The following is a 57,671-nucleotide window of genomic DNA, read 5'->3' as shown; positions in this document are numbered from 1 at the left end:
AGCACCACCACGCCGTTGAGCAGGTGCGGCAGGAGCAGCCCGAGGGCCAGGGGCGACCAGCCCAGCCAGCCGAGCGGCAGGCCCAGCACGGCGGCGAGCTTCACGTCGCCGAAGCCCAGCCGCGAGCCGGGCAGCAGCGCCAGCAGCACGTAGCCGGCGAAGGAGAGCGCGGCGCCCGCCGCCGCGGCGAACAGCCGCTCCGGGGCCCCGATCGACAGCGCCGCGCCGGCCAGTCCGCCGACGACGACCAGCGCGGCGGCGCGCACCAGCGGATCGGGCAGCCGCAGGCAGGCCAGGTCGACCACGGCGAGCACCAGCCCGAACGCCGCCAGCCCGAGGAAGGCCGGCAGGGCCGGATCGTCGCCGCGGGCCGCCGCGAGCCCGGCGAACACGACCGCCCCCACCGCCGCACCGGCGAGCGCGCCGGACCCGGTGGCCGAACCGGGCCGCTTCGACGCCGGGCGGGCCGTCCAGCGGCGGCCGACCCGGGGCGCGGCGAGGCCGGCGAGGCCGCCGAGCAGCGCCGCGTACGCCACCAGCCCGCCCGACACGGGCCGGACGCTACCGGCGGGACGGCTCCGGCGCGTTCCCCGGTGCGGGACGTCGGGGTCTCTCCGTGCTCACCACCAGGGCCACCCCGGCGACGATGACCGCACCGCCGAGCAGCACCTGCACGGTCACCGGCTCCGCGACGAACAGCGCGCCGAGCAGCACCGCGACCGCCGGGTTGACGTAGGCGTACGTCGCGACCAGCGAGATCGGGGCGTGGTGCAGCAGCCAGACGTACGCGGTGAAGGCGACCAGCGAGCCGGCCACCATCAGGTACGCGAGCGCCAGCCACGACCGGGCGGTCACCGCGCCCGGATCGAAGCCCGCCAGCTCGCCGCGACCCGTGGCGAGGACGGCGAGCGCCACCGCCCCGGCGAACATCTCGTAGACCGTGGCGACGAACGGGTCGGCGGGCATCCGGATCCGGCCGGAGAGGAACGAGCCGACCGACCAGCTCGCGGCGCCCGCGACCACGGTCAACGCCCCGGCGAGCGGTACGGCGTCCGCCCCGCCGGTCGGCAGCACGAGCAGCACCAGGCCGACGAAGCCCAGCGTCACCCCGGCCAGCGTCCAGAACCGGGGCCGGTCGCCGGTGACCGTACGCAGCAGCACCACCAGCAGCGGGACGGTGGCCACGAGCAGCGCGGCGATCCCGGAGGGCACCGCGACGCCCGGCGGGCCGGACTCGGCGAGCACCACCAGCCCGTTGCCGCCCGCCAGCAGCAGCACCCCGACCAACGCGGCCGAGCCGAGCTGCCGGCGGTCGACGCGCAGCGCGCCGGGGCCCCGGCGCAGCCGCAGCACGACCGCCAGCACCAGACCGGCGGCGGCGAACCGGAGGGCGGCGGAGCCGAGCGGCGGCATCGACTCCACGGCGATCTTGATGCCGAGGTAGGTGGAGCCCCACAGGACGTAGACCAGCAGCAGGGCGGTCCAGACCAGCGCCGGCGTGGCGGCGGCCGCCCGGCCGGCCCCGGCGGCCGGGTCGGTCCGGGTGGGCGGGCCGGCGGGCGCTGGCGCACTCGGTGAGCGTGGTCTCATCGGTGGACACGCTACGGTGGCGTGGGCGTCGGCGTCCCTCGTTGGTGGCCGGCCTCTCACCACTCACGCGGGAGACGTGCATGGCGAACTACGGACCACCGGGTCGGGGGGACCCGGAACCGTGGCGCGGGCGGCAGCCCGACGAGGCGTACGGCCCCCCCGCCGGGTCCGCCGGGCGGGGCGGGTGGGACGACCCGCACGCCGCGTACCCGCCGCCGGAGCCCCGCTACGGCGCGGACCCCTACCGGCGGGGCGATGCCGGCCACGGATCGGGGCCGCACCACCAGGGGACCTACCATCCGGGGCCGCCGCCACCCGCTGACGACCACGGTCCTGCCGCCCAGCCGTACGCCCCCTGGCGGGACCAGGACGCCGCCGCGGCCCCCGCCCCGTACGCCGCCGCTCCCACCCCGCCGCCGGCGCGCCGACGCGGCCGGGGGCCGGTAGTCGCGGTGCTGGTGGCGGTGGCGGTGCTGGCCCTCGGCGGCGGCGCGGCGGTTCTCTACCTGCTCGGCCAGGACGACGAGGCGCCCCTGGGCACGCAGAGCGCGTCGGCGCCGGCCGCCGCGACGGGCGTGCCGGAGGCGTCGGCGGGCGGCCCGACCTCGGCGCTCAGCGCCCCGGCCCCCGAATCCTCCGCCGACCCGCGCTTCGTCAAGGCCGGGCAGTGCGTCCGCAACGACGGTCCGGCCGGCGGCAAGCCCAAGCTGCTGATCAGCGACTGCGGTCCGCAGACGTACGAGGTACTGCGCCGGATCGACGGAACGACCAGCGGCGAGAAGGACGCCGCGGCCAAGTGCGCCAAGGTCGACGGCTACACCAACTGGTATTTCTTCGACAGCGAGCTTGACACCCTCGACTTCGTGCTCTGCCTGAAGCAGCGCTGAGCAACCGCACCCCTGGGGAAGAGATGACAACCTACGGATCACCCGGACAGCCGGACGACCCCTACCAGCGCCCGCCCGGCACGCCGGGCGGGCCGCCGCCCGTCGACCCGACGCTGCCCCAGTGGGGACAGCCGCCGTCAGCCGGCGCGGAGCCACCGGCCGCCCCGCAGTGGGGCCAGCCGCAGCCCGGCGGCGAACCGCCCACCGCGCCGCAGTGGGGGCAGCCGCAGCCCGGCGGGGAGCCACCCGCCGCCCCCGCCTGGGGCCAGCCGGGCCCGGCCGCCGAGCCGCCGACCACGCCCATGTGGAGCCAGCCGGCGCAGCCGCCGTCCTCCGGGTCGGGCTACCCCCCGCCGCCGTCCTCCGGTGCCGGCTACCCGCCGCCGCCGAGCTCAGGTGCCGGGTACCCGCCGCCGGGCGGTCAGCCGTCGGCGGAGCAGGGTGGCTACCCGCCGGCCGGGCCGTTTCCGCCGGCCGGACCGACGCCCGCTCCGGCGGCCGGTGGCCAGTGGGGCGCCCCGCCGCCCACCCCCGGCGGGTTCGGGGCGCCGCCGGTCGCCCCGCCGGCGAAGAAGGGCGGGGGAAAGATCGCCCTGATCATCGGCCTGGTGGCGGTGCTCCTGCTCTGCCCGTGCCTCGGGATCGCCGGCTGGGCGGCCTGGCAATCCGGCGACGACGACGACCCGATCTCGGCCCCCGCGACGAGCGCTCCCGCCACGCCGAGCAGCGAGCCGACGGCCGAGCCCAGCGCCGCGCCGACCTCGGCCGAGCCGAGCCCGACCGAGGATGACGACGACGACTTCGCCAAGGGCGACTGCGTGGTCAACGACGGCACCGCCACCGACGCCGAGCTGCGGAAGGTGCCCTGCGGCCCGAACACGTACGAGGTGCTGCTGCGCATCCCCGGCACGACGGACGGCGACCGGTGCAAGACCCGGGCTCCGAAGGCGACGGCGAACTACGTGCACGACAACTCGCTGGACTTCCTCGACTACGTGCTCTGCCTGAAGAAGCGCTGATTACCAAAACTAGGGCTGTCTAGCGTGGACGCTAGACAGCCCTAGTTTTGTCTCGACGCCGATCCCGGTCCGGGCACCGGCGGCAGGGCCCGGCGCGGTGGCAGCCGTGGACGGCCCGACACGCCGGTTGCCCCATCTACGGATGTCTAGCCCCGCAGCTAGACGGCCCGATACTGTGCGATGCGTGGATCCGGTCCGCAACCCGTACGCCCCGGGCGCCGGTCAGCGTCCGCCCGAGCTGGCCGGGCGGGGGCGCGAGCTGGACGTCTTCGACGTCGTGCTGGAGCGCATCGCCCGGGGCCGGCCGGAACGCAGCCTGATGCTCACCGGCCTGCGCGGGGTCGGCAAGACGGTGCTGCTCAACACCCTCCGGTCCCAGGCCATCAACCACCTCTGGGGCAGCGGCAAGATCGAGGCCCGACCCGACCAGTCGCTGCGCCGCCCCGTCGCCGCCGCCCTGCACATGGCGGTGCGTGAGCTGGCCCCGCGACACCGCGCGCCCGACCGGATCGACGCCTTCCTCGGCGTGCTCAAGGCGTTCGCCCAACGCTCCGCGCCGGCCGGTCGCGGCGGGGCCGCCCCGAAGCTGCGCGACCGGTGGCAGCCCGGCATCGACGTGCCCGCCGCCAGCGGCCGCGCCGACTCCGGCGACATCGAGATCGACCTGGTCGAGCTGCTCACCGACGCCGCCGCCGTGGCCGCCGACGTCGGCACCGGCATCGCGATCTTCATCGACGAGATGCAGGACCTCGGCCCGGAGGACGTCTCCGCGCTCTGCGCCGCCTGCCACGAGCTGTCCCAGCTCGGCGCGCCGCTGATCGTGGTCGGCGCGGGGCTGCCGCACCTGCCGGCCGTGCTCAGCGCGGCCAAGTCGTACTCCGAGCGGCTCTTCCGCTACCAGCGCATCGACCGGCTCGACCGGATCGCCGCCGACCAGGCGCTCTGCGCGCCCGCCGAGCGCGAGGAGGTCGAGTACGAGCAGAAGGCGCTCGACCTGCTCTACGAGAAGTCCGGCGGCTACCCGTACTTCGTGCAGGCGTACGGGAAGGCGACCTGGGACCACGCGCCCCGCTCGCCGATCACCGCCGCCGACGTGCGGGTCGCCGCCCCGGAGGCCGAGGCCGAGCTGGCGGTCGGCTTCTTCGGCTCGCGCTTCGAGCGGGCCACCCCGGCCGAGCGCGAGTACATGCGGGCGATGGCCACGCTGTCCCTGGTGGAGGGGGAGGCCGACGGGGGCGGGCGGGACGACATGGACGCCGCCGTGCCGACGGCGGAGATCGCCCGCGCCCTCGGGCGCAAGCCGGCGAGCCTCTCCCCGGCCCGGGACGCGCTGATCAAGAAGGGCCTGATCTACTCGGGCGAGCGCGGCACGGTCGCCTTCACCGTCCCCCACTTCGGCCGCTACCTGCGTACCCAACCGTCCTGACCGGCCGCGACGGCCCGCCACCGGCGCGGGGATCCGGCGGCCGGACGGCCCGGCGCGACGGTCCGGTGGGCGGACGGCCCGGCGCGGGCGTCAGACCTTCGACCAGGGCGGGGGGAAGAGGACCTCGCCCCGCGGCGGCGGCCCCTCGCCGCTGACGGTCGGCGGGAGCACCAGCGCCTGCCAGGGGTCACCGAGACCGGACCAGGGGCTGGTCAGGCCCATCCGGTCGGCCCTGCCGAAACCGAACCGGTGGTAGTAGGACGGGTCGCCGAGCACCACCACCAACCGCTCGCCCAGCTCGGTGGCCGCGTCCAGGGCCGCCTGGACCACCGCCGCGCCGAGCCCGATCCGCTGCCGGTGCGGCGCGACCGCCACCGGGCCGAGGGCCAGCGCCGGGGCGGTGGCGTCGTCGGACTTCACCCGGACCCGGGTCAGCAGGGCGTACCCGACGACCTCGCCGCCGTACTCGGCGACCATCGCCAGCTCCGGCAGCCAGGCGTCGCTGTCGCGCAACTCGTCGACGAGTCCCACCTCGGGCGGCGTGGCCACGTCGGGCCGGGCGAAAGCGGCGGCCAGCACCCGACGGACCGCGCCGGCGTCGGCCGGGTCCTCGGGTCGCAGCCGCAACGTCGTCACGCGGGGGACGTTACCCGTCGTAGCCGGTCCATCCGCGACGGTCGCTCGAATCGGCGTGGCGCGGTGTCCACGCCGACCGGTCCGGATCGGCGGTTGCCGGGGTAGCCGCGCCGGTGACGGGGTATGACTGAGCCATGAAACCCGTGCGCTCCCTCGCCCGCGCCATGTTGAGCGGCATCTTCGTGGTAAGCGGGTTCACCAACTTCAAGAACCCGGGGCGGCTGGTCCCCGCCGCCAAGCCGGTGACGGACCGGGTGACGCCGCTGCTGGAGAAGGCCGACCCGCGCATCCCCACCGACACCGAGACGCTGATCCGGCTCAACGCGGCGGTGCAGGTCGGCGCCGGGCTGATGCTCGCCACCGGACGCTTCGCCCGGCCGGCCGCGCTGATCCTCGCCGGCACGCTCGTCCCGGTGACCGTCGCCGGGCATCCCTTCTGGAACAACGACGACCCGATGGCGCGCCACAACAACCAGATCCACTTCCTGAAGAACCTCGGCCTCTTCGGCGGGCTGCTGCTCGCCGCGGCGGACACCGGCGGGAAGCCGGGTCTGCGGTGGCGGACCGGTCACCGGATCGGCCACTCCCGACGTTCCGTGCGGCGAGCCGTGCGTACCGCCCGCAGAGAGGCCCGAATCGCCGTACGATCGGCAGCGACGGCCCGACGACTCCCCGGCTGACCTGCGTCGATACCTCCCCTCCGCCGGTCCCACCCGCCAACGCCCACGAATCACCTGAACCACCCGGTAGGCGTTAACGGGGCGGAAATGTCAAAAACTTGTGTGGGATCGGACACGGTCGCATAACGCGGGAGGCATTAACGTGAGGCGCCGTTCTAGGCTCCGTGCAGGACCTGGACGGGTAGGACGACCTTGGTACGGGGGTGGCCACGCCATGCCGGCGACCGTCGGAAGACGGGTGGACCGCCTCGCCCCAGTCCGTCGCGTAACGCGTGGGATCGATCGTAGAACAGTCGTACGGACCGGCATCGTGGCCGCCGTCGCCTGTGCCGCATGGCTCGCCATCGGCGCTTTCGGGCGGCCGTACAACTTCTTCGACATGAAGATCTACCACGGCGCGGTGGTGTGGTGGGCGAGCGGTCACGAGCTCTACGAGTTCATCGCACCCGGCACCACCCTGGGTTTCACCTACCCGCCGTTCGGCGGTCTGGTCATGCTGCCCATGGCACACCTGCCGGTCGAGCTGGCCGGCATGGTCAACGCGCTCGCCAGCATCGCCGCCCTGGCGGTCGTGCTGGCCGGTCTGCTCCGCCCGATCGTCGACCGGCTCGGCTGGCCGCTCTGGTTCACCGTGGCGATCGCGACGCCGTTGGCGGTCGCCATCGAGCCGGCCCGGGAGACCCTCGGCTACGGCCAGGTGAACCTGCTCCTCTTCGCGCTGATCATGGCCGACCTGATCGGTCTGCGCTGGCGCTCCCGCCGAGGCCCCGACATCGCCGAGACCGACGGCCCGCTGCTGCGCTTCGTCTACAGCGGCGCGTGGGCCGGCCTCGGCATCGGCCTGGCCACCGCGGTCAAGCTGACCCCGGCCCTGTTCATCGCCTACCTGATGATCACGCGACAGTGGCGGGCGGCGGCCACCGCGGTGGGCACGGTGATCGCCGTGACCCTCGGCTCCTTCGCCGTCGTCGGCGCCGAGTCCCGGGCCTACTTCGGCGGCGTGCTCTGGCAGACCGAGCGGGTCGGGGCCGCCGACATGACCCCCAACCAGTCGCTGGCCGGGCTGCTGGCCCGGCTCTACGACTCGATCGAGACGCCCGGCCTGCTCTGGCTGTCGTTCGCCGTGCTGATGCTGGCGCTCGGCCTGTCCCGGGCCGCCAACGCGCGCGCCGACGGCGACGAGCTGACCGCGTTCACCCTGGTCGGCCTCACCGCCAACGTGATCAGCCCGATCTCCTGGACGCACCACCTGGTCTGGGTCATCCCGGCGATCGTCGTGCTGGCCGACGCAGCGGTACGCCGCCGCGACGCCAGCCGCGGGCTGGCGCAGCGGGCCGGTCAGGGCGCGTACGGCGGGCTGCCGGGCGTGAACGGGCTCCGCCCGCCGATCTGGTACCCGACGCTGACCGGGCTCCGGCACGCCGTGGCGGCGCTCGGGCTCTACCTGCTCTTCCTGGTCTCACCGATCTGGCCGTACGAGCACCAGCTCCCCGAGGTGTCGCACTACCAGGACGGCCTCTTCGGCGCCCTGATGGAGAACTCGCTGGCGCTGGCCCTGATCGTGCTCGTCGCCGCGCTGCCGTGGCGTCCCGGCGCCGAGCCGGCCTTCTACGGCGACCGGACGGCCCGCCAGGCCGCGCTCGGCGTCCGCCGCTGAGGGGAGTGGGCCGGCCCCGTCAGGGGCAGTTCACCCACTCCTCGGTGCCGTCGGCGAACACCTGCCGCTTCCAGATCGGCAGCCGCGCCTTGACCTCGTCGACCAGCCGCGCGCAGGCCGCGAACGCGGCGGCCCGGTGGGCCGTGCTGACCGCCGCGACCAGGGCCACGTCGCCGATGGCGAGCGGGCCGACCCGATGCGACACCGCGACCGCGTACACGTCCGGGTCCCCGGCGATCTCGGCCGCCACCTCGCGCAGCACCCGCTCGGCGCTCGGGTGGCCCTCGTACTCCAGGCTGGTCACCGCGCGGCCGTGGTCGTGGTCACGGACCACCCCCTGGAACGACACCACCGCGCCGGCCCGGCGGTCCGCGACCGCCGCCTCGTGCGCGGCCAGGTCGAGCGGCCGGTCGGTGACCTCGCCGAACGTCGTCGGCCCGGGGTCTGCGAGTCGGCCTGACGCGTCGGCGGTAGGCGCGCTCACCACGCACGCTCCCCGGGCAGCAGCGGCAGCGGCACGACCGGCACCCGGTCACCGGGCTCGCCCGAGGTGCCGGGGCGGATGACGGCGAACCCGTCCGCGCCGGCCAGCCCGCGCAGCATCGCCGAACCGACGTGCCGGACCGGGTGGGCGGTGCCGGCCACCCGGTCCAGCCGGACCAGCGCCAGGTGCGTGTAGCTGCCCCGGCCGCGCACCGGCTCGGCGAGCGTGGCGTGCGGCAGCGCCGGCATCGGGCGGCCCGACAGGCCGGCCAGCAGCGGGGCGACCAGCGAGACGAGGGCGACGACGGCGGACTGCGGGTTGCCGGGCAGCCCCGCGACGAACCGGACCCGCCCGTCGGCGCCGGCCAGCCGGGCCAGCAGCATCGGGAAGCCGGGGCGCACCGCGACCGTGTTGACCACGTAGTCGGCGCCGAGCGCCTCCAGCGTGGGGTGCAGGTGGTCGACGGGGCCGTGCATGGTGCCGCCGGTGGTGCAGACCAGGTCGGCGGTGGCAAGTGCCGCGCGCAGGGCCGCCACGTGCGCGGGAAGGGTGTCCGCCACCGGTCCCACCACGTCCGACGGGCGCACCACGCAGCCGTACCGGCGCAGCCAGGCCGGCACCGCCGGCCCGAGCGCGTCGCGGACCCGGCCGGCGGCGGGCGGGCCGGCGGTCAGCAGTTCGTCGCCGAAGACCAGCAGCGCGGCGCGCGGCTGCCGCCGCACCCGCAGGCTGTCGTGACCGCAGGAGGCGGCCAGGCCGATCACCGCCGGGTCCACCGGGGTGCCGGCCGGGACCAGTTCCTCCCCGGCGTACGCCTCCTCGCCGGGCTCGCGCCACTCCGGCGCCGGCCGTGGGGTGCCGTCGACGAGGCCGTCGGGCGTACGACGGGACTCCTCGACCCGCAGCACGGCGGTGGCCCCCTCGGGCACCATCGCGCCGGTGGCGATCTCGACGGTCGTCCCGTCGTCGCGCAGCGGTGCCGGGGTGCTGCCCGCCAGCACCCGACCGACCTGACGCCACGGGCCGGCTCCGCGCACCGCCCAGCCGTCGACGCTGGAGGTGGGGAAGGCGGGCAGGTCCGTACGCGTGGCCAGCGGTTCGGCGAGGGTGTGACCGTCGATCTCCGCGAGCGGCCGGCTGACGGCGGGGAGCGCGGCGGCAAGGCCGACCGCGTACACGCGGGACCGGGCCTCGTCCCAGCCGGCCGGCGGGGGCGCGGCGGCCGGGTCGGCGGCCGGTGCGATTTCCGTGCTCACCGGCCGAGCCTAGCGGGTACGGCGCGGGCGGGACCGTCAGTGGTCGCCGCCGCGGAGCTGGTCGACGGCGCGGGCGGGACCGTCAGTGGTCGCCGCCGCGGAGCTGGTCGACGGCGTGGACGAGGATCGGCCCGAGCACGGCCAGGCCGTCCCGGGCGCCGCCGGTCGACCCCGGCAGGTTGACCACCAGCATCCGGCCGGCGACGCCGGCGATGCCCCGGGAGAGCGCGGCGGCGGGCACCCTGTCCCGGCTGTGCGCCCGGATCGCCTCGGCGATGCCGGGGATCTCGTGGTCGAGCAGCGCGCGGGTCACGTCGGGGGTGCGGTCGGAGGGGTTGATCCCGGTGCCGCCGCTGGTCAGCACGACGTCGATCCCGTCGGCCAGGGCGGCCCGCAGCGCCTCGCCCACCGGCTCGCCGTCCGGCACCACCACCGGCTCGTCCACCTCGCAGCCGAGCTCGCGCAGCCCGGCCACCAGCAGCGGGCCGCTGGTGTCGGCGTACACCCCCGCGGCGGCCCGGTTGGACGCCACCACCACCCGCGCCCGGATCACGGCCGGTCCGCCGGGCGAACCCACTCGCCGGTCTTGCCACCCTCCTTGCGCAGCACCCGGACGGCGTCGACGCTCGCCGCCGGGTCGACCGCCTTGACCATGTCGACCAGCGCCAGCCCGGCGACGGCCACCGCCATCAGCGCCTCCATCTCCACCCCGGTCCGGTCCGCCGTCCGCGCGGTGGCGGTGATCTCGACGGTGTCGCGGGTCAGCGTCAGGTCGACCGTGACGCCGTGCAGGGCGATGGGGTGGCAGAGCGGGATCAGGTCCGGCGTCCGCTTCGCGCCCATGATGCCGGCGAGCCGGCCGACCGCCAGGGCGTCGCCCTTGGGCAGCCCGTCGCGGCGCAGCAGCTCGACCACCTCTGGCGTGGTGCGGAGCCGTCCGGCGGCGACGGCCAGGCGGCCGGTGACCGCCTTGGCGGAGACGTCGACCATGCGGGCCGCGCCCGCCTGGTCGACGTGGGTGAGCTGCGCGGGATCGGTCACGGCCGCGAGCCTATCCGTCGTACGGGGATCCTGCCCGTACCTCCCCGTCGTGCCGGACGCGCAGGACGCAATCGGGACCGGCAACGCGAATTCGACAGACGCTGCTCAACTGCGACCCGCGCGCCCGCTCGTACGGCTGATCGATCCGGGTCGCGAGTTCGAGCGCTTGCCGGTGCGCCTCGACAGCTTTCGTCATGTCTTACGGAACGGGCGACGGTCCGGCCGAGACCGATCGACGCGCGGCACATTCGGCGCGCCTTTCGCCCGGGTCGGCCGACAATACGAGCGCCAGTTCGTGCTGCCGCCGCTCGGATTGCCACACCGCGAGGCCGCCCGGGACACGAATTTCGCCAGTCCCCCGTGACCTATTCCGGACCGGTGGGCAATGCAATGATCACCCACAGTCGGTGGACACGGGCTCGGCACAGTGCGCGATTCGTCGGTCCACAGCACACGGCGGTAACGCGGGCGCAACGCGTGGTCCACCGGGCCATTGACAGTTGCCGTCCAACCGAAGCGCGGATGACGCCGGCGGTCTCGCAGTTCCACACTGGCCACGGCGGAGTTCCTTCCCTGCTGCCATCATCAGGTACGCGAAGCCGCCTTCCGGTAGCGGCACAACACCTATGCGCTCCGCTCAGGAACGATGGACAGAACGTGACAAGAAGCCCCAGGCTTGGCTAATGTTGCGCATACCGACATTTATTGCTGCTAACCATTCGCTATTTCTCCTACGCTCCCCTCACTGAAGGCCGATTCCTCAGGGAGCGGCCTCGGGTTCGGGGACGAAGCGAAAGGAGCGCATCATGCGTGGCAGCGAGTGGCACTGACTTTTGGCGACACCGAGCGGTAGGCTCCCGTCGTCAGTATGTAACTGTCGGCGACGACAGGAGCCTCATGGCCGGGATGACGCCAGGAAACGCGAGCAGGACAGATCGGCAACTGCTGTCGCTCGTGGGCCTGGTGGTCGCGCTGGCGGTGGCACCCGCCGTCGTCGCCCTCGGCTCACTGGTCGACAGCCCACCCAACTCCGTCGGCGATGTGGCCACCATCGTTGCGCTCACCTTCATAACGGCCCTCGGGACGATCGTGAAGGCTCCGATGCGCATCAGGTCGACGACGCATTCCATCACGTGGGCCGAGACGGCGATCGTGATCGGGCTTGCCGTCGCACCGCCGGCGTGGGTCGTGATCTCCACCGGCGCGGGCATCGGTGTCGCGTCCGTCATCATGGGCCTTCCGGCTATCAAGACCGCATTCAGCGTCGGCAAGAACATCCTGGTCGCGGCCGGGGCTGGCGCGGTCGCGCTGGCCCTGCACTGGCGGTGGCCGCCGGCGGACGTGCCCGACCTCATCACGTCCCTCGGGGCGATCTACCTCGTCGCGGCACTGCTCGACGACCTCCTGGCGATTCCGGTGATCGCACTCGCGTCGGGCAACCGGGTGAGCCGTCAGTTCCTGAGCAACCTGGATCTGCGGCTGGCCGGCTTCGGCGTGCGTTTCGTCGTCGCGGTCTGCACGCTGCTCATCCTCAGGGCGGATCCTCGGCTGCTGCTCGCCGTTCCGCCCCTCGTCCTCAGTCTTCACCTCGCCTATTCGACCCGGGTTCGAGGGCGCGCCGAGCAGCAGGCGTGGCAACGGCTGGCCCGCACCACCGACGCGCTCAACGTCGTCGACCTGGACGAGGTCCTCACCACCGCGGTCACCCAGGCCGCCGAGCTGTTCTCCGCCGACGAGGTGGAAATCGAACTGCGCGACGGCGGCCGGACCGTGCGCGGCGGATCGGGCGCCATCACGTACGACGGGCCGGCCGGCGAGCCCACCACGGTCGACGGCACCGTGGTCCCGGTCGCGCTGGAGGGGCACGACCGGACGGCCGACGTGGGTGTGCTGCGACTGCGCTTCCGCGGGCCGGTGCAGCTCTCCGAGCGGGAGCAGTACACGCTGCGCACCTTCGCCTCGGCCCTGTGCACGGCGGTGCGCAACGCGCAGGCGTACGCCGAGCTGGCCCGGGTCGCCGACGAGCACGCGTACGCCGCCACGCACGACGCGCTGACCGGGCTGGCCAACCGCCGCCACCTGCTCGACCAGGGCACCGAGCACCTCAACACCCGGCACGCCGACGGGGTGACCGCGCTGGTGCTGATCGACCTCAACCACTTCAAGGAGGTCAACGACACCCTCGGGCACGCCGCCGGGGACCAGGTCCTGGTGCAGGTCGCCGAGCGGCTGGGCGGCGCCGCCCAGGAGGGTGACCTGGTGGCCCGGCTGGGCGGCGACGAGTTCGCCGTACTCCTGCGGGGGCTGCCGGCCCCGGCGGTGGCCGCGCACCGCGCGGAGACCCTGCTCGCCGCGCTGCACGAGCCCTTCGACCTGGACGGCATGCGGATCAGCGTCGAGGCGAGCGGCGGGATCGCCGCCGCGCCGGCCACCGGGGGGATGGCGGAGCTGCTGCGCCGCGCGGACGTGGCGATGTACCAGGCGAAGCGGGCCGGGCAGCGCACCTCGACGTACGCCCCGACCCGGGACACCGCCGACCTGGGCCGGCTGACCCTCGGCGGGGAACTGCCGCGCGCCGTCGCCGACCACGAGTTCACCGTCAACTTCCAGCCCATCGTCGACCTGGGCTCCGGCCTGGTCACCGGCGCGGAGGCCCTGGCCCGCTGGCGCCACCCCACCCACGGGGTGATCGACCCGCTGCGCTTCCTGGAGGCGGTGGAACGCTCCGGGCTGCTCCCGGCCTTCGCCGAGGCGATCCTCGACCAGGCGCTGATCGCGGCGAGCGCCTGGCGGGACGCCGGCTTCGACGTGCCGGTGGCCGTGAACGTGTCGCCGCGCAGCCTGCTCGACGCCCGCTTCCCGGGCTCCGTGCTGGCCCGGCTGCGGGCCCACGACCTGCCTCCCGACCGGCTGGTGCTGGAGCTGACCGAGACGCTGACGCTCAGCCAGCTCGACGTGGTCGACCGGGTGCTCAGCCGGCTGCGGGACGAGGGGGTCCGGCTGGCGTTGGACGACTTCGGCACCGGATACTCCTCGCTGTCCCTGCTCTCCCGGATCCCGGTGCACGAGCTGAAGATCGACCGCAGCTTCGTCACCGCCATGGAGGGCTCCGCCGAGGCCGCCGCCGTCATCCGCTCCACTCTCGACCTGGGCCGCAGCCTCGGCCTCGACGTGGTGGCCGAAGGGGTGGAGAGCGAGCCGCAGCGCCGGGCGCTCTGGGAGCTGGGCTGCACCGCCGGCCAGGGCCACCTCTTCGCCCGGCCGATGCCGGCGGGCATGCTCCTCGCGGCGTTCCGCCGCGGTTCCGGGGGCAGCCCCGGCGCCCTCGCGCCGCCCCTGCACGACACCGGCGCGGTGATCCGGCTCGCTCCGGGCCGCCGGCAGGGCGGGCGCGGCCGCACCGACCGCCACCTGCCCGCCTGACCACCCGACCGACCGCGACCGCGACCGGCCGACCGTGCCGCAGTCGGCCCGGCCCGATCGGCGAGGGTGACCCAGCCGACGGCGGCGGGCCGACGCGACCGTCCGCCGGCCCGGACTCGACGCGTGACAGCGCGGCGGACCGGGTCTGCCAGACTGGCCCGCGTGACCGCCGCCCCGACCACCCGCCGCGGCTGGCGGGCCCTCGACTCCGCCGCCGGCGGCCTCGCCCTCGACCTCGGCCTGTACGCCGTGTCGGCGGCGTTCGCCGCGATCACCGCCGCCACGTCCACCCTGGTCCCGCACCGGGCCTGGGGCGGCATCGCCGCCGTCGGATACCTCCTCGCCGCCCTCGTGGCGGCCGGCCAACTCCTGCTGCGCCGGCGCGACCCCGGATCGTCGCTGACCGGCCTGCGGGCCCGCTGGGCGGTCACCGGATTCGCCTGGTTCGCCACCGCCCTGCTGCCGCTGGCCTGGCAGAGCGTCGAGCGGGCGGATGGACGCAGCGACCGGGCGCAGGAGGAGGTGCTGGTCGTCGAGGAGTCCGGCAGGCGGTTGGTCGACACCGGCACTCCGTACCTGGGGCACGACGCGATCGCCGCCCTGCCGCCCGGCGAGCAGTTGCTCGGCTACACCCCGTACCAGCCGGGGATGGCCCTGTTCGGGCTGCCCCGGGCAGCCGTCGACGCCTGGTGGACCGACGCCCGCGTCTGGTTCGCGGTCGGCACCGCGTTGGCGCTGGCCCTGGCGGTCCGCAGCCTCAGCCGGGTCGTTCGGCCGGCGAGCGGCCGCGCCGGGTCCGCCGTGCTCCGGGGCGTACAGGCCGCCACCGTGCTGCCGGTCTGCGCGCTCACCCTGGCCACCGGCGGCGACGATCTGCCCGTCCTCGCGCTCTGCCTGCTCGCACTGGCCCTCGCCGCCGCCGGACGACCGGGCCGGGTCGGAATCGCCGTCGGCCTGGCCGGGGCGCTGAAGCTCTTCGCGTGGCCCGTCGCCCTCGTGCTGATCGTCTGGGGGATGACCCGGCGGGCGGGCCTGCGGGTCACGGCGGGAGCGCTCGGCCTGCCCGCCGCCGCGCTGCTCCCCGCCCTGCTCGTCGACCGCGACGCGCTGGTCGAGAACGTGCTCCGCTTCCCGCTCGGCCACGGCCTCGTGACGAGCCCGGCGCAGTCGCCGTTCCCCGGCCACCTGATCGCCACCGCGCTGCCCGCCGGCCGCGCGGTCGCCGCCGCCCTGCTGCTGGCGGCCGGGCTGGCGATCGCCGTCCGGCTCGCCCGCCGCCCGCCCCGCACCGCCGTCGCCGCCGCGCTGGTCTGCGGGTACGGGCTGCTCGCCGCGATCCTGCTGATGCCCTCGACCCGCTTCGGCTACCTGCTCTACCCGATCGCCCTCCTGGTCTGGGCCGCCGCGCTGCGGCCCGGGTTCGCCGAACTGGCGGGCGAAGGGCGGCGACACGGCGTAGACCTGAGGCATGACCACCACCTACCGCGACCGTGAAGAGGCGGGCCGAATGCTCGCCGACCGGCTCACCGCCCTGATCGGCGAACCGGACGTCATCGTGCTCGGGCTGGTGCGCGGCGGCGTTCCGGTGGCCCGGGTGGTCGCCGAACGCCTCGGCGCGCCCCTGGACGTGCTGGTCGTCCGGAAACTCGGCATGCCGTGGGCACCCGAGGTGGCGTTCGGCGCACTCGGCCCCGGCGGCGTGCAGGTGCTCAACGACGTCGTGGCCAGCCGACTCAGCCAGGGCGACATCGACGAGGTCAACCGCCGCGAGCAGGCCGAGCTGGAACGGCGGGAGCGGCTCTACCGCGCCGGACGCCCGCCGCTGGACCTGACCGGGCGCACCGCCGTGATCGTCGACGACGGCCTCGCCACCGGGGCCACCGCCCGCGCCGCCGTCCAGGTCGCCCGCCACCTCGGCGCACGCCGGGTGGTGGTCGCCGTCCCGGTCGGCTCGCAGGAGGCGTACGAGATGCTGGCCGCCGAGGCCGACCAGGTCATCTGCGCGCAGCACCCGCCCGAGTTCATGGCGGTGAGCGCCTACTACGAGGACTTCCACGAGGTCGCCGACGCAGAAGTCACCGAAGCGCTGACAGCGACCGCGTGACCGGACCGGGTACGGTCGGGTGATGAGCCTGACCTGTCCCAAGTGTCACGGAGAAATGCGCCAGTACGAGCGCAGCGGCGTCGTCATCGACCAGTGCGGCGAGTGCCGGGGGATCTTCCTCGACCGCGGCGAGCTGGAGAAGCTGTTCGAGGCGGAGGCCAACTGGAACCGCCAGCAGGGCGGCGCCCCGGCGCAGCCCACCCACCAGCAGGGCGGCTACCCCGGCCAGCCGGGCCACCAGCAGGGCGGCTACGCGCCTCCGCCGCCCCCGCCGCCGGCCCCCGCCCCGCACCAGCCGGGCTACGGCGCCGTCCCGCCTCCCCCGCCGCCCGCGCACGGCTACCCGCCGGCCCCCGCGTACGGGCACGGCCAGCAGCACCACGGCTACCACGGGCACTACAAGCGCAAGAAGCACAAGAGCTTCCTGGACGAGATGTTCGGCTGAGCCGATCCGTCGACCGGGCCGGTGCCTCGACCGGCCCGGTCACCCGTGGTCACGCCCGCTCGAAGTGCCGCCGCTCGCCGTGCTGGCCGGCGACGGGCGTGCGACGCTGCACCCCATGACGCACCACGGGCAGCACATCGCGCTGGCGCAGGCGTACGACGGGATCATCCGGGTCGTGGCCGACCTCGACGACGCCGACCTGCAACGGCCCACCCGCTGCCGGGGTTGGCTCGTCGCGGACCTGCTGTTCCACGTGGTCTGCGACGCCCAGCGGGCCCTGGTCGCGCTGGCCAGCCCCGCCGACGGCCCGCCCGACGTGGACGACGTGAGCTACTGGCGCGCGTTCCCGCCCGGCGGGGACGGGGACAGTGCCCGGCACGCGTGGTGGGCCCGCCGTTCCGCCGCCGCCTTCGACCGGCCGAGCGGGGTCGTCCGGCTCTGGACCGACACCGCCCCCGCCGCCGTACGCGCCGCGGGCGCGGCCGACCCTGACGGCTGCGTCGCCACCCAGGGGCACGTGCTGCGGGTGCCGGACCTGCTCGCCACGCTGACCACCGAGGCCGTCGTGCACCACCTGGACATGGTCCTCGACCTGCCCGACGCGCCCCTGCCCGGGACGCTCGCCACGCGGGTCGCCGTGGCCACGATGGACGGCCTGCTCAGCGACGACGCCGTCCGCCCGGCGGCATGGAGCGACGCGGAATACCTGCTCAAGGCGACTGGCCGGGCGCCGCTGACCGACCGCGACCAGCTCGAACTCGGCGAGGTCGCCGGTTGGTTCCCCCTGCTGGGCTGACCCGCGCGGCCTTGCTCAGACGATGGCCATGTCGACGAAGCGCGACAGGTGGAGCTGGGCCGCGACCGTCACCGTGTCGGTCGGACCGTTTCTGTGCTTGGCGACGATGAAGTCCGCCTCCCCGGCCCGCGGCGACTCCTTGTCGTAGTAGTCGTCGCGGTGCAGCAGGATGACCACGTCGGCATCCTGCTCGATCGAACCCGATTCGCGCAGGTCGGACAGCTGCGGCCGCTTGTCGGTGCGCTGCTCCGGGCCACGGTTCAGCTGACTCACCGCGATCACCGGGCACTCGACCTCCTTGGCCAGCAGCTTCAGGCCACGGGACAGGTCCGCGACCTCCTGCTGCCGGCTCTCGGTGCGCTTCGGCGACGTCATCAGCTGGAGGTAGTCGACCACGATCAACTTGAGGTCGTGCCGCTGCTTGAGCCGGCGCGCCTTGGCCCGGATCTCCATCAGGTTCATGCTCGGCGTGTCATCGACGAAGAGCGGCGCCTCGCTGATCTCGCCCATGCAACGGGCGAGCTTGGTCCAGTCGTCGTCGGAGAGCTGACCGCTGCGCAGGACGTGCAGCGGCACCCGGGCCTCGGCCGAGAGCAGTCGCATGACGATCTCGACCTTGCTCATTTCCAGCGAGAAGATCGCCGACGCCTGGTTGGCGCGGATCGCAGCATTCCGGGCGAAGTCCATGCTGGCGGTTGACTTGCCCAGACCGGGCCTTCCGGCCACGATGATGAGCTGCCCGGCGTGCAGGCCGTTGAGGAGCCGGTCCAGGTCGGTGAAGCCGGTGGGGACGCCGGTCATCATGCCGCCCTGGGCGCCCACCGCCTCGATCTCGTCGAGCGTCGGCTGGAGCATGTCGGCGAGCACGGCGAAGTCCTCGCTGACGCGGCGCTCCGTGACGTCGTAGACCGCCTGCTGGGCGAGGTCGACGATGTCGTCGACGTCGCGGCTGCCGCCCTGACCAGTGCCGTAGCCCAGTTGCACGATCTTGGTGCCGGCCTCGACCAGGCGCCGCAGGACCGCCCGCTCGCTGACGATGCGGGCGTAGTAGGCGGCGTTCGCGGCGGTCGGCACGCTGGCGATCAGCGTGTGCAGGTAGGGGGCGCCGCCGATCCGGACAAGGTCGCCGGAGTCGGCCAGCGCCGCCGCCACGGTGATCGAGTCGGCCGGCTCGCCCCGGCCGTAGATCTCCAGGATGGTGTCGAAGATGGTGGCGTGCACCGGCCGGTAGAAGTCGTTGGTCTTCAGGATCTCGACGACGTCGGCGATGGCGTCCTTGGAGAGCAGCATGCCGCCGAGGACGCACTGCTCGGCGGCGACGTCCTGGGGCGGGGTCTTGTCGAACTGTCCGTCACGCTGGGGCGGCGGGGAGGCCTGACCGCTGCCGGAGCGCGGGTCCGCCCGCATGTCGTCGGTGACCGACACGGGTCCCCCCTCCACTGCGTCGGATCCAAGGTCTGCTCTACCGCCGAGGTACGACAACCTCGACCTGCCGGTCGATCGGGGGTCATCGCACGGCCGGTCGGGGGCCCACCTTACGGAACCCGAGGTCAGCCCCTCAAGCACGGCGGTGGACGAGCCTCGGGACAACCTGTGGACGCCGGTGGACGAGTATGTGCGCAGGGTGTGCACAGCCTGTGGACAACGGCTGGGGAATTCTCCCGCACAAGCTCGTGGGCTGCGGAAACACAATCCCCACCCTGTGGACGGCAAGTTTTCGGTCGAACTGTCCGGTCGAACGTCCCGTACTATCTCCAGCGAACGGCTACACCTGGACAGCGGATTGCGCCATCGGTTGAGAAGGGTCACGCTCCGGCCGTGAGTTACCGGGACTGGGGACGCGGAGAGGATGGTCCGCGCGGGCGAGAGCCGGTCGGTCCCTGGGACGCTCCCGCCGACCCGTCACGCGTCGACCCCCACGACCACGACACCGCTCGGTTCCGCACTCCGAGCCGCCGGCGCGCCGCCGAGCGCGGCCAACAGGAGCCCGTCGACCCCTACCTGCCGCGCTGGGCGCTGGAGTCCGGCGTACGCAGCCCGGACGGGGGCGGTCGGCACGCCGCGCCCGACGACGAGAACAGCGTCGAGCGCCCCCGGTCCGATGGCGGCTGGCGGACCACGGAGACCGCGAGCGGTTGGCGCCGGGTCAGCGAGACCGGTTGGCACGAGATGCCGGCGGTGGACGCCACCCCCCGCTCGGAGCACACCGGCGAGTGGACGTTCGACCGGCCACAGGAACAGGGCTATTCGGGGCGCCGCCGGGCCGAGGACGACCCGGTGTCCGGGGCGGCGGCGCAGAGCCGGCCGAGACGCTTGCCGTCCAGCCCTCCGCAGGTCGTCTGGTCGGGTCTGGATGAGCCGGCCGACGTGGCCGCGTCGACACCGACGTGGGAGGTCGAACGGCCCGCCCGCCGAAGCCGGCAGGCGGCGGAGAACGGGCCGGCGGTCGACCCCTGGGACCGGGAGGCGCGCCGAGCCGCGGAGCCCTCCCACCGTCCGGCGGTGGACCCGTGGGACGCGTCCGGTGTGCACGCCTGGCGACCGGCCGGTGAGGTCGGCCCGTGGGACCGCTCGGACGACGCCGGCCGGTGGGACCGGACCGACGCCACCGGCCGGTGGCACCAGCCGGACAGCACGGGCCAGTGGGAGAGACACTCCGACGGCGACGGATGGGACCGGACGGGACCGCCGCGCTCCGGCGGCGGCAGCGCGGAGGGCTGGCCCTGGCCCGGGCAGGACGACCGGGGCGAGGGCTTCTGGTCGGGCACCCGGCTCGCGGGCGACGACCCGCGGTGGATGGACCCGTCGGCGTCGGCCCCCCGTTCGCCGGTGGTCTCCTACACGGCCCCCCGACCGCGCACCGCGCCAGCACGGCGGGCGGCCGCCCCGTCGCGGGGTGCGACCCCACCCGTACGCCGCCGGAGCGAGCTCGCCGGAGCGGGGGCGTGGACCCGCCGCATCGAGGACGACCTGCTCGACCCGGATCCGGGCGGGCCGTGGCGGCCGCTGCTCTACACCGCCGCGTGCTACCTGGTGCCGGCGGTGCTGGTCTTCTGCTGGCTGTTGACCCTGGACGGGCAGGCGCCGGCGGGTTGCGTCACCGACATCAGCGGAGGGGGCTGCGACTCGCCGCGGTCCCGGGCGCTGGGGTCGCTCGCGTCGGGCCTGCCGCGTTTCGGGGTGGCGCTGGCCAGCAGCCTGGTCGTGGCGTTGCTGCTGCGCCGGGTCGGGACCACCTGGCGTTCGGCCACGGTGGCGCTCGCCGCGGCGGTGGTCGGCGGCGGCCTCTCGACGGTCATGATCAGCGCGGTCACCGGGCAGCCGATCGGCTGACGCGGGCGGCGGTGTCCCCGGCCGTCGCGCCCGGGCGAACAGTTTCGCCCTGCCCACGGCGTCTCGTGTCACCCCGACCGTACGACGAGGGCGAGGCGCCGGCAGCGAACAGGGCCCGCACCGGTCGGTGCGGGCCCTGTCGTGGTGCTGGGGTGAGGTGTCAGCCCTGGACGACGTTGAGGTCGAACTTGGCGGTCACCTCGGGGTGCAGCTTGATCCGCACCGGGTAGGAGCCGATCGACTTGATGTGACCGGGCAGCTCCAGCCGACGACGGTCGAGGACCGGACCACCGGCGGCCTTGACGGCGTCGACGATCTCGGCCGGGGTGACCGAGCCGAAGAGCCGACCACCGTCACCGGCACGGGCCTTCAGGCTGACCTTGAGGCCCTCGAGCTGGTCCTTCACCTCGTTGGCGTGGCCGAGGTCGCGGATCTCCCGGGCCGAGCGGGCCCGCTTGATGACCGTGACCTGCTTCTCCGCACCCTTGGTCCAGGCGATCGCGAAGCCCTGCGGCAGCAGGTAGTTCCGGCCGTAGCCGTTCTTGACCTCGACGATGTCGCCCGGGGCACCGAGGCCGGACACCTCCTGAGTCAGGATGATCTTCATATCGGTGCCTCCTCTCAGCGGGCCGTGGCGGTGTACGGCAGGAGCGCCATCTCACGGGCGTTCTTGACCGCACGGGCGATCTGCCGCTGCTGCTGCGAGGTCACGCCGGTCACCCGCCGAGCGCGGATCTTGCCGCGGTCGGAGATGAACTTGCGCAGCAGCGCGGTGTCCTTGTAATCGATGTAGGTGATCCCGTCCTTGTCGAGCGGGTTCACCTTCTTCTTCGGCTTGCGAAGTGCAGCGGCCTTGGCCATTGCTCGTGCTCCTGGTTTGCGATCGCGGGCGCTCGGCGCCATTAGAACGGGGGCTCCTCGTCGAAGTTGCCGCCACCCGAACCACCGCGCGAGGGTGCCGGTGCAGCCGAGGCCCAGGGGTCGTCGAAGTTGCCTCCGCCGCCGCCCTGGCCACCTCCACCACCGCCGCCGAAGCCGCCGCCACCGCCGCCGGAGCGGGACATCTTCTGCACCTTCGCCGTGGCGTAGCGCAGCGACGGGCCGATCTCGTCGACCTCGAGCTCGATGACGGTGCGCTTCTCGCCCTCGCGCGTCTCGTATGACCGCTGACGCAGCCGGCCCGAGACGATCACGCGGGCGCCCCGCTGGAGCGACTCGGCGACGTGCTCCGCCGCCTGCCGCCACACGGTGCACGCCAGGAAGAGCGGCTCGCCGTCCTTCCATTCGCCGGAGGCCTTGTCCATGAACCGGGGCGTCGAAGCGACCCGGAACTTGGCGACCGCCGCACCGGAGGGGGTGAACCGCAACTCGGGGTCATCGGTCAGGTTGCCGATGACCGTGATGGTGGTGTCTCCTGCCATGACCATCTCCTCGCGCACTCATCAGTTCTGCCGTACAGGCTCTCAGAGCCCTCCGACAGAGCCGATGAGGCTGATCCGGGTGAACCGGGTTGAATGCTTTAGCGCATCTCCGGCCGGATGACCTTGGTGCGCAGCACGGACTCGTTGAGCCGCAGCTGACGGTCCAGCTCGGCCACCGCTGCGGGCGTCGCCTGCAGGTCGATGACGGCGTAGATGCCTTCGGCCTTCTTGTTGATCTCGTACGCGAGGCGCCGGCGGCCCCACACGTCGGTCTTCTCCACCGAGCCACCCGCGGTCCGGATCACGTTCAGGTACGTGTCGAGCGACGGGGCGACGGTGCGCTCCTCGAGGCTGGGGTCGAGGATCACCATGACTTCGTAATGACGCAAGACGTGCTCACCTCCTGTGGGCTAAGCGGCCACGGTCCTTCCGTGGCAGGAGGTCGTGCGTCGTGGCCCACGCCGGTCCCGGGGGGACCCGGCCGGACGCGGACAACCGGACCAGGATACCCGGTCCGGACGATCATGCCCGGGGTGGTGGGTCGACCCGCCCCGGACAGCGTGCGACGGGGGCCCGCGTCGACGTCGGTGTCGATGCGAGCCCCCGCGCACGAGGCCGCGGGGCGTCCCGTCCGCATTCCTTGGGTGGGACCTGGGGAGGAACGACCACACCGATGAGGTTGGACCGGGAACGCCCCGCGGAGCTTTATCGTGTTGTTACCCGACGTTACAACGACTCTTGACCCTTGTTGGCGGAAATGGCGGATTTCTCCGAAATTCTCCCGAGAGCCGGCGTACCTCTCGCGGGGTCGGCCCCCGTCGCGCCGGGCCGCGCGACGGGGGTGCCCGCGCTTCCCGGGCTGGACGGTCGCTCCCCGGCGGGCCGGCCGGCGGCCGCCTCGCCCGGGAGCACCGACCGTGGATCCCACTCACATCAACGACCACCGGCGCCGGGAGGTGACGCGCCGACGGATCGCACTCCCCACCGCCGTCACCCCGGCTGTCGGCGCGGCGACGTAGGCTCCCGGGCATGCGTATCGGAGCCCACGTCGATTCGACCGACCCGCTGGCGGAGGCGACGGCCCGAGAGGCCGGGGCCGTGCAGTTCTTCCTCTCCGACCCGCAGGGGTGGAAAGCCCCGAAGCCCCGGGAGGACGCGGACAAGCTGCGGGCCGCGGACGTCGACCTCTACGTCCACGCGCCGTACGTCATCAACGTCGCGACCCTCAACAACCGGATCCGGATCCCCAGCCGCAAGCTGCTGATCGGGCACGCGCAGGCGGCCGCCGCGATCGGCGCGAAGGGGCTGATCGTCCACGGCGGACACGTCAACGCCGGGGACGACGTCGCCGTCGGGTTCGACAACTGGCGCAAGACCTTCGCCTACGCGGCGGACTCCGGCGGCTTCGAGCTGCCGGTCCTGATCGAGAACACCGCCGGCGGCGACAACGCGTGCGCCCGGCGGCTCGACGCGCTCGCCCGGCTCTGGGACGCGGTGGGCGACTACGAGGTGGGCTTCTGCCTGGACACCTGCCACGCGCACGCCGGCGGCGAGGAGCTGCTCGGGCTGGTCGACCGGGTCAAGGCGATCACCGGACGGATCGACCTGGTGCACGCCAACAACTCCAAGGGCGCGTTCAACTCCGGCCAGGACCGCCACGACAACCTCGACGGCGGGACCATCGACCCCGAGCTGCTGGTGGCGGTGATCCGCGCGGCCGGCGCGCCGGTGATCGTCGAGACCCCGGGCGGCGTCGAGGGCCAGGGCGCCGACATCGCCTTCCTGCGTGACCGCCTCGGCGCGGAGAGCCCTGCGGCATGACCACCGACCAGTCCGCCGCAGGCGGCCCCCGCCCAGGTACGTCGGGGTCGACCGGCGACGACATGCCGGCCGGCGCGACCGCAGGCCCGCCCACCCCGGGCGACTCCGCGACCACGAGGACCGCCGACCGGGCCGGCGCGGCGAGCGGTACGGGCGACACCCGACCCACGGCCGACCCATCCCCCGATGCCTCCGGGCACCCGACCGGCCCGGCCACGCCCTCCGGGCACCCGTCCGACGCGGCCGGCAGCACGGCCACCCCCGCCGAAGGCGCATCCGACGCGGCCGGTGGTACCGGCATGACCAAGGCCGGCCAGGCCACCGACCAGACCGACCAGGACGGGAAGGTCCGGTCGGACGAGGCCAGGACCGGGACCGGGCCGGACAAGGCAGCGGCAGGCGAGGCCGGCGACGGCAAGGGCGGCGACGGCAAGGGCGGCGACGGCAAGGGCGGCGACGGCAAGGGCGGCGACGGCAAGCAGACCCACGGTAAGCAGGCCCACGGTAAGCAGGCCCACGGTAAGCAGGCCCACGGTAAGAACAACGAGGGCAGGGAAGCCGACGGCAAGGACAAGGCCGGCACGGACAAGGAAGCCGACGGCAAGGACAAGGCCGGCAAGGGCAAGGACGGCGACGGCGGGGAGTCGGGGAAGCCGGACCGCTGGGCGGCCTTCGCGCCCGCGCCGGAGACCGTACCGAGCCGGCCGCGACGCGCCGCCCGGGCGGTCGGTCGCCTGCTGATCCACGAGTGGACGCTCGCGACGCTCGGCTCGCTGGCGCTGGCCGTGCTGCTGACCTGGCCCACCCTGCGCTACCCGCTGCACACCCTCCCCCAGGACTACTGGGACCCCACCCTGCAGGCGTGGCAGATGGCCTGGTCGGGGCACATCCTGCTGACCAACCCGGCGCAGCTGTGGCAGTCGAACGCCTTCTTCCCGGAGAGCTGGAGCTTCGCCTTCTCCGACACCCTGCTCGGGTACGCCCCGGCGGGCATGATCGGCACCGGCCCCGAGGCCGCCGTCCTGCGCTACAACATCATGTTCGTGCTGGCGCACGCGCTCGCCACGCTCGGGGCGTACGCGCTGGCCCGCCAGCTCGGCGCGGGCCGGATCGGCGGCGCGGTCGCCGGGGCGAGCTACGCCTACGCCCCCTGGCTGCTCGCCCAGGCCGGGCACCTGCACGTGATCTCCAACGGCGGCATCCCGCTGGCACTGGCCATGCTGGCTCGCGGGCACGGATACTCGCTGCGACACGGCTACCAGCCGGAGCGCCGGCACGACGGCTGGGTCTACGCCGGCTGGCTGGTCGCGGCCTGGCAGCTCAGCCTCGGCTTCGGCATCGGGCTGCCGTTCGCGTACTTCCTCGGCGGGGCCGTGCTGGTGGCGGCCGTCACCTGGTTCCTGCGGCGCTGGGTGATCCGGCCGGTGAAGCGCCCGTTCGGTCGCCGGCTGCTGATGGCGGACCTGGTCGGCGGGCTGATCTTCGCCGGCGTCGGCGCGCTGCTGGCCATCCCCTACTTCAAGGTGGCGGAGCTGCACCCGCAGGCGGAGCGGACGATCGGCGACATCGCCATCTTCTCCCCACCGGCGAGCGGCTTCTTCACCGCGCCCGGCGAGTCGCGCGTCTGGGGCGAGTTGCACGAGGGGGCGCGGGCGGCGCTGCCGTGGCACCCGGAGATGACCCTGCTGCCCGGGTTCGTGCTCTACGCCCTCGCCGCCGGCGGGCTCTTCTTCTCCGTCTGGAAGCTGCGCCACCGGCTGCTGCTGCTCGCCGGGGTGGTGGTGACCATGGTGCTCGCCATGGGCACCCGGTTCTTCGACGGCACCTTCACCTACGTGCCGCTCTTCGAACACCTGCCCGGATGGAACGGCCTGCGCACCCCCGGCCGGCTGATGCTCTGGACGACGCTCCTGCTCGGGCTGCTCGCGGCGGGCGCGGTCAGCGCGTTCGCGGCCCGGGTGCGGGAGATCTCGGCCGAGCGGATCCCCTCCTGGCCGAGCCCGTGGCTGCGGCTGGCCACCCTGCTGCCGCTGGTGCTGGTGATCGCCGAGGGCCTGAACACCACGCCGCACCCGGTCGTGCCGACGCAGCCGGCGGCGATGCGGACCGTGGCCGGCCCACTGCTGGTGCTGCCGAGCAGCCAGAACCTCGACCAGCCGGTGATGCTCTGGTCCACGACCAAGTTCCAGGACATCGTCAACGGGGGGAGCGGTTTCACGCCCCGCCAGCTCGACGAGGTACGCCGGGTTTCGCTCTCCTTCCCCGACCAGACCAGCGTCGACTACCTACGGGTCCTCGGCGTCCGCAACGTGCTGCTGATGCGCGACCAGATCGCCGGCACGCCGTGGGAGGTCACGGTCGACGCGCCGGTCGACGGCCTCGGCATCACCCGCGAGGAGATGGGCCAGGTGGTGGTCTACCGGCTCTGACCCGCCTCGGCACGGGGGAGCCCGGTCGGCGCAGGAAACAAGCCTGACGCCGGCTGGGCTCCCCCATGCCTGACGGCACCAGGCCGTCTCACGAGCTGCGCGTCTACGCGGTGGCGGGGCTCGCCTCGACGGGCACCGGGGGCCTGCGTCGCCACCGGTCGAGCCAGGGCGCGTCCGGCGCGCCGTCGAGCGGGCCGCCGTCCGGGTCGTCGACGTACGTGGCCCGCACCGGGTCGAGTTCCGGCCGCAGGATCTCCCGCACGACCAGCACGCAGAGCACCACGACGGTGGCCAGGCGCAGCGTCGACGCCAGCACGAAGACCCCCTCCGGGAAGACCGGCTTGCTGGTCGCCGCGCCGAGCAGTTCCCCGTAGAAGGCCGCGAAGTAGCAGACCTCCGCGATCTGCCAGGCCAGGAAGGCGCCCCACTTCGGGCGGGCGAGCACCACCAGCGGCAGCAGCCAGAGCACGAACTGCTGCGACCACACCTTGCTGAAGATCAGGAACGCGGCGACCACCAGGAACGCGAGCTGGGCCAGCCGGGGGCGGCGCGGCGCCAGCAGGCCCAGCGCGGCCACCCCGAGGCAGGCCAGCCCGAAGAGGGCGTACGACAGGGTGTTCAGCGTCGGGATGTTGACGTTCAGCCACTCGAAGGGCCCGAGGTCGGCGGGATTGGCGCTGCCGACCTTCCCGTCCAGGTAGCGCCCGATGTACCAGAGGGTGCCCCAGTCGATCGGCCGGGTCGAGTTCAGCTCGAAGAAGCGGTCCCAGTTCTCCCGATAGGGGACGGCGACCGGCAGGTTAACGGCGACCAGGGACACGAGAGCAGCGCCGAAGGCGGTGAGGGCCGCGCGCAGCCGCCCGGCGCGCAGCGCCAGCACCAGGATCGGGCCGAGGACGAACAGCGGCCACATCTTGGCCGCCCCGGCGAGGCCGAGCAGGACGCCGGCCGCCAGCGGCCGGCTGCGGGCCCAGGCGAACAGGCCGAACGCGGCGAGGCCGATGGCGAGCAGGTCCCAGTTGACCGTGGCGGTGAGCATCAGCGCGGGGGCGAGCGCGAAGAGGGCGGCGTCCCAGGGTCGTCGGCGGCGCAGGGCGAGGATCACCGCGACCGTGGCGACCGCCAGCGCGCCGAGCACCAGGGCGTTCAGGTTGTAGAACCACATGCCCTGGTTGAGCCCCGGGTCGTTCTGGCCGAGGGCGTGCACCGGCAGGCCGAGCGCGCCCATGAAGTAGCCGGTGAGCACCGGGTACTCGACGGGGTGGTCCCGGTAGGGGACCGCGCCCTCGTTGAGCCGCTCCGCGTAGTAGAGCGCCAGCACGTCGGTATAGCAGAACCGGGTGTACTGGACGTTGTTCTGCCAGGCGCCGTCCTGGCAGGGCGACTTCTGCACCCAGTGCAGGGCCAGGGTCAGGCAGACCAGGGCCAGCACGATCCGGGCCGCCGTCCAGAACCGGTTCTCCCGTCCGGCGGGCCGGTCGAGCGCGACGGCATGGTCGCCCAGCGGGCCGCCGATGACGCCGGAGACGCCCCGGACGAAGCCGTCGGACCGGGACGGGTGGTCGGCGGCACCGGCGTCGTCGATGCCTCGCGTCGGCTGCGTGCTCATGAAGGTGCATCCTGCCGTACGACCGGCCTCCGCGTCCCCCTCCGAAGACGACACGTCGGTACGCGGAAACGCCGCCGGCGGCCGGACAGGTCGTCCGGCCGCCGGCGGCGGTGTTCGTGACTCAGTCGTCGTCGGGCCGGGGCGTCAGGCTCGGGAACAGCCCGCCGCCGGTCCCATCCGGCCCTGGACCGTCGCCGGGCCCGGTCGGGGTACCCGTGCCGCCGTTGTTCCCGCCATTGTTCCCGCCATTGTTGCCGCCGTTGTTGCCCCCCGGCGGGCAGCGCAGGCCCAGCGGCCCGCAGTCCGGCTGGCCCCCCGGGGGGGACGGCGGCGCGGGCGGGGCCTCGCCGTTGCCGGAGTTCGGGTCGCCGATGTTCGCCGCGGGCGGGAAGTCCCTGTGCTCCCGGTACTCCTTGCTGGTCTTGTGCGCCTCCTCCATGAACCGCTCCCAGATGTCGCCCGGGAGGTTGGAGCCGCTGACCCTGCGGCCGTCCTTGAGCTTGAGCGGCAGTCGGTTCTGCACGTTGCCGACCCAGACCGCGGTGGCAAGCTGCGGCGTGTAGCCGATCATCCAGGCGTCGCCGTTCTCCGGACTGTCCGGCTTCTGCTCCCAGGTGCCGGTCTTGGACGCCGCCTTGCGGCCGTCCTCCAGCCGGTGGTTGACCTGCGCCGGGTACTGCTCCAGCACCGAGGTGACGTCGGCGACGACGTCCTTCTCGATGCGCTGCTTCGGGGTGAGCTTCTCCCCGCCGACCTTCTTCCACTTCCCGGTGTCCGGGTCCCGCTGTTCGACGGAGTAGAGGAAGTGCGCCTTGTTGTAGACGCCCTCGTTGGCGAAGGTGGCGACGCCGTTGGCGTGGTCGAGGACGGTGATCGGGTACTGGCCGTAGCCGACCACGTGGAAGAACGGGCTCGGCGCGATCTTCTTCGGGTCGGTCTTGGTGAGGTCGTACGCCTTGGGCGGGCTGGTGTCCGTCCGCCACATGGTGGTGACGCCGGCGTCCGCGGCCGTCTTGATGACCTTGTCCGGGCCGATCTCCTGGGTGACGTGGTAGAAGGGGACGTTCAGCGACTTGAGCGTGGAGACCTTCAGGGTGCAGGAGTCACCGCAGTCGGGGTTGTCGTCGCCCGCGTTGCTGACCTTGAACTCGGTGCCCTCCGGGGTGAACGCCTTACCCTTCCAGCGCGACTCCAGGGCCTTCTGGGCCCGGAGCGCCGCCGCCAGCGTGTAGATCTTGAAGCTCGAGCCGGGCGAGTGACCGCCTGTGACGTTCCCGTTGGAGTCGGTGTTCTTGCCGGCGTAGTCGGTGCCGGTGCCGTTGTCGCCGCCGTAGTAGGCGACCACCCGGCCGTTGTCTGGGTTGATCGCCACCACGGCCGCCATCAGGTTCTTCGGCTGGCCGTTGAGCTCGGATCCCTTGGTCTTGCGCTGGGCCGTCTCGACCGCCGCCTGCTGGACCTTCGTGTCGATCGTGGTGCGGATGCGGTAGCCGCCGGACATCAGCGCCTGCGAGCAGAGCTTCGCCTTCTCGGTGACCTTGGACTCGTCGTCGACGCAGAGGCCCTGGTCCCGCATCTCCTGCTTGACGTAGTTGATGACGTTGCCGTACGGCGTGTCGATGCCGTAGTCGATGCCGGCGCCGGTGTTCTTCGGGCTCTTCAGCGTCCTGGTCGGATAGTCGGCCGGGGTGGGCGCGGCCGGCTTGCCCGGGGCGTTCAACCAGCCCTCGGCGACCATGCCGTCGATCACGTACTGCCAGCGGGACTTGGCGTCGGTCAGGTTGACCGCCGGGTCGTAGCCCTTGTGTCCGTCGCCGGCCTCCGGCTGCTTGATCAGCGCGGCGAGGACCGCGCCCTCGGCGACGGTCAGCTTGCTCGCCGACTTCCCGAAGTACGTCTGCGCCGCCGCCTCGATGCCGTGCGCGCCCCGCCCGAAGTAGATGATGTTCAGGTAGTGCTGCATGATCTCGGGCTTGCTCTTCTGGTCGTTCAGCTTGGAGGCGAGGATCGCCTCCTTCACCTTCCGGGCGTACGTGTCGTCCTTCAGGTTGTCGTAGGCGTTGCGCGCGTACTGCTGGGTGATCGTCGAGGCACCCTGCTTGTCGCCCCCGGTGAGGTTGTTCCACGCGGCGCGGGCGATGCCCTTGTAGTCGACGCCGGAGTGGTTGTAGAAGTTCCGGTCCTCGGCCGCCGCCACCGCGTCCTGCACGTGCTGCGGGATCTGGTCGATGGTGACCAGGGTCCGGTTCTGCGTGCCGAGCTTGGCGATGACCGTCTTGTTGTCGAAGGCGTAGAGGGTGGTCGCCTGCGGCGGTGTGGTGTCCTCGGGGAGCACGACGTTGGTCGAGTAGTAGGTGAAGCCGACCACGCCGAGGCCGGCGAGCATGATGAAGACCGCGAAGGCGGCGATCAGCATGTTCACCCGCTTGCGCTTCTTCGCCCGGGCCGGGTCGCCCGCGCCGCGGCCGCCACGGCCGGGACCGGTCGGCCCGCCGGGCCCGCCGGGGCCACCCGAGACCGGGGAGACGCTCGCCCGCGCCGACGCCCGACCGGCGACGCCGCCGACGGACGCCGACCCGACGCTGGCCCGCCCGGCCGAGGCGGCGCCGACCGCCGCGCCCACCGTGGCGCGCCCGGCCGGTCCGCCGGCCGCCGGGGAGACCGGTACCGACGCGCGACCCGCGCCCGCCCGGCCCGCACCCGGCGCCGGGGAGACCGGGACGGAGGCCCGGCCGGGGCCGGCGCGGCCGACGGAGGCCGAACCCACCGAGGCGGAACCGACCGAAGCCGAGCCGGCGGCCGAACCGCCGCGCGGCGGCACGGACGCCGAGCCGCCGACGGAGGCACGTCCACCGGCGGCCCGGGGCGCGACCGAGGCGCGGCCGGGCGGTGCCGTACCCTCCTGTGCAGCCGACCAGCCGCCCCCGCGGGCGTCACCGCCGGAGTCGCCGTGCTGGCCCGGGATCTGGGCCCGCCCGCGCGGGGAACTGGGATCGCCGTACGAGTTCATTCCTCACACCCTGCCGTCGCGGTGGGGCGCGGCTGCGCCGCCACCGGTTGCCGTGAGATGGGACACCCGACAGTAGCGGCACGCGCGTGCCGACCGACCGGTGTCATGTGCGAATCAATCGGGCCAATCAGACCAACGAGCGGTCGGTCACCCCAGGCGTGCGCGTTCCGGCCGGGGTTGGCCGATCGAGCCAGGATCACCGTTGCGCCTCTCGCCTCCGTCGACCGGCCGCGCCGGTGCCCGGGGCGGCCGCGCCGCCCACCGCGTCCTGCTCCGGCCCGCCCTCCGGGTCCCCGGCCAGCCCGTCCCGGCCGAGCAGGTACTGCTCGACGAGATGGTTCCAGTCACAGCCGAGGCACACCTCCACGACGAAGACCTGGAACTCACGCAGCGTCATCGCCAGCACGGGCAACTCGGCCAGCGTCCGGGCCTGGCCGGCCGACTGCTTGAGTTCGTCGCCGTAAATGTAGTGGACGCGCGTCAGGTTCTCGCTGCGGCAGATCGGGCACCGCTCGTCGGTGGGCTCTCCGTGGAAGCGAGCGGCGTTCTTCAGGTACGGCGACGCGTCGCAGACGTCGTACGTGCCGACCCGGCCGGCGAGGAGCTCACGCAGCACCGCTCGCTTCCGGAGCGAGTAGTCGACCACCTGGCGCTGCGTACGCATGCGGAGAAGGGTACGCGGTCTCGCCGGACGGGGCGACCACGGTGACGATGCGTGACGACGAGACCTCGGAACGGGGGTTTGCCCTGATCACGGTGATCCGCTAGCGTGCGATGTATCGGTCCGATACATCGCGGCGGTTACCGCTCCGCGTAGAGGGTACAGAGAGGATGGCCCGTGCTCGAGCTCGCCATCCTCGGCCTCCTGCAGGAGTCTCCGATGCACGGCTACGAGCTGCGCAAGGAGTTGACCGCCAAGCTCGGCGCGATCAGGGCGGCGATCAGCTACGGCTCGCTCTACCCGACCCTGCGCCGGCTGCAGGCGGCGGGATGGATCACCGAGGCCGCCGAGACACCCGCCACCGCCGAGGAGGTTCCCGCGCTGACCAGCCGACGAGGTCGGGTGGTCTACAAAATCACCGCGGAGGGCAAGGAACGCTTCGCCCAGCTCATCGCACAGACCGGGCCCGAGACGTACGACGACACGGGCTTCGGGGTGCACTTCGCGTTCTTCGCCCGCACCGACCAGGCGACCCGACTCCGCATCCTCGAGGGTCGCCGGCGAAAGATCGAGGAACGTCGCGAAGGGCTTCGCGACGTGCTCGGCCGGGCGGCCGAGCGCCTCGACGCGTACACGCTGGAACTGCAGCGCCACGGCCTGGAGGCCTGTGAGCGCGAGGTCCGCTGGCTGGAGGAGCTCATCGCCAACGAGCGCTCCGGCCGTGCCCCGACGGTCCCGGCTACCGGGACGGCCGGCGGCCGACGAGAAGACAACAGCCCGCCTCCGCCTGGAGAGTCCAGGAAAGAGCGGCCGTGATGAAGAAGAAGGAGGCAGACGCTATGGGCTCCGTCCGCGTCGCCATCGTCGGTGTGGGTAACTGCGCCTCGTCCCTCGTGCAGGGCGTGGAGTACTACCGGAACGCCGACCCGAACGACCGCGTCCCGGGTCTCATGCACGTCACCTTCGGCGACTACCACGTCTCGGACGTGCAGTTCGTCGCGGCGTTCGACGTGGACGCCAAGAAGGTGGGCATGGACCTCGCCGAGGCGATCGTCGCCAGCGAGAACAACACCATCAAGCTCTGCGACGTGCCGCCGACCGGCGTCACCGTGCAGCGCGGCCCGACCTTCGACGGCCTGGGCCAGTACTACCGCGAGATCATCGAGGAGTCCGACGCCACGCCGGTCGACGTGGCGCAGGCACTGCGCGACGCGCAGGTCGACGTCGTCGTCTCCTACCTGCCGGTCGGCTCCGAGCAGGCCGACAAGTTCTACGCCCAGGCCGCGATCGACGCCGGCTGCGCGTTCGTGAACGCCCTGCCGGTCTTCATCGCCTCCGACCCGGAGTGGGCGAAGAAGTTCGAGGACGCGGGCCTGCCGATCGTCGGTGACGACATCAAGAGCCAGGTCGGCGCCACGATCGTGCACCGCGCGCTGGCGAAGCTCTTCGAGGACCGCGGTGTCGAGCTGCTGCGCACGTACCAGCTCAACTTCGGCGGCAACATGGACTTCATGAACATGCTGGAGCGCAACCGGCTGGTCTCGAAGAAGATCTCGAAGACCCAGTCGGTGACGTCCCAGATCCCGCACGAGATGAGCAAGAGCGACGTGCACATCGGCCCGTCGGACCACGTGCCGTGGCTGGACGACCGCAAGTGGGCGTACATCCGCCTGGAGGGCCGTTCGTTCGGCGACACCCCGCTGAACGCCGAGCTCAAGCTCGAGGTGTGGGACTCGCCGAACTCGGCCGGCGTCATCATCGACGCCGTCCGCGCCGCGAAGATCGCGCTGGACCGGAAGATCGGCGGCCCGATCCTGTCGGCCTCGTCCTACTTCATGAAGTCCCCCCCGGTGCAGTACGCCGACCACGACGCGCACGCCGCCGTCGAGGCGTTCATCGCCGGCGAGGTCGAGCGCTGACGCGCTGACCACCAGCACCCCGAGGGCCGGGTCCTGGCGGACCCGGCCCTCGCCGCGTCCGCGTGCTCCTGGCGAGCGGTGCCCGTGGCGTCAGGACCACGCGCGCCGCAGGGCGACCCCGGCCTCCAACTCCAGCAGGTTCACCTTGCGCTCCAGCCCGCCGCCGAAGCCGACCAGCTTGGCACCCGCCCCCACGATCCGATGGCAGGGCACGAGCACCGGGATCGGGTTGCGGTTGCAGGCCACCCCGACCGCGCGGGCGGCGCCCGGATCGCCGAGCCGCCGGGCCACCTCGCCGTAGGTGAGCGTCTCCCCGTACGGAATGCGGGTCATCTCCCGCCAGACGCCGCGCTCGAAGTCCGAACCGCCCGGCACCGCCAGCGGCACCGCGAACTCGGTCAGCTCGCCAGCGAAGTATGCCCGCAGCTCCGCCACCGCCTGCCGGGCCACCTCGTCGCCCGGCTCCTCGACCGCCCCCTCGACCCGACCGAAGTGGGTCCGGCGCACGTTCGCCCCGTCGGTGGCGACGGAGAATTCACCGATCGGGGAGTCGAGCACGGTCCAGCGCATCCACCCATTGTCCCCGGCGGCCCGACACTGTCGACGGCCGGACGACGCCGTGACGGCGATGGGGGTTCCGGCAACCGCGTAACGCCGCAAGCATCGACGACGCCAGATTGATGGAGTTGATCTCCGCTCTGGTCCTCACCATCCGGGAGGGCCGATCCTGCGACGTGAGGACGCCATGCGATCTCATCCCCTGTCCCGCTCGATCCGACGCATCTTCGCCACCTCGACGGCCGCCCTCGCCCTGCTCGGGGCCGCGGTGGCACTCGCTCCGGCCGACGCGGTGGCGGCCGGACGCACCCAGCCCGACCTGTTCGTCGACCTGCTGATGACCGACCACTTCAACCCGGCGGAGGGCGAGACCTTCCACGCGCAGATCGACGTCCGCAACGGCGGCACCGGTGATTCCGACCCGCTCAGCATCACTGTGTCGGTGCCGGCGGGGCTGCGCACGACGGCGCTCATGACCACCGACGGATGGAACTGCGCGGTGGCGGGCGAGGCGAGCTACACCTGCGCCTACCCGGCCCTGCCCGCCGCCGGACGGGCCCAGCGGCTCTCGCTGCCGTTCGTGGTGGCCGGCGCCCAGCCCGGCTCCCGGGTGCCGATCACCGCGACGATCGCGCCGCAGCGCCAGGAGTCCGACACCACCAACAACACCAGCACGGTCACCGTGGCGATCTCCGGGACCTGCGTCGTCCGGGGCGTCGTCTGGCACGACCTGGACCGGGACGGGCAGCGCGACGAGGGTGAGCCGGGCATCGGTGCCGGGCCGGACGGCGTGCTCAGCGTCCGGGTCGGGGCCCGGCAGGGCCAGACCACCGGCGGCGGCATCGCCCTCGTCAGCCCCGACGGCACGTGGTCGCTCACCACCCGTACCGAACTGCTCTACCGGGTCTGGGTCGAGGCCGCCAGCACGTACGGCCGCACCGCCTCCGACGTGGGTGACGACGCCACCGACTCGGACATGGTCACCACCTACCAGTCCGACCCGTACCTGCTCACTTCGAGCGCCGAGTTCTTCGCCGGGCATGGCGGCGAGTACGTGGTCGACACGGGACTGGTCACTCGTAGCTGAGTCGGTCGCCGCCCGCCCGGATCGTGGGCGGGCGGCGCGGCTCCGGTCCCGAGCCGGCTCCGCTCGGGGGCTCAGAGCAGGGTGAAGCCGAGCAGCAGGGCGCCGGCGCTGAGGCTGGCGCCGCCCGCGACGGTCAGCCAGATCAGCTTGTTGGGCTTGGTGTCCTGCGGGCGGACCACCGAGAGGAAGAAGCCGAGCGGCATCAGGATCGGCGCGGCCACGAGCAGGGTCCGGATGAGCATGCGGGTGCCGTCGGACGCGTCGGCCTGGTCGACGTAGGGCAGCACGGCCAGCGCGAAGAGGACCAGCACCCCGGCGTGTGCGTGGCCGGCTGTCCACAGGCCCCGACGGACGGGGTTGTCGAGGTAGCCGGCCTTGCGCCGGGTCAGGTGCATGAGCAGGGTCAGTCCGCCGTACGCCACCGTCACGACGGTGATCAGCAGGATGCCGGCGGTGGTCAGGGTGGCCGAGGACATGGGCACCTCCGTCTTGTCGATGTCAAGATTGGCCCAGCGGGCCCAATCTTGTCAACAGCTAGATTGGCCGTGTCGAATTCGCCGGACACCGGTCGAGCTCCGAGCTGCCGGTTGCCCCGGACCAGGATCGGACCGCGCCGCCTGCGCGTGCCGGGGCACGTTGCGCCGCATCGATACCGTGCGGTTCGTGGCCACGGGGACACTGATCTTTCTCATCATCGGTGGGGCGGGCGTCGCGGTGCTGGCGCTCGCCCTGCTCGGCACCGAGCTGCTCCACTTCGGCGGCCCGGACTTCGACGGTCCCGTGTCGGTGGAGGCGGTCGCCGGGTTCGCCGGGGCGCTCGGCTTCGGCGCCGCGATCGTCAACGAGCTGCTCGGCGGGCGTACCCCCGCGATGATCGCGGCGGCGTTGGCCGGCGGCGTCGTCGCGGCCGTGCCCACCGCGTGGGCGGCGTCCCGGCTGAGCCGGGCGGCCCGCGACATGCGCACCGACCCCACCCCCACCCGACAACATCTGGTCGGCGCGCTCGGCCTGGTCGTCACCCCGGTGCCCGCCGACGGATACGGCGAGGTCCGGGTCCGGGTGGCCGGCCAGCCGGTCAAGCTCAACGCCCGCGCCGACCGGCCGATCCCGGTCGGCGCCCAGATCTTCGTGGTCGAGGCGCTCAGCGAGACCAGCGTGCACGTCGAAACCTACTGAACCCCCTCACAGCAGATCGGGACGGTCGTATGTTCCTTCTCATCGCCATCGGCGGCGCGGTCCTCCTCGTCCTCGTGCTCGTGTTCTTCGTGCTCTCCCGGATCAAGGTCGCCGGGCCGAACGAGGCGTTCATCGTCACCGGCCGCAAGGGCCGCACCACGCAGACCGCTGACGGCGGCCGGTCGACCGACATGTCCGGGCAGAAGGTCGTGCTCGGCGCCTCGGTCTTCGTCCTGCCGGTGGTGCAGAAGCTCCAGTCGCTCGACCTGTCCAGCCGCCGGATCGACGTCGGCATCCGCGGCGCGGTCAGCAAGCAGGGCATCCGGGCCGACCTGCACGGCGTCGCGATCGTCAAGGTCGGCGGCACCGAGGACGCGATCCGGGCCGCCGCCCAGCGCTTCCTGCACCAGCAGGACGAGATCGACAACTTCACCCGGGAGGTGCTCGCCGGCGCGCTGCGCTCGATCGTCGGGCGGCTCACCGTGGAGGAGGTCATCCGGGACCGGGCGGCGTTCGCCAGCGCGGTCGCCGAGGAGGCCGAGCACTCCATGACCAACCAGGGCCTCGTGCTGGACACCTTCCAGCTCCAGGACATCCTGGCCGAGGGCTCCTACCTGCAGGACCTGGGCCGGCCGGAGGCGGCCCGCGTGCTCAAGGACGCGGCCATCGCCGAGGCGCGCGCCCGCCAGCAGGCCGAGCAGGAGCGGCTGCTCGCCGAGGAGGCCATCGCCGAGGCCAACCGGAACCTGTCGCTCAAGCAGGCCGCCATCCAGGCCGAGATCGACGCGGCCAAGGCCAAGTCCGCGGCGGCCGGGCCGCTCGCCCAGGCCGAGCGGGACCAGGCGATCCTCTCCGAGCAGCAGAAGGTGGCCGAGCGCAACGCCGAGCTCAAGCAGCGCCAACTCGACACCGAGGTGCGCAAGCCGGCCGACGCGGCCCGGTACAAGGTGGAGCAGGAGGCCGAGGCGGCGCGCAACGCGGCCGTGCTGAACGCCGACGCGCAGCGCCAGGCCGTCATCGCCGCCGCCCAGGCCGCCGCCGAGCAGGCCCGGCTCACCGGTGAGGGCGAGCGGGCCCGCCGGGCCGCGCTGGCCGAGGCGAACGCGATCGAGGGCGCCAAGGAGGGCGAGGCCGAGCAGCGCCGCCGCTCCGCCATCGCCGAGGCGGTCGAGCGGGAGGGTGCGGCCGAGGCCGCGGCCATCCTGGCCAAGGGCCAGGCCGAGGCCGACGCGATGGCCCGCAAGGCCGAGGCGTTCGCGGCGTACGGCGAGGCGGCGGTGCTAGACCTGCTGGTCAAGGTGCTGCCGCAGGTGGTCGAGGCGGCCAGCGCCCCGATCGGCGCGATCGACAAGATGACCGTCATCTCCACCGACGGTGCCTCGTCGCTGACGAAGTCGGTGGCGGGCAACGTGGCCCAGGGGCTCCAGCTCGGCAGCGACCTGACCGGGATCGACCTGGCGGGGCTGCTCGCGAAGCTCGGCTCGGCATCGGCCTCCTCCGACAACGGCAGGCCGCCGGTGGCGGGCACCGCGGTCGAGACCGTCGAGACCCGCTGACGCCACGGCAGCGGAGCAACAGGGCGCCGTCCCCGGTCGGGGGCGGCGCCCTGTTCGTCCTCCGGGCCAGCGCCGGGGCGGCGGACCCGGCTACCCGACGATGCCCTCGTCCCGGGCCCAGCGCAGCAGCTCCGCCTCGGCCTCGTCGCGGTCCAGCGGGCCGCGCTCCAGGCGCAGCTCCTTGAGGTGCTTCCAGGCCCGCCCGACCACCGGCCCCGGCGGCACGCCCAGCAGCTCCATGATCGCGTTGCCGTCCAGGTCGGGCCGGACCCTCGCCAGATCCTCCTCGGCGGCGATCCGGGCGATCCGCTCCTCCAGCGCGTCGTAGTCGGCGGCGAGCTGGGCCGCCTTGCGCCGGTTGCGGGTGGTGCAGTCCGAGCGGGTCAGCTTGTGCAGGCGCGGCAGCAGGTCGCCGGCGTCGGCGACGTAGCGGCGCACCGCCGAGTCGGTCCACTCGCCCCGGCCGTAGCCGTAGAAGCGCAGGTGCAGCGCGACCAGGGCGGTGACCTTGGAGGTGATCTCCTTGGGGTAGCGCAGCGCCTTCATCCGGGCCTTCGTGAGCCGCGCGCCGACCACCTCGTGGTGGTGGAAGCTGACCCGGCCGTCCGAACCGACCGCCTTGGTGGCCGGCTTGCCGACGTCGTGCATCAGCGCGGCCATCCGCAGGATGAAGTCCGGCCCCTCGGTCTCGTACGAGACGGCGTTGCTCACCACGGTGAGGGTGTGCTCGTAGACGTCCTTGTGCTGGGCGTGCTCGTCGATCTCCAGCTTCAGGCCGGTCAGCTCGGGCAGGAAGCGCTCGGCGAGCCCGGTGTCGACCAGCAGCCGCAGCCCGGTGATGGGGTCGGCACCGCAGAGCAGCTTGGTGAACTCGTCGCGGATCCGCTCGGCGGTGATCCGGTCCAGGTCGGCGGCCATCCGGGTCATCGCCGCGTGGACGTCGGGATGCACCGCGAAGCGCAGTTGGGCGGCGAACCGGGCCGCGCGCAGCATCCGCAGCGGGTCGTCGCCGAAGGACTCACCGGGGGTGCCCGGTGTGCGGATCACCTTCGCGGCGAGGTCGTCCAGCCCGCCGTGCGGGTCGGTGAAGCGGTGCTCGGGCAGGCTGACCGCCATCGCGTTGATGGTGAAGTCGCGCCGCCGCAGGTCCTCGGCGAGGTCGGTGCCGTACTCGACGACCGGGTTGCGGCTGACCTGGTCGTACGACTCGGCGCGGAAGGTGGTGACCTCCAGCCGCAGCCCGTCGCGCTGGCACCCGATGGTGCCGAACTCCCGCCCGGTCTCCCAGATCGACTCGGCCCAGCCGCGCACGATGCGCAGGGTCTCGTCCGGGTGGGCGTCGGTGCAGAAGTCGAGGTCGTCGCCGAGGCGGCCGAGCAGGGCGTCGCGTACCGAACCGCCCACCAGGTGCAGCTCGTGGCCGGCCCGGGCGAACCGGCGGCCCAACTCGTCGGCGACCGGGGAGACCCGGAGCAGTTCGGCGACGGCGTTGCGCTGCGCGGCGGTGAGTTCGCGGCGGTCGGCGGCGTGGGGAGCGGAGGCTTCGGACATGGGAGCGCCAGACTATCGGTCCCGGCGGGGATGCGGTCCGCCGGGCGCGGGTAACGGGTGGCCGTTGACTATCGTCTGTGACGTGCGGGCCCGTGCCCGGCTCGGACGTACCCCTCTGCCTTGGAGGCGAGAAGATGAGCGGCGGTCTCTACCGCAGCGCGAACGCCGCACAGGGCGGCGCCGCGCCCGGCCGGCCGTCGGACGGCGCCACGTTCATCTCCGCCGAGCCGCTGAACCAGCCGGCCATGGAGTCGACCGCGCCGCCGCAGGAGCAGGTGGCCGAGGCCAGCGCCGCGACCAACAGCGCGGTGATGGCGATCGGCAGCCTGGTCAGCCGGGGCACGGGCTTCCTGCGCACGCTGGTGCTGACCGCCGCGCTGGGCGGCGCGCTGGTCGGTGACGCGTACACCACCGCGCAGATCCTGCCCGGCATGGTCTACGAGTTCCTGCTGGGCGGCATCCTCACCAGCGTGCTGGTCCCCGTGCTGGTGCGCCGGCGCAAGGCCGACGCGGACGGCGGGCAGGCGTACGCCCAGCGGCTGCTCACCCTCGCGGTGGTCACGCTGGCCGGGGCAGCGCTGCTCGCGGTTCTCGCCGCACGAGGGCTCACCATGCTGTACGCCAGCGACAACCGCGGCGCTGACTATCAGGAACTCGTCACCGACCTGTCGTACCTGATGCTGCCGATGATCTTCTTCACCGGCCTCAGCGCGCTGGTCAGCGCGGTGCTCAACACGCGGGGGCACTTCGCCGCGCCGATGTGGGCGCCGATCCTGAACAACCTGGTGGTGATCGGCACCGCCGGGCTCTACATCGCCATCTTCGGCGCGGAGATCATCCGGCCGGAGCAGATGACTGCCGGGCGGATCGTGCTGATCAGCGGCGGCACGCTGCTCGGCGTCGCCATCCAGGCGGCGGGCCTGCTGCCCGCGCTGCGCAAGGTCGGCTTCCGCTGGAAGCTGCGCTTCGACTTCCGCGAGCTGGGCCTGCGCGAGCTGGGTCGCCTCGGCGCCTGGATGTTCTGCTACGTCGCGGTCAGCCAGATCGGCCTGATCGTGCTGTTCAACCTGCTGAGCCGCGCGGGCGACGGCGACGCCGGTGCAATGATCTACAACAACGTCTTCCTGTTGTTGATGATGGCGCACGGCATCATCGCCGTCTCGATCATCACGGCGCTGATGCCCCGGATGAGCGCGGCCGCGGCCGACGGCCGGTACGCGGACCTCGCCGCCGACCTGTCCCGGGGCACCCGGACCGTCTCGGCGGTGCTCGCCCCGATCGCCGTCTGCTACGCCGTGCTGGCCACGCCGCTGTCGGTGATGCTCTTCCGCTACGGCGCGTTCAGCGACGACAACGCCTCCGACACGGCGCTGGTGCTGCTGGTGGCCGCGGTCGCGCTGGTGCCGTTCGCGGTAAGCCAACTGTTCACCTTCGCCTTCTACGCGCTCCCCGACACCCGGACGCCGGCGCTGATCAACATCCCGGTGGTGGCGCTGCGGATCGGCGTGCAGATCATCCTCTTCGCCGCCTTCGCCGCCCACTTCGCCGCCGCCGGCATGATGATCGGCAACGCCGTCTCGTACGTGGCCGCCGCGGTCGCCTCCGCCTGGCTGCTCCGTCCCCGGGTCGGCCGGATCGGGCTCGGCGGGATCATGCGGACGCTGGGCCGGGTCGCGGTCGCGGCGCTCGGTGCGGCGCTGGTCGGCCTGCTCGTGGTCGCGCTGCTGCCGGGCGACGACACGCCGACCCGCCTGGAGGCCGTCGTCCAGCTCGTGGTCGGCGGTGCGGTGATCGGCGGGACGTACCTCGGGCTGGCGACGGTGCTGCGGATCGGCGAGATCACCGAGGTGGTCGGCATGGTCCGCCGCCGGCTGGGCCGCTGACGGGAGCCGGCGGGCGCGGTCCCCGGCCTGTGGATGGTCCACACGCTCTGTGAACGAGGATCACCAGCCTGGGGATGCGCCTGTGGATAACTCCGCGATTCACCGCTCAGCGACCAGATGGCCCTGTGGATAACCAACCGTACGGCTGAGTATGGCGGCACGGTCGGCGGGAAATCCGGCAGCGTCGGCGTCGCCGCCGCACCGGTCCGGCCCCTCCGGCGGGCACTTGCGGCCAACCTCTAGATTGGCCAGTACATGTGCCAGCAACGTGGCTGACAACGGTCGCAACCGGACAAGTGGATCACCTGCTGGCAGCGCGGGCCGGGAGCGGCCCGAAGATGACATGTCGGGGAGACGGCCAACCCAGGTAAGGTCGCTCTCGACGGGTACGGCAGGCGCCGACGCTCCGCGTCGACACCGGTCGGCCGGTTCCTTCGAAGGCAGAGCGGGAAGCCACATGCCCAGCAGCGCGGGTCCATCGATCGACACGATCACCGAGGGAGGACGGGTGACCCAGGTCGGCGAGGGTCAGGAGGCGGAGGAGAGCGCTCCGCACGTCATGGCCTTCGGTGCTCCCACGGCCGGTGAGATCCTCGCCGAGCGTTACGAGTTGGTCGAGCACATCAACAACGACAGCGCGGGTCGGCTGGTCTGGCGGGGCGTCGACGTCATCCTGCGCCGTCCCGTCGCGGTCGTGCTCCGCTACCCGGGTGGCGACTCCGCCACCGAGATGCTCCAGGGCGCCGTCGCGGCCAGCCGGGTCATCCACCCCAACCTGGTCGGGGTCTACGACGCGATCGACGAGGCCGATCGGGCGTACGTGGTGCGCGAGTGGGTCGACGGGCAGTCCCTGCGCGAGATGGTCACCGACGGGCCGCTGGACCCGGCCCGCGCCACCACCATCGGCAACGCCGTCGCCAGCGCCCTCGCCGCCGTCCACGCCACCGACATGGTGCACGGCAACGTCCACCCCGGCACGGTCATGATCAGTGACGACGGCCGGGTGGTGCTGGCCGACGCGCGTACCGACGGCGACGACAGCCAGCAGAGCGACGTCCGCGCGATCGGCGGGATCCTCTACTTCGCCCTGACCGGGCACTGGCCGCACGCCGAGGCTCCGCTGCGCGGCGCCACCGCCGGCCACGGCCGGGCCGCCATTCCCGACGCCGTCCGCGACGCCGAGGGCAGGATCGCCGCTCCCCGGCAGGTCCGGGCGGGCGTGCCGGCATACCTCGACGACCTCACCATGGATCTGCTCGACGCCGAGATCGCGCCGCCCTCGTCGGACGTGCTCGCCGCCGAGCTGGCCCGGCTGGACGTGCCGGCCGACGAGCAGTTCCTCGACAACACCGGCCCGCTGCGCTTCTCGGCCGAAACCGGCGACGAGCCCTCCCCGCTGGCGGTGGCCGGCGGGCGCAAGGTCGCGATCGGCATCGCCGGCCTGCTGGCGGTGGCCCTGGTCGGCCTGCTGATCGGCATCAGCACCCTGCGTGGCGGCGACGAGAGCCCCCGGACCAACCCGGTCGCCGCGCCCTCGTCCAACGCGCCGGCCGACGAGGCGACCCGGGCCGCCACCGAGGTCCGGGAGCTGAAGATCAGCGATGCGCGGATCATCGACCCCGACGGCGACCGGGAGGAAGTCCGAAACGCCGAGTGGGTGCACGACGGCGACGAGGACAAGGGCTGGGAGACCCAGACCTACAAAGGACACGCCAACTTCGGCAACATGAAGAGGGGCATGGGGGTCTGGATCGACCTGGGCGATGAGCGCACCGTCAAGTCGGTGCAGGTTCTCCTCTCCGCCCGCGGCGCCTCCGCGCAGCTACTCACCGGCACCGTCAACCCCCCGTCATCCAAGGCCGGAGACGCGGCGCTCTTCACGGATTACAGCAAGTCCCGCATCGGGCAGCCGTTCGAGGAGCACGACGGCACCAAGATGACCTTCAACGGCTTCGACGCCGACAAGAAATACCGCTACCTGCTGTTCTGGATCACCGAGCTGCCGCCGAGCGAGCGCGGCTTCAAGGTCGGTGTCCAGGAGATCACGGTCCAGGGGTCGTGAGCCGGCCGCCACGCCCCGGGCGCCCCATCCGCCGGACGTGGTGATGGGCGTAGGCGGGGAACGGACGACCGGTGGACCGGTGGGCGGAGCGAGCGGCCCACCGGTCGCGTCGTCGGCGCCGCCGGAGGGTGCGCCGGACCTCGAACTCCTGCACGCCCACGTGGCCGGTGACCGGGACGCCTTCACCGAGCTGTTCCGCCGGCACCGCGACCGGCTCTGGGCGGTGGCGCTGCGTACGCTCGGCGACCGCGAGGAGGCCGCCGACGCCCTCCAGGACGCGCTGCTGTCCGCGCACCGCGCGGCCGGCCGGTTCCGGGGCGACTCGGCCGTCACCACCTGGCTGCACCGGATCGTCGTGAACGCCTGCCTGGACCGGATCCGCCGCCGGCAGGCGCATCCCACGGTGCCGCTGCCGGACGGGGTCCGCGACGGCGACTCGAACTCCGCCACCGGGGGCGTGGAGCCGGCGGCGCCCGTCCAGGACCACGACACGGCGCTGGTCGTCCGTCAGGCCCTCGCCGCGCTGCCGACCGAACAGCGGGCGGCGCTGATCCTGGTGGACGTGCAGGGCTACCCGGTGGCCGAGGTGGCCAGGATCCTCGGCGTCGCCGAGGGGACGGTCAAGAGCCGGTGCGCGCGGGGCCGGGCGCGCCTGGCGACGCAGCTCGGGCACCTGCGGCCCGAACCGGCATCGCCGCGGCAGGAGACGCCCCACCGGCGGAAGCCGCCGCAGGCGCAGGAGCCGCCGGGGCCCGCCCCGGCGGCGGGTCCGGACGTGCCGGCCGTCACCCGGGGGAACCCGGGGACGCCCGAGGGCGTCCGATCGGGGTCGGGACGGTCCCGGCGGGATGCCCACCAGGAGGACTCGTGACGGCCGGGGGGTTCGGAGAGGTCGACCACGACCTGCTCGCCGACTACGTCGGCGGGGCGCTGGACGGCACCCCCGAGGGGGCGCGCGTCGCCCGGCTGGTCGACGAGGACGAGACCTGGGCGGCGGCGTACGCGCTGCTGGCTCCCGCCGTGGCGGGCGTCCGGGTCGACCTGGCCGCGTGGGCCGAACCCGCGCCGCAGATGCCCGCGGATGTCACCGACCGGCTCGTCGCGGCCCTGGCCGACGCCCCTCTGCCCGACGCGGGCCTGCTCGACTCGGGCCCACTCCCCGGACCGGAACGCCCGGATCCACGTCACTCCGAGCCGGTCCACCCCGGGTCGGGTGGCGGGGACGCGCTGCCGGCCGACGAACCGGAAGCGGGCAGGCCGGGCGGGGTGGTGCCGGCGCAGCCGCTCGGCGGCTCCGGTCGACGTCCTGCCGGCGTACCCCGCTCGGAGCCCGGCCGGGGCGGGACCACCGGGCCGGGCCGACGGCGCCGCCGCTGGTCCCGGGTGGCCGGCCCGGTCGCGCTCGCCGCGGTCTCGATCGCGGCGGTCGGGCTGGGCGTCAACCAGTTCACCAGGGAGCAGCGAGCGGACGGCGGCGCCGCGGACACGGCGTTGTCCCGGCCGGGGGCGAAGCCCGAGGCCGCCGGCCCCGCCGCCACGGCGTTCCGGGCCGGCGAGCCGACGGTGCGCAGCGGGACGGACTACACGCCGCAGTCCCTGGCCGGCCTGTCGCCGACGGACAGGTCGAAGCTGTTCACCCCCGGAGCGCAGCCCGGCGTCCAGGCGGAGGGCGGGCGGTTGCCCGGCGACGCGACCGGCCTCGACCGGCTCACCGAGCCGGCCGCGCTGAGCGCCTGCATCCGCGAGATCGGCGCCGAGCACGGCAGCGGGCCGCTGGTGGTCGAGGTTGTCGACTACGCCCGGTTCCAGGGTCGACCGGCGCTGGTCGTCCGGTTCACCGACGCCGGCGGCGCCCACTGGGCCTGGGTGAGCGGACCGGAATGCGGCGTGCCCGGATCCGGCTCGGACAGCCGCTACCACACGCGGGTAGGGTGAAATCGCGGCCACCGGGCGTTTGACCGTCCACGTGACCTGACCCACCGGATGACCGGCTCGGGAATCCCCGGTTCGTACGATGACGTTCTGCACATCAGGCTGCCGGCACTCGCGAGAGGCGTCGGCATCGGATCGGCATCGGTGCGCGCGCCGATGGCGAACAACACAATCGGGAGACGGCAGTGGACGAGGTCCGCAACCTGATCATCATCGGCTCCGGGCCGGCCGGTTACACGGCGGCGGTCTATGCGGCGCGCGCCAACCTCAAGCCGCTCATCATCGAGGGCGTGCAGTCCGGTGGCGCGCTCATGACCACGACCGAGGTCGAGAACTTCCCCGGTTTCGCCGACGGCATCCTCGGCCCCGAGCTGATGGACAACATGCGCAAGCAGGCCGAGCGGTTCGGCGCGGAGTTCCTCACCGACGACGTGACGCGGGTCGAGCTGAAGGACACCGGCAGCCTGGGGTCCGACGCGGTCAGCACCGTCTGGGTGGGTCAGACCGCCTACCGGGCCAGGGCCGTCATCCTCGCCACCGGTTCGGCGTGGCGTCCGCTGGGCGTCCCCGGCGAGCAGGAATACCTGGGCCACGGCGTCTCGTCCTGCGCGACCTGTGACGGCTTCTTCTTCCGCAACCAGCACATCGTGGTCGTCGGCGGCGGCGACTCGGCGATGGAGGAGGCCAGCTTCCTGACCCGGTTCGCCGAGTCGGTCACCATCATCCACCGCCGGGACTCCTTCCGCGCCAGCAAGATCATGGCTCAGCGGGCGCTGGGCAACGACAAGATCAAGGTCGAGTGGAACACCGTGGTCGAGGAGATCCTCGGCGAGGACGGCAAGGTCTCGGGCGTACGGGTGCGCAACACGCACACCGGCGAGTCCAAGGTCCTCGACGTCACCGGGGTCTTCGTAGCCATCGGCCACGACCCGCGCAGCGAGCTCTTCCGGGATCAGGTGGAGCTGGACGACGAGGGTTACGTGAAGGTCCAGGCGCCGAGCACCCGGACCAGCGTGCCCGGTGTCTTCGCCGCCGGCGACCTGGTGGACCACACCTACCGGCAGGCCATCACCGCCGCCGGCACGGGCTGCGCCGCCGCGCTGGACGCCGAGCGCTTCATCGCCACGCTGCAGGGCTGAACAACCGAAACACATTCCGGAGGAGGGTCATAGTGGGAGCAACGAAGTCGGTCACGGACGCGAGTTTCGCCGCCGATGTGCTGAAGTCCGACAAGCCGGTTCTGGTGGATTTCTGGGCCGAGTGGTGCGGGCCGTGCCGCAAGGTGTCGCCGCTGCTGGAGGAGATCGCGGGCGAGATGGGTGACCAGGTCACTATCGTCAAGCTCAACATCGACGAGAACCCGGAGACCGCCCGCACCTACCGGGTCATGTCGGTCCCGACCCTCACCGTGTTCAAGAACGGCGAGCCGGTGCAGTCGATCGCTGGCGCCAAGCCGAAGGGCGAGCTGGTCAGGCTCATCGAGTCGGCGCTCTGAGCAGCACGTTCGCACGTCGACCCCGTACCCGGTCCGCCGGGTGCGGGGTCGACGTCTTTTTCCCCGCGCGCCGCACCTGGGGCCCCAAGAGCGCATAACCTCAACCCCAGGGCCGCCCGGCCAGCCAGCGTCCGTGCAGAGGGGGTCGTGCGTGCGTCCGATCCGACCCGGTGACCGTGGACCCGCGGTGGCGGAGATCCGTACGGTGCTGACCGGCCTCGAACTGCTCCCGCCAGCGGCACCGGACGCCGACGAGTTCGACGCCCACACCGAACGGGCCGTGCGGGCCTTCCAGCAGTCCCGGGGGCTCAGCGTGGACGGCCGGGTCGGTGCGGAGACGTGGCGGGCCCTGGACGCCGCCCGCTGGCGGCTCGGCGCCCGCACCCTCTACCACGCGGTCCCCGATCCGCTCACCGGCGAGGACGTCCGGTCGCTCCAGGAACGGCTGCTGGAGATGGGGTACGACGTGGGACGCGCGGACGCCATCTACGGCGTACGGACCTCCCGGGCGGTCGCCCAGTTCCAACGCGAGGTCGGGCTGACGCCCGACGGCTCGTGCGGGCCGCACACCATGAACGCGCTGCGCCGGCTCGGGCGCAAGGTCGTCGGCGGGCGGCCGCAGTGGCTGCGCGAGTCCGACGCCATCCGGCAGTCGGGCCCGGCGCTGGTGGGACGGACCGTGGTCGTCGACCCCGGCCACGGGGGCACCGACCCGGGCGTGGTGGTGCCGGACGGGCGGCTGCGGTGGACCGAGGCGGATCTGGTGCACGACCTGGCCAGCCGGCTTGAGGGCCGGCTCGCCGCCTCCGGCGTCCGGGTGCAGCTCACCCGCGGGCCGGCGCCGGAGTCCTGCCTGCCGGACATCGACCGGGCGGGGCTGGCCAACTCGCTCGGGGCCGACGTTTTCATCTCGCTGCACCTCGACGGGCACGCGAACCCGGCGGCCGAGGGCGTCGCGACCTACCACTACGGCACCGACAACGGGGTCACCTCGGCCACCGGCGAGCGGCTCGCCGGGCTCGTGCAGCGGGAGATCGTCGCGCGTACCGGGCTGCGCGACTGCCGTACCCACGCCAAGGCGTGGGACCTGCTGCGGCTGACCCGGATGCCGGCCGTACGCGTCGAGGTGGGCTACCTCACCTCACCCGACGACCGGGCCCGGCTGGTCGACCCCAGGTTCCGGGACCGGGTGGCCGAGGCCATCGTGGCCGCGGTGCAGCGGATGTACTTCCCGATCGAGCGGGACGTGCCGACCGGCTCGATCGACGTGAGCGAACTGCGGGCCGTGGTGGCCGCCGGGACGGTCGTGGACTGAACAGCGGCCGGGACGGCGTCCCCGTGGTCAGCCGGTGGTGGACCGGGTGGCCGGGGCCGGGCGGACGGGTCGGAGCAGCGTCTCGGGGCTCATCGAGCCGAGCAGCTTCTCCAGCGCGTACTCGACGTCGGACTTCCAGCTCAACGCCGTGCGCAGCTCCAGCCGCAGCCGGGGGAAGCGCGGGTGCGGGCGGACCGTCTTGAAGCCCACGGAGAGGAAGAAGTCGGCCGGCGCGACGCAGGTGCCGGCGGGGTCGGCCGCGTCACCGAACTTGGCGTCGCCGAACGCCTCGATCGCCCTGATCCCGCGCTTGGTGAGATCCCGGGCGACCCCCTGCACGAGCATCCGGCCCAGCCCCCCACCGGCGAAGGCGGGCACCACGTTGGCCGTCATCAGCAGCGCCGCGTCGGCCGACACCGGGGAGGTGGGGAACGCCATCGAGCGGGGCACGTAGGCCGGCGGGGCGTACAGGACGAAACCGGCGGGCATGCCGTCGACGTAGACGAGCTTCCCGCAGGAGCCCCACTCCAGCAGCGTCTGGGAGACCCAGGCCTCCTTCTCCAGCCCCGGGTCGCCCGCTGCGCAGGCGCGGTCCGCCGAGACCGGATCAAGCTCCCAGTAGACGCACTGCCGGCACGGGCGGGGCAGATCCTCCAGGGTGTCGAGGGTCAAGCTGACCAGACGTCGCGACATTGGCGCATCCCCACATTAGGCTCGGGAGTGAGACCGGCACGGAACGACAACGCCGCCTTCCTGCCCCCGACGAGCGATCGTACGCGGATTGCGGACGCCACGGGAGAGGACGCGCGAAGGTCCACCCCCCGGGGGGCCCGCGGACGGTCCGCGATGTGGACGCCGGTCACGTCCTGGCGGCCTTCCTGGCAAGGGCGACTAGGATCGACACCCGGCGTCCCGCGTCGCCATGGTCGCCGGTGTCCCGGGTACGCCGGGGCGGGAGCCACCCGAGCAGCCATCGAGGTGATGTCATGACCGGCACGACGCTCGACGACTACACCGACCGGTACGCCCGCCGGGTGCGCGGCATGACCGCCTCGGAGATCCGCGCGCTCTTCGCGGTGGCCAGCCGGCCGGAGGTGGTTTCGCTCGCCGGCGGCGCCCCCTACATCGCCGCGCTGCCGCTCGACGCGGTCGGCGAGATGCTCGGCCGGCTCGGTGCCGAGCACGGCGCCACCACCCTCCAGTACGGCATCGGCCAGGGCACCCTGGAGCTGCGCGAACGGATCTGCGAGGTGATGACGCTCTCCGGCATCGACGCCGCCTGCGGGGCCTCCCCGGAGGACGTGGTGGTCACCGTCGGCGGGCAGCAGGCGCTCGACCTGGTGGCCCGGCTCTTCCTCGACCCGGGTGACGTGGTGCTCGCCGAGGGCCCGACCTACGTCGGCGCGCTCGGGGTGTTCCAGGCCGCCCAGGCGCAGGTCGTGCACGTGCCGATGGACGACGACGGGCTGATCCCGGAGGCGCTGGAGACGGCCATCGCCGAGCAGGCGCGGGCCGGCCGGCGGGTGAAGTTCCTCTACACCATCCCGACCTACCAGAACCCGACCGGCGTGACGCTCACCGACCAGCGGCGGGAGCGGGTGCTCGACATCTGCGAGCGCGCCGGCCTGCTGGTGGTCGAGGACGACCCGTACGGCCAGCTGGGCTTCGAGGGGGAGGCGCCGGCTCCGCTGCGCGCGCGCCGGCGCGACGGGGTCTTCTACCTCAGCACCTTCTCCAAGACCTTCGCCCCGGGGCTGCGGGTGGGCTGGATCCTCGCGCCGCACGCAGTCCGCGACAAGCTGGTCATCGCCAGCGAGGCGCAGATCCTCTGCCCGAGCGGCTACGCGCAGGCCGCCGTCGCCACCTACCTCGGCACGATGCCCTGGCGCGAGCAGCTCAAGGTCTACCGCGAGGTCTACCGGGAGCGGCGCGACGCGATGCTCGCCGCGCTGGAGGACCTGATGCCGGCGGGCACCACCTGGACGACGCCGGGCGGTGGCCTCTTCGTCTGGGCGACCCTGCCCGACGGCCTCGACTCGAAGGCGATGATGCCGCGGGCCATCGCCGCGCGGGTGGCGTACGTGCCGGGCACCGGCTTCTACGCCGACGGCACGGGCAGCGGCAACATGCGGCTGAACTTCTCCTTCCCGCCGCCGGAGCGCATCCGCGAGGGCGTGCGCCGACTGGCCGGCGTGATGGAGCAGGACATCGCCATGCGGCGGGTGTTCGGCACCGTCGGCCGCCCCGGGGCACGCCGCGGCCGGGCCGGTTCGGACGCGCCGGGTCCCGACTTGGCATGATTCCGGCATGGCTCCCACCGCTGCCGACCGTTCCGTCGTGACCGACTCCGCCGTCACCGCCGACCTGCGGGTGCTGGTGCTCGCCGGCGGTCTCTCCTACGAACGTGACGTCTCGCTCCGGTCCGGCCGCCGGGTGCTCGACGCGCTGCGCGCCGTCGGCATGGACGCCGAGCTGCGCGACGCCGACGTGACCCTGTTGCCGGCCCTGACCGCCGACCCGCCGGACGCCGTCGTCATCGCCCTGCACGGCGCGACCGGCGAGGACGGCTCGCTGCGTGGTGTGCTCGACCTCTGCGGCGTCCCGTACGTGGGGTGCGACGCCCGCGCGTCCCGGCTCGCGTGGGACAAGCCGTCGGCCAAGGCGGTGCTCCGCGAGGCCGGCATTCCCACCCCGGACTGGGTCGCCCTCCCGCACGACCGCTTCTCGGAACTGGGCGCGGTGGCGGTGCTGGACCGGATCGTCGACCGGCTGGGACTGCCGCTGATGGTGAAGCCCGCCCAGGGCGGTTCGGGGCTGGGCGCCGCCGTGGTCCGGGACGCCGCGTCCCTCCCGGCCGCCATGGTCGGCTGCTTCGCGTACGACCAGACGGCGCTGGTCGAGCGGTACGTGCCGGGCATGGACGTGGCGGTGTCCGTGGTCGACCTGGGCGAGGGGCCGCGCGCCCTGCCGGCGGTGGAGATCGTGCCCCGCAACGGCGTGTACGACTACGCCGCCCGCTACACCGCCGGCCGGACGACCTGGCACACGCCGGCGCGGCTGGAGCCGGAGGTGGCCGGCGCGGTCGCCGACGTCGCGCTCGCCGCCCACACCGCGCTCGGCCTGCGTGATCTCAGTCGCGTCGACCTGATCGTGGACTCGGCGGGGCAGCCGCACGTGCTGGAGGTCAACGTCTCGCCGGGGATGACCGAGACCTCGCTGCTGCCGCTCGCCGTGCAGGCCGCCGGTCTGGACTTCGGCAAGATGATCGGCACGCTGGTGGCACGCGCGGCGACGCGCCAGGACTGACCGACCGTTCCTCCGCCGCGGGCGGCCACCCGGATGCCGGGCGGGCCGTCCGCGGCGTGTCAGTCTTCGGACTGCCGGCCGTCCGGGGAGACGGCCTCGTCGGCCCGGCCCTCGGACGGCGGCACGGGCGTCTCCTCGGCGGACTCGATCACCGACACCGCCTCGCCCTCCGGCGCGTCGTCGACGACCGTGGGCTGCCCGGCGAAGCTGGATGGCGCCTGCCACTGGATGCGCGACGGCTCGGCCAGGGGCCGACCCCCGAACTCCGCCAGCCAGGCGGCGACCAGGGCGAGATTCTCTCGCCACTGCGCCTCGGAGATCGGCGGCAGGATCGAATCCCACAGGGAGAGGAAAGTGCCGCGGAGCTGGAGCTGGCCGTAGGGCCGGGCGAGGAACCACATGTGCAGGTGCGCCGACCCGTCACCCCAGCGGTTGACGTGTACCCGGGCGACCCCGTCCAGGGACCGGATCGCCCGTTCCAGGCGTACGGTCATCACCCCCAGTTCGGCGGCGAGCAGGTTCGGCAGGTCACCGAGGTCCAGATGCGAACGGGATTCCAGGATCAGCACCATCGGGAGCCCGGTGGGGCGGTCCATGGCGCGTACCCGCCAGCGCTCGCCCACCCAGATGTAGGCGTCGTCGGGGGCGTTGCAGGCGGTGCATTCCCGGTGCCCCTCGCCCTTGCGAGGCGGTTCGACCGGGACCGGGTCATCGAGTCGCTTGACACGAAGGTCGCCCTCGAAGGGAAAGGACGGCCACTGGGTGAAGTCCGGAACTGAGGGAGGGGTGTCGCGCACGACGCTGACACTAACCGCTTCCGGCACCGCTGTCCCTACCCGAGAGATCAGCCGGACGCTCCGTCCGAGACCACTTCCGGGCGACTGCCGATCTGGTTGTCCACAGATATCCACAGGGTGCTGAGAGGCCGAACACACGCCGTCATCCACAGGCCAGCACCGGCTTTCACGCGGCGTTTCACGTGAAACGGAGTGTGCCTGTGGATAACTGGTGTGGATAACTTTTCCACCTCGTCGCCCGGTGGCCGAGGTGGCCGGGAGGTCGGTTTCACGTGAAACCACCAACTGGTGACCCTGCCGGCCGGCCTGCACCGCACCAACGCCCGTTGGTACGGCCGCTCGGCTCATCCCTGACGCCCGCCGTCGATGCTCGGCCTTCCTCGGTGCCGCCGGATCGCCACCTGCGCGCCCCGCCGTACGGCCGCCACGAACGCGTCGCCCGTGTCCGGGGCCGAGATCGACCCCGGCATCACCGAGGACGAGCAACACGCGTGGGCGGCATCGCTCGCCCACGCGATCGCCGCGCCGCGCGGCGACGGTCGACAGTTCCTCGGACCACCTTCGTCCAGGACAGCGCACACCGATCGAACCTCCCATCGCGGCGACGGCCCGGTCGTCGGCGGACCCGTGGTTCGCGGCGGCTGGCGAAACGGCCGGCGCTCGGGCTTCCTGCAATCCGGCGGTCGAAGTTCCGGAGTGTTCGCCAGGCAGTGACAGAGGCACGGCACGTCGCGGATCGCCTCGTGTGCGAGAGCCACCAGACAACGGGGCGCTCCGACGGCTACGTCCCGCGAGGGACGCTGCGTCGGCTCGCAGACCTCCCGCCGGTGCGAGGGACGCCCCACAGGCTCGTCGATCTCCCGGCGCGAGTGAGGTCCCGCAGGCTCGCCGACCTCCCGCCGTGCGAGTGAGGTCCCGCAGGCTCGCCGACCTCCCGCCGTGCGAGTGAGGTCCCGCAGGCTCGCCGATCTCCCGCCGTGCGAGTGAGGTCCCGCAGGCCGGACACCGCCCAGGCCGCCCGCTCGGCGCGTTCGGTCGGGTGGTGGCCGGTCGGCCCGGCGGCTCGCAAGCGCAACGGCCCTCGCCGAGTCCGGCAAACAGCGGCGCAGGCGTCGAGAGGCATTGCGGGGCAGGGGCGTTGCGGGGCTCAGCTCGGCTCGGCTCGCACCTGCATGCCCCCGGCCGTCGTGACGGGGGCCCGGCCGCGGGTGCACCGATTGGCAGCACTGGTCCCACCCGACTGCACCCCGGCGCTGTCAGCGGCCACAGCCGGGGACGAGGGATCGGAGGGAACCCGGGCAGTCGACACCGCGGCGCGCCGGGGAAGCACCGTCGCGGCTGGCCCCGGCGCACTGGACAGGCTGCGGGTGTGAATGCGGGTGGGCGAGGCCACCGGGAACGCAAGACCGCACCCATCGCCCGTGCCACACGGGGTCCTCCTGCGGCAGATGAGCACGAGCCACGGAGGACTTCCGGGACGCAGCGCGCGGGCGGATGGCGGAGGTCGCGCGGATGGCGGTCTCATCGCTCGGGTGAGGATGGGCCGACGAAGGTGAAGTCGGCGCGCCGTTTCACGTGAAACGGCCCGGTGTCGCCGGCCGGCTGGTCGGTCTCTCGCCGTGCTCTTACCGCCCCCAGCTTTACGTGAAACGGAGGCGGCGGCGGCCGGCGGCCATCCACGCATGCCAGGGGGCCGCTCGCTGCGGCTATCCCGCGCTGGTCGTGGTCGACCTGCTCACGAGGAAGGGTTGCCGAGGGTCGTGGCGGACGTGGCCACCGGATATTCGTCGAACCGCGAGGGCGCGTACGCACCCCGCTTGGCACGCCCCCGCCCCGGCTCCCGTTTCACGTGGAACGCTGCACCCTCGCCGCGAGTGGTGACGCCCGAGCCGCAGCGCCAAGCGCGGGCGTGAGCGCCCTGTACGGCCCCTGAGCGGCAGAACGAGCGGACGAGGTCGGGCGGTCAGGGTGGCCGAGCCCCAGTCGCGTAGCGATCAAATGAGGCGCGTCCACAGCGGCCTGGACGGCGGCCGGACCAAGGGGACCGGCGGCAACCGCGAACTGTGCGGGCGGCCGTTCGTGGTCGACGTACCGCCGAGGGACGACCCGATCCCCGGACATGGAACGGCCGCGTGGCCCGGAAGGGCTCACGCGGCCGGCGATCCGAGGGTCAGGCCTCCGGCTCCTCCTCCTGGCCGACACCGATGATGCCGACGATCCGCTCCAGGTCGTCGACCGTCGCGAACTCGATGGTGATCTTGCCCTTGCTCCGACCGATGTCGACCTTGACGCGGGTGTCGAACCGGTCGGACAGCCGGTCGGCCAGATCCGTCAGGGCCGGCGCGTGCGGCTTCGGCCGGCGGCGGGCCGTCTCCTTCTTGGTCGGGCCGTCGCTCAGCGCCAGCGCGACGATCTCCTCGGTCGCGCGGACCGAGAGCCCTTCGGCGACGATCCGGAGCGCGAGCTGCTCCTGCGCCTCGGGCTCGTCCAGGCTCAGCAGGGCTCGGGCGTGTCCGGCGGACAGCACGCCGGCGGCCACCCGCTTCTGCACCGGCGCCGGGAGGTTGAGCAGCCGGATCGTGTTGGAGATCTGGGGCCGGCTCCGCCCGATCCGCCGGGCGAGTTCCTCGTGGGTGGCGCCGAACTCGTCCAGCAACTGCTGGTACGCGGCGGCCTCCTCCAGCGGGTTCAGGTTGGCCCGGTGGATGTTCTCCAGCAGGGCGTCCCGGAGCATGGCGTCGTCCCGGGTGTCCCGGACGATGGCGGGGATGCTCTCCCGCCCGACCGCCTGCGCGGCCCGCCAGCGCCGCTCACCCATGACGAGTTCGTACTTCTCCTCGTCGAGCTGCCGCACGACGATCGGCTGGAGGAAGCCGACCTCCTGGATGGAGATCTTCAGCTCATCCAGAGCCTCCTCGTCGAAGACCTGCCGGGGCTGCTTCGGGTTCGGCACGATCGCGTCGACCGGGATCTCGGCGAACCGGGCACCCGGCACCGGGCTGAGCGCGGGCTCGGGCGGGGCCGCCGCGACGGGCGGACCGGCCGTCGGCGGCGTGGGCTCGACGGGCGCGTCGGCGGCGGCGGGCGCCGGCTCAGCCGTGGCGGTGGCGGCGGTCGGCGCCGGTCCGGTCGGGATGAGCGCCCCCAGGCCCCGACCCAGACCGCCCCGAGGACGGTTCTTCATGCCACGCCTCCCAGCGACTGTTCCGCACTACGCATTCCGCACCGGCTCCTTGACGCCGCGCTCGGCAATCTCCTGGGCGGCCTCGAAGTAGCTCGTGGCCCCCCGCGACCCCGGATCGTAGGTCATCACGGACTGGCCGTAGCTCGGCGCCTCCGAGACGCGGACGTTACGCGGAATGACCGCCTGGAGCACCTTGTCGCCGAAGTGGTTCCGCACGTCCTGCTCGACCGCGTCGGCCAGCCGCGTACGGCGGTCGTACATGGTGAGCAGGATGGTGGAGACCTCGAGCTTCGGATTGAGGTGCTGCCGGACCAGGTTGATGTTGTTGATCAGCTGGTTCAGCCCCTCCAGCGCGTAGTACTCGCACTGGATCGGGATGAGCACCTCCTGCGCGGCGACGAGCGCGTTGACCGTGAGCAGGCCGAGCGACGGCGGGCAGTCGATGAAGACGTAGTCGAAGTGGCCGGGGTACGCGGCGATGGCCCGAGCCAGCCGGGACTCGCGGGCGACCACCGACACCAACTCGATCTCCGCGCCGGCCAGGTCGATCGTGGCCGGTACGCACCAGAGGTTGGGGATGCCCTCGACGCCCTGGGCGACCTCCTCCAGCGGAACACTGTTGATGAGGCAGTCGTACACGTCCGGCACCCCGGTGTGGTGCGGGACGTTCAGCCCGGTGGAGGCGTTTCCCTGCGGGTCGAGGTCGACCACCAGCACCCGGTTGCCGTGCAGGGCGAGCGCCACCGCCAGGTTCACCGTGGTCGTGGTCTTCCCCACGCCGCCCTTCTGGTTCGCGACGCACATGACCCGGGTCCGCTCCGGCCGAGGCATCGTCACCTCGCCACTCGGATTCAGGATCTGCACGGCGCGCATCGCCTCCATAGCCAACGGTGGATCATCCTCTTCGCGCGTCGGGGTTTCACGTGAAACGTACGCGGCCTCAGCCGTGGTGGGCCCGTAGGCACCGGCCGGGGAAGCGTGCGTGTCGGTGACGGGTACGGGTTCGGGGACGGCGTCCGGGACCGCGTCCGGGGTCGGCTGCTGCGGCACCGCGGCCTCGAACCGCGCCGAGGCCGAGGAGTTGCGGCGGATGGGGATCACCCGGCCGGCGGTCGAGTTGCCGGGGCGCGGCGGTCCGTCCGAGGCCGGCCGCGCGGTCGGCAGCTCCGGCCCGGCGCCCCGTTGGACGACGGGCTCACAGTCCGGCGGTCGGGTCGACGGGCCAGGAGACGGTCCGTCGGGCGACCAACTCGGGTAGTCGGTTTCACGTGGAACGGGATCGCCCGCTGACCCGGTCACGCGTGGATCGTCGTACCTGCCGTCGTCATGCACCTGTCATCCCTGCCCGCTTCGGATGGTCGGTCCGCACCCCGTCAACTGGCCGCACGCGTTCTCGCACCGCGGAGGGTACGGCCCGGCGGGAGCGGTCGGGATCCGGTGAACGTCCGCCCGCTCCACACTATCGACGCGCGGCCAGCCTACGGCTCACGGGCGCGGCCGGTCCACGTCGGGTTCTCATCCCTTCCGTCCACCCGCACGGTTCAACGAGCCAACCGCCGGCCGGGACGCCGCCTCGACCCACCCGACGTCGTTCCGAAGTGGAGTCAGCGCCGGCGGGACCGCCCGCCACGGGACCTCTTCGGGGCCTTGGGCCGGACCGGTCCGACCACCCGCTCCCGCACGATCTCCACCACGGTCGTCGGCGGGTCGATGACCCCCTCGCCGCAGCGGTGCATCTCGGGCTCGCCGCCGCCGAGCCGCGCCACCGTCTCCGCGTGCTCGGCGATCTCGTCGGCGGCGGACGAGCCCTTGAGGGCGATGAGTCGCCCGCCCGGGACGGCCAGCGGCAGGCACCACGTCGACAGTCGGTCCAGCGGAGCGACGGCCCGCGCGGTGACCACGTCCCCGCTCAGCGGACCGATCCCGGTCGACCCGGTGGCCGCCTCCTCGGCCCGCCCCCGGAACACCCGGACCGTCTTCGCCAGCCCGAGTTGCTGCACCGCCTCGATGAGGAAGGAGGTGCGCCGGGCGAGCGGCTCGATCAGGGTCACCGTCAGGTCCGGTCGGGCGATCGCCAGCACCACGCCGGGCAGCCCCGCGCCGGAGCCGACGTCCAGCACCG

49 protein-coding genes and 2 pseudogenes (2 of these 51 only partly in view) are annotated in these 57,671 nt (G+C 73.2%); 28 read left to right on the top strand and 23 right to left on the bottom strand.

Features of this window, described 5'->3' with window-relative positions:
• Both ACGF7U_RS19360 and ACGF7U_RS19355 read right to left on the bottom strand, forming a co-directional pair.
• Positions 1-551, bottom strand: partial view of a prepilin peptidase gene (locus ACGF7U_RS19360; RefSeq protein ID WP_393108389.1) — the 5' portion only. It extends 97 nt beyond the left edge of the window; only the first 551 of its 648 coding nucleotides appear in the window; it begins with the start codon at positions 549-551; its stop codon lies beyond the left edge, outside the window.
• 10 nt (positions 552-561) lie between these two features.
• Positions 562-1,590, bottom strand: a complete 1,029-nt coding sequence (locus ACGF7U_RS19355; protein WP_393108387.1) for an EamA family transporter — start codon at positions 1,588-1,590, stop codon at positions 562-564.
• Between the two features lie 386 nt (positions 1,591-1,976).
• Here ACGF7U_RS19355 and ACGF7U_RS19350 point away from each other — a divergent pair.
• The 3 genes and pseudogenes from ACGF7U_RS19350 to ACGF7U_RS19340 all read left to right on the top strand — a co-directional run.
• A pseudogene (locus tag ACGF7U_RS19350) lies at positions 1,977-2,477 on the top strand (hypothetical protein); the annotation flags it as partial.
• A 593-nt stretch (positions 2,478-3,070) separates the two neighbouring features.
• A complete protein-coding gene (locus ACGF7U_RS19345) occupies positions 3,071-3,496 on the top strand; it encodes a hypothetical protein (protein WP_393108646.1) in 426 nt (141 codons plus the stop codon).
• 184 nt (positions 3,497-3,680) lie between these two features.
• A complete protein-coding gene (locus ACGF7U_RS19340; RefSeq protein ID WP_393108385.1) occupies positions 3,681-4,922 on the top strand; it encodes an AAA family ATPase in 1,242 nt (413 codons plus the stop codon).
• A 90-nt stretch (positions 4,923-5,012) separates the two neighbouring features.
• Here ACGF7U_RS19340 and ACGF7U_RS19335 read toward each other — a convergent pair whose 3' ends face one another.
• Entirely contained in the window at positions 5,013-5,558 is a 546-nt protein-coding gene (locus tag ACGF7U_RS19335; protein WP_393108383.1) for a GNAT family N-acetyltransferase, read from the bottom strand.
• Between the two features lie 134 nt (positions 5,559-5,692).
• Between ACGF7U_RS19335 and ACGF7U_RS19330 the strand changes: the two genes are divergently transcribed.
• Together ACGF7U_RS19330 and ACGF7U_RS19325 are read left to right on the top strand one after the other, a co-directional pair.
• Complete coding sequence (locus tag ACGF7U_RS19330; protein WP_393108381.1) at positions 5,693-6,238, top strand: DoxX family protein; 546 nt, start codon at positions 5,693-5,695, stop codon at positions 6,236-6,238.
• 214 nt (positions 6,239-6,452) lie between these two features.
• A complete protein-coding gene (locus tag ACGF7U_RS19325) occupies positions 6,453-7,895 on the top strand; it encodes a glycosyltransferase 87 family protein (protein ID WP_393108379.1) in 1,443 nt (480 codons plus the stop codon).
• Positions 7,896-7,914: 19 nt separating this feature from the next.
• Here the strand turns inward: ACGF7U_RS19325 and ACGF7U_RS19320 are convergent, their stop codons facing one another.
• The 4 genes from ACGF7U_RS19320 to moaC form a co-directional block, all read right to left on the bottom strand.
• Entirely contained in the window at positions 7,915-8,379 is a 465-nt protein-coding gene (locus ACGF7U_RS19320; RefSeq protein WP_393108377.1) for a molybdenum cofactor biosynthesis protein MoaE, read from the bottom strand.
• Positions 8,376-9,635, bottom strand: coding sequence for a molybdopterin molybdotransferase MoeA (locus tag ACGF7U_RS19315; protein ID WP_393108375.1), 1,260 nt, complete (start codon positions 9,633-9,635; stop codon positions 8,376-8,378). The genes ACGF7U_RS19320 and ACGF7U_RS19315 overlap by 4 nt, the downstream gene beginning before the upstream one ends.
• Positions 9,636-9,717: 82 nt before the next feature.
• Positions 9,718-10,188 (bottom strand): molybdenum cofactor biosynthesis protein B, encoded by a 471-nt coding sequence (locus ACGF7U_RS19310; RefSeq protein ID WP_393108373.1) that lies wholly within the window; start codon positions 10,186-10,188, stop codon positions 9,718-9,720.
• Positions 10,185-10,676 (bottom strand): cyclic pyranopterin monophosphate synthase MoaC, encoded by a 492-nt coding sequence (moaC, locus tag ACGF7U_RS19305; RefSeq protein ID WP_393108371.1) that lies wholly within the window; start codon positions 10,674-10,676, stop codon positions 10,185-10,187. Before moaC ends, ACGF7U_RS19310 begins: the two co-directional genes overlap by 4 nt.
• A 906-nt stretch (positions 10,677-11,582) precedes the next feature.
• Here moaC and ACGF7U_RS19300 point away from each other — a divergent pair.
• From ACGF7U_RS19300 to ACGF7U_RS19280, 5 genes are all read left to right on the top strand, one after another.
• Positions 11,583-14,099, top strand: a complete 2,517-nt coding sequence (locus ACGF7U_RS19300) for a putative bifunctional diguanylate cyclase/phosphodiesterase (protein ID WP_393108369.1) — start codon at positions 11,583-11,585, stop codon at positions 14,097-14,099.
• A gap of 162 nt (positions 14,100-14,261) precedes the next feature.
• A complete protein-coding gene (locus tag ACGF7U_RS19295; RefSeq protein WP_393108367.1) occupies positions 14,262-15,593 on the top strand; it encodes a glycosyltransferase 87 family protein in 1,332 nt (443 codons plus the stop codon).
• Complete coding sequence (locus ACGF7U_RS19290; protein WP_393108365.1) at positions 15,568-16,203, top strand: phosphoribosyltransferase; 636 nt, start codon at positions 15,568-15,570, stop codon at positions 16,201-16,203. Before ACGF7U_RS19295 ends, ACGF7U_RS19290 begins: the two co-directional genes overlap by 26 nt.
• A gap of 19 nt (positions 16,204-16,222) precedes the next feature.
• Entirely contained in the window at positions 16,223-16,648 is a 426-nt protein-coding gene (locus ACGF7U_RS19285) for a zf-TFIIB domain-containing protein (protein ID WP_393108363.1), read from the top strand.
• A gap of 115 nt (positions 16,649-16,763) precedes the next feature.
• Positions 16,764-17,444: a maleylpyruvate isomerase N-terminal domain-containing protein gene (locus tag ACGF7U_RS19280; protein WP_393108361.1), complete on the top strand. Its 681-nt coding sequence runs from the start codon at positions 16,764-16,766 to the stop codon at positions 17,442-17,444.
• Between the two features lie 15 nt (positions 17,445-17,459).
• On the opposite strand, the gene dnaB is transcribed toward ACGF7U_RS19280, so the two are convergent.
• A complete protein-coding gene (gene dnaB, locus ACGF7U_RS19275; RefSeq protein WP_393108644.1) occupies positions 17,460-18,851 on the bottom strand; it encodes a replicative DNA helicase in 1,392 nt (463 codons plus the stop codon).
• Positions 18,852-19,262: 411 nt separating this feature from the next.
• Here dnaB and ACGF7U_RS19270 point away from each other — a divergent pair, with 411 nt between their 5' ends.
• Complete coding sequence (locus ACGF7U_RS19270; protein WP_393108359.1) at positions 19,263-20,777, top strand: hypothetical protein; 1,515 nt, start codon at positions 19,263-19,265, stop codon at positions 20,775-20,777.
• A 160-nt stretch (positions 20,778-20,937) separates the two neighbouring features.
• On the opposite strand, the gene rplI is transcribed toward ACGF7U_RS19270, so the two are convergent.
• From rplI to rpsF, 4 genes are all read right to left on the bottom strand, one after another.
• Positions 20,938-21,384, bottom strand: a complete 447-nt coding sequence (rplI, locus tag ACGF7U_RS19265) for a 50S ribosomal protein L9 (RefSeq protein ID WP_393108357.1) — start codon at positions 21,382-21,384, stop codon at positions 20,938-20,940.
• A 14-nt stretch (positions 21,385-21,398) separates the two neighbouring features.
• The gene (gene rpsR / locus ACGF7U_RS19260; RefSeq protein WP_007073789.1) at positions 21,399-21,638 is read right to left on the bottom strand and encodes a 30S ribosomal protein S18; all 240 of its coding nucleotides are present in this window, start codon (positions 21,636-21,638) and stop codon (positions 21,399-21,401) included.
• A 41-nt stretch (positions 21,639-21,679) separates the two neighbouring features.
• Complete coding sequence (locus ACGF7U_RS19255; protein WP_172896610.1) at positions 21,680-22,216, bottom strand: single-stranded DNA-binding protein; 537 nt, start codon at positions 22,214-22,216, stop codon at positions 21,680-21,682.
• Positions 22,217-22,296: 80 nt separating this feature from the next.
• A complete protein-coding gene (gene rpsF / locus ACGF7U_RS19250; RefSeq protein ID WP_121397433.1) occupies positions 22,297-22,587 on the bottom strand; it encodes a 30S ribosomal protein S6 in 291 nt (96 codons plus the stop codon).
• A 640-nt stretch (positions 22,588-23,227) separates the two neighbouring features.
• Here rpsF and ACGF7U_RS19245 point away from each other — a divergent pair.
• Both ACGF7U_RS19245 and ACGF7U_RS19240 read left to right on the top strand, forming a co-directional pair.
• Entirely contained in the window at positions 23,228-24,019 is a 792-nt protein-coding gene (locus ACGF7U_RS19245; protein WP_393108355.1) for a deoxyribonuclease IV, read from the top strand.
• Between the two features lie 299 nt (positions 24,020-24,318).
• A complete protein-coding gene (locus ACGF7U_RS19240) occupies positions 24,319-26,448 on the top strand; it encodes a hypothetical protein (RefSeq protein WP_393108354.1) in 2,130 nt (709 codons plus the stop codon).
• Positions 26,449-26,551: 103 nt separating this feature from the next.
• Here ACGF7U_RS19240 and ACGF7U_RS19235 read toward each other — a convergent pair whose 3' ends face one another.
• The 3 genes from ACGF7U_RS19235 to ACGF7U_RS19225 form a co-directional block, all read right to left on the bottom strand.
• Positions 26,552-28,057 carry a glycosyltransferase family 87 protein gene (locus ACGF7U_RS19235; protein WP_393108352.1) on the bottom strand — a complete coding sequence of 502 codons (1,506 nt, stop codon included), beginning with the start codon at positions 28,055-28,057 and terminating at the stop codon, positions 26,552-26,554.
• 121 nt (positions 28,058-28,178) lie between these two features.
• On the bottom strand, positions 28,179-31,067 hold the full coding sequence (locus tag ACGF7U_RS19230; RefSeq protein ID WP_393108350.1) for a transglycosylase domain-containing protein: 2,889 nt from the start codon (positions 31,065-31,067) through the stop codon (positions 28,179-28,181).
• 196 nt (positions 31,068-31,263) lie between these two features.
• Positions 31,264-31,731 (bottom strand): DUF5318 domain-containing protein, encoded by a 468-nt coding sequence (locus ACGF7U_RS19225; protein WP_393108348.1) that lies wholly within the window; start codon positions 31,729-31,731, stop codon positions 31,264-31,266.
• A 174-nt stretch (positions 31,732-31,905) separates the two neighbouring features.
• Here ACGF7U_RS19225 and ACGF7U_RS19220 point away from each other — a divergent pair, with 174 nt between their 5' ends.
• Entirely contained in the window at positions 31,906-32,544 is a 639-nt protein-coding gene (locus ACGF7U_RS19220; RefSeq protein WP_393108346.1) for a PadR family transcriptional regulator, read from the top strand.
• Positions 32,545-32,567: 23 nt separating this feature from the next.
• On the top strand, positions 32,568-33,647 hold the full coding sequence (locus ACGF7U_RS19215) for an inositol-3-phosphate synthase (RefSeq protein ID WP_393108344.1): 1,080 nt from the start codon (positions 32,568-32,570) through the stop codon (positions 33,645-33,647).
• Between the two features lie 90 nt (positions 33,648-33,737).
• Here the strand turns inward: ACGF7U_RS19215 and ACGF7U_RS19210 are convergent, their stop codons facing one another.
• Positions 33,738-34,217, bottom strand: coding sequence for a methylated-DNA--[protein]-cysteine S-methyltransferase (locus ACGF7U_RS19210; RefSeq protein ID WP_393108342.1), 480 nt, complete (start codon positions 34,215-34,217; stop codon positions 33,738-33,740).
• Positions 34,218-34,392: 175 nt separating this feature from the next.
• Here ACGF7U_RS19210 and ACGF7U_RS19205 point away from each other — a divergent pair, with 175 nt between their 5' ends.
• Positions 34,393-35,292: an SdrD B-like domain-containing protein gene (locus tag ACGF7U_RS19205; RefSeq protein WP_393108340.1), complete on the top strand. Its 900-nt coding sequence runs from the start codon at positions 34,393-34,395 to the stop codon at positions 35,290-35,292.
• A gap of 71 nt (positions 35,293-35,363) precedes the next feature.
• Here the strand turns inward: ACGF7U_RS19205 and ACGF7U_RS19200 are convergent, their stop codons facing one another.
• Positions 35,364-35,768 (bottom strand): hypothetical protein, encoded by a 405-nt coding sequence (locus tag ACGF7U_RS19200; protein WP_393108338.1) that lies wholly within the window; start codon positions 35,766-35,768, stop codon positions 35,364-35,366.
• Positions 35,769-35,946: 178 nt separating this feature from the next.
• On the opposite strand from ACGF7U_RS19200, the gene ACGF7U_RS19195 reads away from it, so the two are divergent.
• Positions 35,947-36,468 carry a hypothetical protein gene (locus ACGF7U_RS19195; RefSeq protein ID WP_393108336.1) on the top strand — a complete coding sequence of 174 codons (522 nt, stop codon included), beginning with the start codon at positions 35,947-35,949 and terminating at the stop codon, positions 36,466-36,468.
• Between the two features lie 29 nt (positions 36,469-36,497).
• On the top strand, positions 36,498-38,024 hold the full coding sequence (locus ACGF7U_RS19190; protein ID WP_393108334.1) for a flotillin family protein: 1,527 nt from the start codon (positions 36,498-36,500) through the stop codon (positions 38,022-38,024).
• Positions 38,025-38,114: 90 nt separating this feature from the next.
• On the opposite strand, the gene ACGF7U_RS19185 is transcribed toward ACGF7U_RS19190, so the two are convergent.
• Positions 38,115-39,575, bottom strand: coding sequence for a CCA tRNA nucleotidyltransferase (locus ACGF7U_RS19185; RefSeq protein WP_393108332.1), 1,461 nt, complete (start codon positions 39,573-39,575; stop codon positions 38,115-38,117).
• Positions 39,576-39,709: 134 nt separating this feature from the next.
• Here ACGF7U_RS19185 and murJ point away from each other — a divergent pair, with 134 nt between their 5' ends.
• The 7 genes from murJ to ACGF7U_RS19150 all read left to right on the top strand — a co-directional run bounded on the left by murJ (position 39,710) and on the right by ACGF7U_RS19150 (position 48,262).
• On the top strand, positions 39,710-41,458 hold the full coding sequence (gene murJ / locus ACGF7U_RS19180) for a murein biosynthesis integral membrane protein MurJ (RefSeq protein ID WP_393108330.1): 1,749 nt from the start codon (positions 39,710-39,712) through the stop codon (positions 41,456-41,458).
• Positions 41,459-41,915: 457 nt separating this feature from the next.
• Positions 41,916-43,520 carry a protein kinase family protein gene (locus ACGF7U_RS19175; protein WP_393108328.1) on the top strand — a complete coding sequence of 535 codons (1,605 nt, stop codon included), beginning with the start codon at positions 41,916-41,918 and terminating at the stop codon, positions 43,518-43,520.
• 43 nt (positions 43,521-43,563) lie between these two features.
• Positions 43,564-44,391, top strand: coding sequence for an RNA polymerase sigma factor SigM (gene sigM, locus ACGF7U_RS19170; protein ID WP_393108642.1), 828 nt, complete (start codon positions 43,564-43,566; stop codon positions 44,389-44,391).
• Positions 44,388-45,455 (top strand): hypothetical protein, encoded by a 1,068-nt coding sequence (locus tag ACGF7U_RS19165; protein WP_393108326.1) that lies wholly within the window; start codon positions 44,388-44,390, stop codon positions 45,453-45,455. Before sigM ends, ACGF7U_RS19165 begins: the two co-directional genes overlap by 4 nt.
• 182 nt (positions 45,456-45,637) lie before the next feature.
• Positions 45,638-46,591, top strand: a complete 954-nt coding sequence (gene trxB, locus ACGF7U_RS19160; RefSeq protein WP_393108324.1) for a thioredoxin-disulfide reductase — start codon at positions 45,638-45,640, stop codon at positions 46,589-46,591.
• A gap of 32 nt (positions 46,592-46,623) precedes the next feature.
• Positions 46,624-46,947: a thioredoxin gene (trxA, locus tag ACGF7U_RS19155; RefSeq protein WP_151452747.1), complete on the top strand. Its 324-nt coding sequence runs from the start codon at positions 46,624-46,626 to the stop codon at positions 46,945-46,947.
• 151 nt (positions 46,948-47,098) lie between these two features.
• A complete protein-coding gene (locus ACGF7U_RS19150) occupies positions 47,099-48,262 on the top strand; it encodes an N-acetylmuramoyl-L-alanine amidase (RefSeq protein WP_393108321.1) in 1,164 nt (387 codons plus the stop codon).
• Positions 48,263-48,289: 27 nt separating this feature from the next.
• Here the strand turns inward: ACGF7U_RS19150 and ACGF7U_RS19145 are convergent, their stop codons facing one another.
• Complete coding sequence (locus tag ACGF7U_RS19145) at positions 48,290-48,955, bottom strand: GNAT family N-acetyltransferase (RefSeq protein ID WP_393108319.1); 666 nt, start codon at positions 48,953-48,955, stop codon at positions 48,290-48,292.
• A gap of 293 nt (positions 48,956-49,248) precedes the next feature.
• Between ACGF7U_RS19145 and ACGF7U_RS19140 the strand changes: the two genes are divergently transcribed.
• Both ACGF7U_RS19140 and ACGF7U_RS19135 read left to right on the top strand, forming a co-directional pair.
• Positions 49,249-50,562 carry a PLP-dependent aminotransferase family protein gene (locus ACGF7U_RS19140; protein WP_393108317.1) on the top strand — a complete coding sequence of 438 codons (1,314 nt, stop codon included), beginning with the start codon at positions 49,249-49,251 and terminating at the stop codon, positions 50,560-50,562.
• Positions 50,563-50,569: 7 nt separating this feature from the next.
• The gene (locus tag ACGF7U_RS19135; protein ID WP_393108315.1) at positions 50,570-51,568 is read left to right on the top strand and encodes a D-alanine--D-alanine ligase; all 999 of its coding nucleotides are present in this window, start codon (positions 50,570-50,572) and stop codon (positions 51,566-51,568) included.
• Positions 51,569-51,660: 92 nt separating this feature from the next.
• Here the strand turns inward: ACGF7U_RS19135 and ACGF7U_RS19130 are convergent.
• Positions 51,661-52,365: pseudogene (locus tag ACGF7U_RS19130) on the bottom strand (hypothetical protein); the annotation flags it as partial.
• A gap of 441 nt (positions 52,366-52,806) precedes the next feature.
• Between ACGF7U_RS19130 and ACGF7U_RS19125 the strand changes: the two are divergent.
• Complete coding sequence (locus tag ACGF7U_RS19125; RefSeq protein ID WP_393108313.1) at positions 52,807-53,079, top strand: hypothetical protein; 273 nt, start codon at positions 52,807-52,809, stop codon at positions 53,077-53,079.
• 1,456 nt (positions 53,080-54,535) lie between these two features.
• On the opposite strand, the gene ACGF7U_RS19120 is transcribed toward ACGF7U_RS19125, so the two are convergent.
• The 3 genes from ACGF7U_RS19120 to rsmG form a co-directional block, all read right to left on the bottom strand.
• Entirely contained in the window at positions 54,536-55,549 is a 1,014-nt protein-coding gene (locus tag ACGF7U_RS19120; RefSeq protein ID WP_393108311.1) for a ParB/RepB/Spo0J family partition protein, read from the bottom strand.
• Positions 55,550-55,576: 27 nt separating this feature from the next.
• Positions 55,577-56,881: an AAA family ATPase gene (locus ACGF7U_RS19115; protein ID WP_393108309.1), complete on the bottom strand. Its 1,305-nt coding sequence runs from the start codon at positions 56,879-56,881 to the stop codon at positions 55,577-55,579.
• A gap of 272 nt (positions 56,882-57,153) precedes the next feature.
• Positions 57,154-57,671, bottom strand: the 3' portion of a protein-coding gene (gene rsmG, locus ACGF7U_RS19110; protein ID WP_393108307.1) for a 16S rRNA (guanine(527)-N(7))-methyltransferase RsmG. It continues 343 nt past the right edge of the window; only the last 518 of its 861 coding nucleotides appear in the window; its start codon lies off the right edge, out of view; its stop codon occupies positions 57,154-57,156.

It is taken from the genome of Micromonospora sp. NPDC047670 (genome assembly GCF_043204915.1).
Lineage (GTDB): Bacteria > Actinomycetota > Actinomycetes > Mycobacteriales > Micromonosporaceae > Micromonospora.
This window is presented reverse-complemented; position numbering and strand designations above follow the sequence as displayed.

Excerpts from the sequence above, each read along its gene's own strand:
- ACGF7U_RS19145 (WP_393108319.1), bottom strand. The coding sequence starts at position 48,955 with ATGTCGCGACGTCTGGTCAGCTTGACCCTCGACACCCTGGAGGATCTG.
- sigM (WP_393108642.1), top strand. The coding sequence starts at position 43,564 with ATGGGCGTAGGCGGGGAACGGACGACCGGTGGACCGGTGGGCGGAGCG.
- ACGF7U_RS19205 (WP_393108340.1), top strand. The coding sequence starts at position 34,393 with ATGCGATCTCATCCCCTGTCCCGCTCGATCCGACGCATCTTCGCCACC.
- ACGF7U_RS19135 (WP_393108315.1), top strand. The coding sequence starts at position 50,570 with ATGGCTCCCACCGCTGCCGACCGTTCCGTCGTGACCGACTCCGCCGTC.
- ACGF7U_RS19325 (WP_393108379.1), top strand. The coding sequence starts at position 6,453 with ATGCCGGCGACCGTCGGAAGACGGGTGGACCGCCTCGCCCCAGTCCGT.
- ACGF7U_RS19245 (WP_393108355.1), top strand. The coding sequence starts at position 23,228 with ATGCGTATCGGAGCCCACGTCGATTCGACCGACCCGCTGGCGGAGGCG.
- ACGF7U_RS19215 (WP_393108344.1), top strand. The coding sequence starts at position 32,568 with ATGGGCTCCGTCCGCGTCGCCATCGTCGGTGTGGGTAACTGCGCCTCG.
- dnaB (WP_393108644.1), bottom strand. The coding sequence starts at position 18,851 with ATGCGGGCGGACCCGCGCTCCGGCAGCGGTCAGGCCTCCCCGCCGCCC.
- ACGF7U_RS19300 (WP_393108369.1), top strand. The coding sequence starts at position 11,583 with ATGACGCCAGGAAACGCGAGCAGGACAGATCGGCAACTGCTGTCGCTC.
- ACGF7U_RS19280 (WP_393108361.1), top strand. The coding sequence starts at position 16,764 with ATGACGCACCACGGGCAGCACATCGCGCTGGCGCAGGCGTACGACGGG.
- murJ (WP_393108330.1), top strand. The coding sequence starts at position 39,710 with ATGAGCGGCGGTCTCTACCGCAGCGCGAACGCCGCACAGGGCGGCGCC.
- ACGF7U_RS19290 (WP_393108365.1), top strand. The coding sequence starts at position 15,568 with ATGACCACCACCTACCGCGACCGTGAAGAGGCGGGCCGAATGCTCGCC.
- ACGF7U_RS19190 (WP_393108334.1), top strand. The coding sequence starts at position 36,498 with ATGTTCCTTCTCATCGCCATCGGCGGCGCGGTCCTCCTCGTCCTCGTG.
- ACGF7U_RS19235 (WP_393108352.1), bottom strand. The coding sequence starts at position 28,057 with ATGAGCACGCAGCCGACGCGAGGCATCGACGACGCCGGTGCCGCCGAC.
- ACGF7U_RS19230 (WP_393108350.1), bottom strand. The coding sequence starts at position 31,067 with ATGAACTCGTACGGCGATCCCAGTTCCCCGCGCGGGCGGGCCCAGATC.
- ACGF7U_RS19225 (WP_393108348.1), bottom strand. The coding sequence starts at position 31,731 with ATGCGTACGCAGCGCCAGGTGGTCGACTACTCGCTCCGGAAGCGAGCG.
- ACGF7U_RS19240 (WP_393108354.1), top strand. The coding sequence starts at position 24,319 with ATGACCAAGGCCGGCCAGGCCACCGACCAGACCGACCAGGACGGGAAG.
- ACGF7U_RS19330 (WP_393108381.1), top strand. The coding sequence starts at position 5,693 with ATGAAACCCGTGCGCTCCCTCGCCCGCGCCATGTTGAGCGGCATCTTC.
- ACGF7U_RS19140 (WP_393108317.1), top strand. The coding sequence starts at position 49,249 with ATGACCGGCACGACGCTCGACGACTACACCGACCGGTACGCCCGCCGG.
- ACGF7U_RS19175 (WP_393108328.1), top strand. The coding sequence starts at position 41,916 with ATGCCCAGCAGCGCGGGTCCATCGATCGACACGATCACCGAGGGAGGA.
- ACGF7U_RS19120 (WP_393108311.1), bottom strand. The coding sequence starts at position 55,549 with ATGAAGAACCGTCCTCGGGGCGGTCTGGGTCGGGGCCTGGGGGCGCTC.
- rpsR (WP_007073789.1), bottom strand. The coding sequence starts at position 21,638 with ATGGCCAAGGCCGCTGCACTTCGCAAGCCGAAGAAGAAGGTGAACCCG.
- ACGF7U_RS19210 (WP_393108342.1), bottom strand. The coding sequence starts at position 34,217 with ATGCGCTGGACCGTGCTCGACTCCCCGATCGGTGAATTCTCCGTCGCC.
- ACGF7U_RS19185 (WP_393108332.1), bottom strand. The coding sequence starts at position 39,575 with ATGTCCGAAGCCTCCGCTCCCCACGCCGCCGACCGCCGCGAACTCACC.
- rplI (WP_393108357.1), bottom strand. The coding sequence starts at position 21,384 with ATGAAGATCATCCTGACTCAGGAGGTGTCCGGCCTCGGTGCCCCGGGC.
- ACGF7U_RS19200 (WP_393108338.1), bottom strand. The coding sequence starts at position 35,768 with ATGTCCTCGGCCACCCTGACCACCGCCGGCATCCTGCTGATCACCGTC.
- ACGF7U_RS19355 (WP_393108387.1), bottom strand. The coding sequence starts at position 1,590 with ATGAGACCACGCTCACCGAGTGCGCCAGCGCCCGCCGGCCCGCCCACC.